Genomic DNA, 57,040 nt, shown 5'->3' with positions numbered 1-57,040 from the left:
GTCAAGCCATCAACGACAAACCCAAGAATTCCATTAAGGATGGCTGTTAAGGCGACATAGCCGATCACCATCGCAAGGATGACGATAACCATGTTCATTCCAACCATCATGCTGTTGGAAATAGTAGAAAAGAAGTCCTTCTTTTCACTCTTCGGAGGGACGTATACAATGTCATCCTCCTTCGGCACTTCAACAGGATTCAGCATGCTTGCAAGAAGCAAGGCATTCAGGCAGTTTAGCGGAATCGCACTGAACACATACTCCGCAGGAACCATGGTCAGATAAGCTCCTATAATCGAACCGCTGATGCTGCTCATACTCATGATTCCAAAGGTCAGCAGCCGGTTATCCTTCAGCACCACCAGCTGCTGGCGGATCACGGCCAGTGCCTCTGTATTACCGAGAAACATCATTTGAATGGAGAAAAAGCTTTCCAGCTTAGGGAGACGGGACAGCTTGGAAATGACCCAGCCTACTTTATCAATAATCCAAGTTAAAATGCCAAAATAGGATAAAATATCAAAAAAAGTAACGATCACAATAATCGGCAGCAGCGCACTGAAAAAGAAGTCCACCTGTTCATTGGCCATAACCGACGGAAAAACGAAGGATATTCCTTCGTTTGCGCACTCGATGAGCCAATTAAAGAACGATGCGAAGGTTTGGATCGCCTGTCCTCCTGTTTTAGTACCGAGCATAAACCACGTAATCAGCAGTTCTGCAGCCAGCAAAACGCCAATGGGCTTCCACTTAATCTGTTTCCTGTTCGGAGACAAGGCAAAAATCAGCCCAATGACAAGAAAAATCCCCAACATATTAATCAAAAAATACATGCTCTCAACTCCCGGATGTCATTACCCAACAAAAAAAGCCCTAATTTTCACCCTCAGCCAGTTGGACCGAAAGCATGAAAACAGAGCCCGCATGCCGGGGTCTTGGCTAAAAAACCAGACTGAACCGCACATCTCTTCTATTCATACTTCCTTGTAGTCCGGCATTTGCGGCTGCCAGGTAGAGACTATCAGACCGAATCTTAACTGATATTATACAAGGATATAAAATTAGGATAATTGAGTACTGCTTATTGTAAAACAGGCAAAAGTAATAGGCAACCTGAAGGATAAATGTTTTAATGTTGGGAGTTTTCTTATTTTAATAGAGTATGGTTTAATGAGCCCATCCCTATGTTTACTTCTTCACATACAGGGAATCTTACGGTCAGATACAATATATAGGAGGTTTTTATAAAATGGGCAGATTAGAGAATAAAACGGCAGTGATTACAGGAGCAGCCACGGGCATCGGCCAGGCAACAGCTGAAATTTTTGCCCGGGAAGGCGCACATGTGATCTGTGCCGACATCAATGAGGAGCAGATGAAGAAAACCGTTGAACGGATCAAGGGAAATGGCGGACAGGCTGAGGCCTGGCACCTGGATGTGTCCAGCGAAAAAAACGTGATCGAATTCTCAGAAAAAGTAAAAGAAAAGCACGGTGTGATACATATTCTGTTTAACAATGCAGGTGTGGACCAGCAGGGTGGAAAAGTACATGAATATCCTATCGACCTCTTTGACAAAATTATCGCTGTTGACTTGCGCGGGACTTTTCTCACAAGCAAGTATCTGATCCCGCTCATGCTCGAACATGGGGGTTCCATCATCAACACCTCCTCCATGTCCGGCCGCGCAGCCGACCTGGACCGCTCCGGCTACAACGCCGCAAAAGGCGGCATTACCAACTTCACCCGCGCGATGGCAATCGACTATGCCCGCGACGGAATCAGAGTCAATTCCCTTTCCCCGGGGACGATCGAAACACCCCTAATCGATGAACTGGTGGGAAGCAAACAGGAAAACATGGGTGAACAATTCCGGGAAGCCAACAAGTGGATCACACCACTCGGACGCCTCGGCCGTCCCGAGGAAATGGCGACAGTCGCTTTATTCCTCGCCTCCGACGACAGCTCCTACGTAACCGGCGAAGACATCACAGCAGATGGCGGCATTATGGCCTACACATGGCCGGGCAAAATGCTGATTGAACAGGAGAAGTGGAAAAAGGGGACGGAATAATTTGAATGATGAACAGTAAAAGCTGGTTGCGAAAGCAGCTTTGATCAGGTACTGTTTGAAACTTATGCAATGAAGAATGACTTTAGTGAAAACTTATGGCGAGTGAAGGCGGCAAGACGGGAAAGTACGGAATAACAGATGGACTTAATGGTTCGAGAAAGCACCTTATGATGGGGTGCTTTTTTCCTGGAGCTCGAGTTCATATACCCGCCCCTTGTTTTGGCCGGAGGATTTTAGGTTGAGGGATTGGAGGAGTTTAGTAGCGGAGGATGGACTTAAATGTTCGAGAAAGCACCTTATGATGGGGTGCTTTTTTCCTGGAGCTCGAGTTCATATACCCGCCCCTTGTTTTGGCCGGAAGATTTTAGGTTGAGGGATTGAAGGAGTTTGGTAGCGGAGGATGGACTTAATGGTTCGAGAAAGCACCTTATGATGGGGTGCTTTTTTCCTGGAGCTCGAGTTCATATACTCGCCCCTTGTTTTGGCCGGAGGATTTTAGGTTGAGGGATTGGAGGAGTTTAGTAGCGGAGGATGGACTTACAAGGCTTAAATATTCTCTGATTTTCTTGTTCGTGATTGTTGAGCCTATTAATAACCGATAGTCATTCAATGCCTCCAAATGAGCCAATTTATTTTTATTTTGGCACCCGCTGCAAAGCCAGCCCCCTTTGTACCTTTCAAACCGACCGCGGCAATCAGGACAGAGAACTCCTTTTACTAATTCAGAATGCAGAATTCCGTATTTATTTGTTATTTGGACATCTATTTCCTCATTTGCCCTATTTAAGCTCCTTGCCATCTTCTCAAGTTCCTTTTCGGTCAAGAATACTTTTTTATATTGTGCTTCCAATAATTTTAGTTCAAAAGGGAGCATCTGTGCGTGTATGACTTTCTTAGCTAACGCAGCACTATGGGCAGAAGGGGTTTCGATAATGGTTTGAGGGTTGCTTATTACAATCAGTGTGTGGATGGGAAGAGCGGGGAAGTGGTTTTTCCTGAGCCATTCAGAGAACTGGAATTCTAAACGCCGCGACTGAAGAACAGGATCTGCAAACGCGGTTTCCTGACCGTCCTTTCTCCTTATCAGCTGATTGAACTTTGGATCAAAATAGATTGTACCAGCTATGTTTTTCACTTCAATGATCACAGCAGCTTTAGGGGATATTATCAGCGTATCCATCTGAAAGTGTGTGAAAGCATGCGGCAGCCTTAAATCCGTCAGGATCACCCGATTCGGATGATCGATCAATGAAAGCTGATAGTCTGCCGCCAGTTCACCTTTGAAACCAGCCATCCTTTTAGTTAGTTCTTCGGTAATTTGAGGAACTTTGGGATGGCTGGGAGGTAACCTTCTGAGCAAAGCCTGCAGTTTGAGGATATAGAGAGGGGTTTTTCGTGGTTTAGCGATCATTTTCATGCTCCTTTCTTCTTATTAAGGAGTATTCTTCAAAAAACGTGGTCTTCCTTCTACGGATTTACCCATGAATTTTGTGATATCGACCGAAATTCCCATAAATCGACCGAAATGGAATTTTATCGGTCATTATTTTATTTTTTCGACCGAAATAATTTTTTATCGGCTATTATTTTGATATATCGACTTTTCGACAAATACCGACTAATGCTGCTTCCTATCTATCCGAAAATGGTTTCGGTTAAGGTAGAATCGGAGGACTTGGAAAGACCCCTTGAACAGATTTTGACCACTGCTTCGATTCTGGCAATGATTGCATTGTAAGAAACTGGGAAGGCAACACGCGTTCCAAAAGGCATTCCAGAATCTCCAGAACAAATCCGCTTATTTGAGGCATCCCGGTACAAAAGGCAAACCCGAATACAAAAGAAGAAACACTCGTAACCACCCGCCAAATTACGGTATAATAAAAGGCAATGGATCTTCCATTGCCTTCCTTATTCTTACCAAAAACCTATTATAGATTTTATTACCGAAAGAGAGTGAACGTATATGGGCCGTAAGTGGAACAATATTAAGGAGAAGAAAGCGGCAAAGGACAAGAACACGAGCCGCATTTATGCCAAGTTTGGCCGTGAAATCTATGTGGTTGCCAAACAGGGAGAACCTGACCCGGAGTTGAACCAGTCTCTGAAGTTCGTTCTTGAGCGAGCGAAAACATACAATGTGCCAAAACATATCATTGACCGCGCCATTGAAAAAGCAAAAGGCGGATCTGAGGAAAACTATGATTCCCTGCGATACGAAGGGTTTGGTCCTAACGGTTCAATGGTGATTGTTGATGCTCTCACAAACAATGTAAACCGCACAGCCTCCGAGGTGCGCGCAGCGTTCGGGAAAAACGGCGGAAACATGGGAGTCAGCGGTTCTGTCGCATACATGTTTGATGCAACAGCTGTCATTGGAGTGGAAGGAAAGTCATCGGACGACGTTCTGGAGCTATTGATGGAGGCTGATGTGGATGCCCGTGATATCATCGAAGAAGAAGATTCAGTGATAGTTTATGCGGATCCCGATCAATTCCATGCCATGCAGGAAGCCTTCAAAGGTGCCGGCATTACCGAATTCACCGTGGCCGAGCTGTCCATGCTTGCCCAAAACGATGTAGAGCTTCCAGAGGATGCACTGGCTCAATTTGAAAAAATGATAGATGCCCTAGAGGATTTAGAGGATGTTCAGCAGGTTTATCATAACGTGGATTCAGGTGAATAATGGGAAAAGCAGACCATCTCAGGTCTGCTTTTTTTATTTGGCGGTTGCAAGGCCTTCACGCTAAGCTCTCCATGAAGTTTTCAGTGAAGCGTAGCTGCCGATTGCTGCACTTCCATAAAAAAAACCCATAATCAAGCCGGCGCTAAATCATGCCGGTGGCTAACAAAAATGGAGATGACAAGCCCGGTTACCGTAGCCAGCGACGGGATATAAGGCCTTGGTATAGGAGAGAAAATCTTCAGAAACTGAGTAATAATCAAGACAGCAGGGACTGCCAGGATAGCATCCCAGCAATTCGTATGAATGAGGGGGAATTGTGACAAGGCAGGATCGCTCCTTGTATGGCTGTTTCTCATACTATGAAACAAAAATGCTTTAACTATACCTAAGTGATTAGAAAAAGCCCCATCGCTTATAGCGACGGGACCCTCTTTACTCCGCCAGTTCCTCCTTGTCATCCGCTCCGCCGTATTTTTTCTGAAGCTCTGCATAGGCTTTGACGATTCGTGCTGAAATATCTTTGTTCATGTTTTCTTTTGCATAAGGTACGACGACACTGAAAGCTATTTCCGGGTCGCTTGAAGGGTAATATCCGACAAATGTGATATTGAATGTTATTTCTTTCCGATCTGAGTTCGGATATACATAGGTTGTTTGGGCCGTACCGGTTTTTCCGGCTACATCCAGTCCCGGGAATTTCCCGGCAGCTGTTCCTCCGGTTTGGGTGACAGCCTTAAATCCTTTTTGAATTTGACGGATTTCTTCTGGTGAATTGTTGACGCGGTTCAATATTTCCGGTTCCTTGCTCAAATGATACGGTCCAAGCTCGGGCTGGTTGGTTGGGACATGAATCGACTTAACCACTCGGGGCTGAACCCGGTAGCCTCCGTTTGCAATCGCAGATACATATTGCGCCAGCTGGAGAGGTGTGTACGTATCGAACTGGCCAAAAGAAAAGTCCATGAGCTGTCCTTCATTTGAAGGTTTTGACTTAAACCCTTTTGATTCACCCGGCAGGTCAATTCCTGTCGGAACCCCTAATCCAAACTGATAAAACCCGTTGCGGAGAGTCTCAAAATCCTCATAGCTTCCTTTAAACTTCATATCCTTTTTTACATAGCTGAATCCGGATATGTGCTCTATCACAGCCTTAACCATATAAATGTTCGAGCTCTTTTTTAGAGCCTCTATGTCATTGACGGGTCCGAGTGACCGGTCCCCTGCGGACGACTTCGGTCCGGTGCCCGCAAATTTCACTGGAGCATCATAGTAGGTCGTATACATCGGCAGGCCGTGCTGATAGGCTGTGAGAATCGTGGCGCCTTTTATAACCGACCCCATCTCATACTGCGACTTATACGTTCCGAATGAAAAATCGAAGGGCTTGCTGCTCTCGCTTAGCCGGTATTGCTTCCCGGCCATAGACAGGATATCCCCTGTATTCGGATCCATCACCACGGCAAAGGCAGAATCGGCTAAACGGTTGCCGGACGATCTTCTTCCCTTTAAAATCTCTTCCTCTAGAATCTTTTCAACCTCTTTTTGAAGCTCCATATCAAATGTAAGCTGGAGATCATAGCCCCTTCTTCCAGTGCTTATCACCTCTTCTGTCACATTTCCATCTTTATCGGTTGTATATTCAATTTTAGCCTTTGACGCATTCAGATACTGCTCATACTGTTCTTCGATATAAGCTTTACCGACGCGGTCATTTCGTGCGTAGCCCCGCGATTGAAAGTAGTCCAGCTTATGCTTTGGAATTCCTTCAGCTGACGATGTGACATTTCCGAGAAGGGATCCGAGGAGATTCTTATATGGATATTGCCTTTCCCAGTCTGTAATGATATTGACCCCTGGCAGCTTTTCCAAATTCTCTGAAACGCGGGCCATCTCCTCGTTCGTTAAGATAAATTCAGGGCCTGTCTCCCCTTCCTCCGCAGGCAGCTGGGATTTAATGATCTGCGGTTCATATTCATAGCCTGATGAGAACCTTTTGAATAAAACAGCCATAGACAGCTGGCGGTTATCCTGCTTCAATTTCTCAATTTCTTTCTTAGGAACTTTTTCTAACTGAATCCGGTATTGGTCTTTCCCTTCTTTTTTCAAATCGCTTTTTGATAGAAGCTCCTTGGCCTTATCAGGATAGGCGGCAAGCCAATAGTCTTTCAAATCCCTGCCGCTTTCCTGTTCTTTGATTTTTTTAACCGCCTCTGCCTCCACCTGGATAAGCTTAATCAGCTCGCTTGCTGTTTTAATTTTATCCTCAGGCTTTGTTTTTTTATCTACCGTATACGTGATTGCGGGCACTCCAATATTGTCAACAACGATTCTTCCATACCTGTCATACATTTTCCCCCTGGGTGCCGGATAGGAGGATATATTGGTCTCTGTTCTGGAAACCTCTTTAACATATTCCTCACCGCGGACAATTTGAACAATGCCTAATCGGACAATCACAAGGACAAAAATAAAAAATACAGCAAGAAAAAGAATATTAATGCGCAGCTGTCTCGTTTTCTTCAGCTCGCGGTTTTCAGAGGTATTTGTGGCCGGATCTGTCATAGTGGAGGATCTCCCTTCGAATTGAGAGGATATATTTTATCTGGAAATTTTTCCAGTCTCACTCACTCTCTTATTCTACATTTTTTTACAAGGAAAATACACCCATGAGGATAAAAAAGACCTGGCACCCAGGTTTTTTTCCTATTTTTCAGGAACGGATCAATCCATATGCTCTAAATCCAAAAGGAAAACTCCGGATGTCCCTCTAATCCAGTAAAATATTTCGGTCACACCGGTTTTTTTTCTGGATGTGACAATACAGTAAATCGTAATCATTTCTTTTTCTTCCTTTAAACGAACGCGCGTAATGCAGAGCCCTTTACTGCTTAATTCATCCAATATACCCGTTAGATTTGAGTCTTTTTCTGTATACATTTTCACCTTAAATTCTTTATGTCCGAGCCGCTTGATCAAAAACCTCTCCAGAATGTATGGAATAATGCGGATTCCCGTAAAAATAAAGACCACGCTGATCAAAGCTTCTGCATAAAACCCTGCTCCTATTGTTATTCCAATGGCTGCAGAGGCAAATACAAGAGCTGCCGTCGTCAACCCGGATATGACCTCATTGCTCCGTCTTAAGATAACTCCGGCTCCAAGAAATCCAATTCCGCTTATGACATAAGATGGAATTCTTCCCGGATCCATCGGACGGGTATATGCTTCCGCATATAGAAAAGAAGACTCAAGGGAAACAACTGTCATCAAACAAGCAGTGAGTGAAATGATGAGACACGTTTTTAACCCAAGCGGTTTCCCCTTCAGCTCCCGCTCCAATCCGATAATGATTCCCGCGGCGGCGGCCAAACTCAGCTTTAACAGTACATCGGTTTGCAAGATCCCTTCCACCGTTTTCCCCTCCTTTGCAGCTGTCTCCTGCCAGTATATGAGAATAGGGATAGAGGAAATGAGGACGGATTTTTATCGGACGCAGAGTTATAAGCAGATACAGCAAAATTTATGCTTGTGCAAGACAAGCCCGTTCGATGGAAAAACCGGGAGCCAAGTTTTCAAAAAATGCCATGCTTTATATGAAAGGAGTTTTTCATTGGAAACCGGATGGAGTTATGCACAATTGACCTTCCCATATGTTTTTTCTTCTTATAAGGTAAGGGGGGCCCTCTTGCAGTCTATCTGTTTGTTAAAAAAAAACGCTTTGAAGGATTATTTGCTGATCCTCCAAAGCGCCTCTTTTACATTTTAAAATCAAATTCATCAGGGTCTGGACCGCTGCGGGTGTTTTCGTTTAAAGCGTCCAGCTGGTCCATTTGTTCTCCGGTTAAGGTGAAATCATAAAGACTGATGTTTTCACGCATTCTTGTTTCATTCATCGATTTTGGAATCGTGATGACCCCATGCTGCAGGTCCCAGCGAAGAACGACCTGGGCAGCCGATTTGTTATGAGCCTTGGCAATCCCTTGAATCGTTTCATTTTTCAGCAGGTCCCCATTCATGAGCGGGGACCATGCCTCGACTTGGATGTTTTGCTCCAGGCAATATTCCCTCACTTCTTTTTGGGTCAGCTTAGGATGAAATTCAATCTGGTTAATGACCGGCTTCACTTCGGCATCCTTAAGCAGACTTTGTAAGTGGTGAACCTGGAAGTTGCTTACTCCGATGGCTTTTACGCGGCTTTCTTTATAAAGAGCTTCAAGAGCTTTCCAGGACTCCTGATATTTATCCTTCCCAGGCCAATGGATTAAGTAAAGGTCAAGATAATCCAAGCCCATTTTCACCAGGCTCTCTTCGTACGCAGCGACCGTTTCATCAAAAGATAACCCATCATTCCATACTTTGGACGTCACAAATAATTCTTCTCTCGAAACCAGTCCCTCTTCAATCGCCTGTCTGATTCCATCCCCTACACTTTTTTCATTTCCGTAAATGGACGCGGTATCGATGCTGCGGTAGCCCATCTGAATGGCAGCTTTGACAGCCTTCGCAAGCTCGGGGCCTTCCTCAACGCGAAACACCCCATACCCTAGCTCCGGCATCTGTATTCCATTATTTAAAGTCAATGACTGTATATTCATGCTTACATCTCCTTAATAAGTTGTACTCGTCATATGCTGACAAGATATTAATAGTATTCCCTAAAAATCAGGATATGAATAGAAGGCACTTTTTTGTGGGATAGGCACTTGGAAGTAATCATCGGAAATCTTCATCTTCTGCAGCATGCATCGCATGAGCTATAATGATAGTTGCGGGTTAGGAAAGCAGCTCTATACGGCATTTGGAAGCCGCAGCCATTATGATAGAAAGCAGGTAGATCAAGTGGTACATATTTTATGGGTCATTTACTTAGGAATTCTCGGTACAGCCGCAATCGGATTTTTATTAAAAGGCGGATATAAGACAAATTTGTTTCGCCTGGATTTTGTTATCTCTGTCATCACCTGGATCGGGTTAATGGGATATGTGACAGATTCAAACTTTTTCAGTCCGCTCTTATGGAAGTTTGTGTTTTTTGGCGGGCTGCTGTGGGATATTATTTTCAGCTTTAAACTGAAGGAAATAAACGGAGAAGCCATCTACGAAGAAATTCCTAAATCCGCGCGTCCGCTTGTCATTGGGGGAAGTTTGGTTGTATTTCTCGGGCCGTTATACTATGGATTGTTCAGGTATGCCTTTTCGTGACTGGAGGTTTAATTGAGATTCGATATAAGGATAACTGGCATTCCAGGAGCCATCTCTGCTGTGATTTTTTGCTCAGGATATAGCTGGAAGAGGTTACTTTAAAATCATCAAATTTCTTCATCCTTTTTATTTTTTCATGTAGCCATTATACTTAAATCGCTGAAGCATACAATACAGTTGGGGAGGGATTTCTATGGAAAAACAAAATTACAGCAATCATACTAGGATGCATCCGCTTTATCATTATGTATTAACCATTTTGGTTCTGGCTGTTCTTGCTGCAGCGATTATTTATGCTGCCGGAGGAGGAGACGTGGTTACGGCCTTGTTCATGTTTCTCGTCTCCATATGCTTGGTGCTGATCTTTATTTTAGTGCGAATCTATCCGCTCAAGGCCCAGGACCGCGCAATCCGGGCAGAGGAGAACCTCCGGCATTTCGTGATCACTGGAAAGCTGCTGAACCCGGCCCTTACAATGAAGCAGATCGTTGCTTTGAGATTTGCGCCGGATGAGGAATTACCTGGGCTCGCTGAGAAAGCGGCCGCTGAGAAGCTCAATCCGAAGGAAATTAAGCAAAGCGTTCAAGCATGGAGGGCGGACGAAGACCGCATCTGAAAAAAGGCATCCGTTCAGCGGATGCCTTTCTCTGTAAATAAAAAAGGAAATGCCTTAGTGAAGGAATTTCCTTTTAACAGGTATATTCTATAAAAAAGATAAGCCACCAAAGTATGTATTTGGTGGAGACGGTGGGAGTCGAACCCACGTCCAGAAATATCGGCACTTAAGCGTCTACGAGCGTAGCTGGCATATTGTTAGTTCACTGCTCCATATGCCTTCCAGCAGGCGTCCGGGCAGCTAGTCTGGTTGTTCTCTTCCTTCTCCCTCAGACGGCGAGATCCGGCGTAGCCCACTTAAAGTGAGTCCCTTACCCTACCACATGGGCGATGGAGGGAGGAACCGCTATAAACTGTTGTTACGCAGCTACAGCGAGGTTATTGTTAGTTTTGCCAGTTATTATTGGCGTTGGCGTTATTAACGAGCTCGCCGACTCGGCTCGCAACCCAAGCTCGAACTATCCCTGTCGAATCCGTAACGTCCCCATTATAAGAGTAAAAGCGGTTAGGCTTTTATCCGAATAGGAATACGGGATTGCCTGATCGGGTCCTGGCTGAAGTCTGGCCGTCACAGGGCGGGTGATAAGATAAGCTGTTGCTTATTCAGTTATCATCGGTACGTGTTCTATTATACCAAATATCCTCGATATTGCAATTGTAAAATAATGTTTATCTTCTGCTTCTGCGGAAGACAAGTACGGCGGATAGAATGAAAGCTGCTGCAATTCCGAAGTAAATCCAGGACATTTGATCTCACACTCTCGTTAAAAGTCTTTTTGACGGTCGCGGAAGGCGCGCTCAATATCACGCTTTGCTTCTTTCTTTTTAAGATCCTCGCGCTTATCATATTTCTTTTTCCCTTTTCCAAGGCCGACTAAAACCTTTGCGAACCCATTTTTCAAATAGATTTTTAAAGGAACGAGCGCGTAGCCTTCTTCCTTGGTCAATCCGATCAGCTTGCTGATCTCCCGTTTGTGGAGGAGAAGCTTGCGTGTTCTGAGCGGGTCGTGGTTGTAGCGGTTTCCCTGCTCGTACGGACTGACGTGCATATTATGGACAAACAGCTCCCCGGCCTGAATGCGGGCAAAGGAATCCTTCAAGTTGACTCTTCCCGCACGGATTGCTTTAATTTCTGTTCCCTGCAAAACAATTCCAGCTTCATATGTTTCTTCTATTGAATAATCGTGGTTGGCTTTTTTATTTTGAGCCAGCACTTTCCCTTGACCTTTTGGCATGTGAAACCCCTCTCAACTCTCTATATTCTCTCTATTTTATCATGGCACCGATCAAGCGGGAAGGGCGATGCCTGGCACCGCCCTGATCCGTTACCGCTTCTTCTTCCGTTTTGCCTTTGGTGCATTTTCAAATGTTTTTTTCTTTTTCTTCTTAGGCTTCGGTCCCCGTGTTGACCAGCCGTCTTCCGGAGAACCGCTTCGTTCCTTTGAGCTGCCGCGTTCTTTCGTAGTTTTTCTGCGGCCCTGTCCGGCACTGATGGATTTTGGCGCATCCTTAACAGGACGTCTTCTTGTTCCTTTCATACCGACGATTTCAAAATCAATGGCCCGTTCATCCTTGTTTACATTGACGACACGGACGGTAATCTCATCACCGATTCGGTAGACGTTTGCTGTGCGTTCACCGATCATTGCATAGCTCCGCTCATCATAGCGGTAATAATCATCGGTCATGTAGCTGACATGTACGAGTCCTTCAATCGTATTCGGAAGCTCAATGAACATCCCGAAATTAGTAACAGAGCTGATGATGCCATCGTACTCTTCCCCGATTTTATCCAGCATGTATTCGGATTTTTTCAAATCATCTGTTTCACGTTCCGCTTCTACAGCGCGGCGTTCCATGTTGGAAGTCTGTTCTGCAATAGCTGGAAGCTTTTCAGACCATTTCTGCTTTGTAGACTCGTCGGTTTTCCCTTGGATTAAGTACGTTCGGATAAGTCGGTGAACGATTAAATCGGGATAGCGGCGGATCGGCGAGGTAAAGTGCGTATAGAACTCTGTAGCAAGGCCAAAGTGTCCAAGACTTTCCGGATCGTACTTCGCCTGCTTCATCGAACGGAGCATGACTGTGGAGACGACCATCTCCTCCGGCTGTCCGTGAACTTCTTCAAGAATTTGCTGCAAGGCACGCGGATGAATCTCATTTCCTGCTCCTTTTACGCTGTAGCCAAAGTTCGTGATGAACTCAAGGAACCGCTGAAGCTTTCCTTCATTCGGATCCTCATGGATACGGTAGATGAACGGGACCTTCATCCAGTGAAAATGCTCAGCCACGGTTTCGTTGGCAAGGAGCATAAATTCCTCAATCAAACGTTCCGCAACACCGCGTTCGCGCAGCTCGACATCGTATGGTTTTCCGTCGCTGTCGACTAAAACCTTCGCTTCTTTAAAATCAAAATCGATGGCACCGCGGTTCATCCGTTTGGTCCGCAAAATTTGCGCAAGCTCCGCCATTCTTTCAAACATCGGAACGAGCGTGTCATACTTGGACCGAACCTTCTCATCCTGAGCCAGAATGCTGTTCACATCCGTGTAGGTCATTCTTTCTGTCGTTTTAATTACGCTCTGAAAAATGTCATGGCTTACAACGTCACCGGTTTCATCGACTTCCATCTCACAGGAAAGGGTTAGCCGGTCTACCTTAGGATTCAAGGAGCATAATCCGTTCGATAAACGGTGCGGAATCATTGGGATAACCCGGTCCACCAAGTAAACGCTAGTCCCACGGTCAAATGCTTCGACATCAATTGGCGAATCCTCGGTTACGTAATGACTGACGTCCGCGATATGGACGCCAAGCTTGTAGTGGCCGTTTTCAAGCTTTGTTACCGTCACAGCGTCATCAAGGTCCTTCGCGTCCGCCCCATCGATCGTGACAATGGTTTCGTTTCGAAGGTCACGTCGGTCTTTATAATCTTCTTCATTAATCTGATCAGGAACATCATTCGCCTGCTTCAGCACATCCGGGGAAAATCCGCCTGGAAGGCCATGCTTATGTATGACCGACAGAATGTCGACTCCCGGATCATTTTTATGGCCGAGAATCTGAATGACTTCCCCTTCAGCACTCATTCTTCCTTCAGGGTAGGTTGTGATCTTCACTACAACTTTGTGTCCTTCTACCGCTCCGTTTGAAGCATCTCTCGGAATAAAAATATCGTTCGCTATTTTTTTGTCATCTGCAATGACGAAACCGAAATTCTTGCTTTCCGTATAGGTCCCGACAACCTCTTTCATACCGCGGTCCAGAATACGGATAATGGTTCCTTCTTTGCGGGCGCCTGATGAACTGGAACTTACACGGACAAGGACCGTATCGCCGTGCATCGCATTGCCGAGCTCATTTGGAGGAATAAAAATATCGTCATCTGCCGGGTCCTCTGTAATGACAAAGGCAAATCCCTTTGCATGGCCGGATAGCTTCCCCTTCACTAAGTTCATTTTTTCAGGAAGACCGTACCTGTTGCTTCTTGTGCGAACAACAAGACCCTGCTCCTCCATATGGACAAGTGCTTTCACAAAATCCCTGAACACGTCCGCTTCGGCTACTCCGAATGCGTCTTCAAGTTCCTGGATGGTGAGGGGCTTATACGCTTCATCACGCATAAATGTGAGAAGATGGTCTACATGCTTTTGTATATCCTGGTTCAACTAAATCCCTCCTTTAACTTATATCTGCCAGTCCAGTTTCTCCAGGAATTCATAGACATCCTGATGGACCTGGTCTTTTTCTTTATCAAGGGTTATCACGTGGCCGGAGTTTTCATACCACTTCAGCTGCTTCATATCCGATTCCACTTCATCATGAATAATATCTGCACTGTCGGTATTAATCATGTGGTCATGGCGTGCCTGGACGACAAATGCTGGAGAATAAATCATATCCACGTTCTTGCGGACATCGGCAATCAGTTCCTGCAAGGCTTTCAACGTGTTCATCGGAGTTTTTTCAAACTCCTTCATCTCCTGCTCAATTTGCTCAGGGTTTTTCTCTTCAAACTTTTTGTAATTGCGTGCGTACTCCAAAATACCCTGATACATGACTTCTTCACTCTTTATGTACATGGGGGCGCACATGGTCACGATACCCTTTACTGGTACAGTGTAACCCAGTTTCAAGGAAAATACCCCGCCCAGGGACAAACCGCCGACAGCGATCTGCTCGTAGCCCTTCTCCTTCAGGAATTCATACCCTTCCATAACATCCTTCCACCAGTCCTCAGGCCCTGTATGAACCAGCTCCTCAGGCGGAACACCATGTCCTTTATATTGAGGGGCATGACATGTATAGCCCCGTTCATTCAAATATCGTCCAAGCATTCGGACATCCGCTGTATTTCCTGTAAATCCGTGCAGCAGCAGGACCGCTTTCTCTCCGCCTTCAAAGAAAAAAGGCTTAGGCATCACTTTTCTCATAGCTGAATCTCCTTTTTCGCCAGTTGAATAGTTGCTGGATCTTATGTGTATTCTCCCTCTTTTCTATTTAAACAAACGTTCGGGGAAAAGAAAAGCGCAGGGCGCTGTGGGAGAGGATGTTCTGCAAAGCCTGCGGCAAATCCGGGTGTAAGGAGGCATTTTTATAGGGAACAGAGCTTGAAAAAATGCAAAACACCCATTAAAGCCGTTCATCGACGTTTTTACACGGCTTCAACTGGTGAAAACTTCTAAAATCGCCGAAGATTAAACTTATATCGGCCGATATACGGCGGATATCGACCGAGTTTTGATTTTATCGGCCGAATTACGGCGGATATCGACCGGGTTTTGATTTTATCGGCCGAATTACCATTATATCGGCTATTCGGGAGATTTCGACAAGCATTCCAGCTGCTGTATATGTGCCGGGAAATAAAAAAGAGGTCTGTATTCAGACCTCCTTCTGCATCTTATAAGTTAAAGTAAGATATTGCAATTGTTAATACGAAGAAAAGCACGGAGAGAACAATTGTTACACGGTGCAGAATCAAATCAAGGCCGCGGGCTTTTTGCTTTCCGAAAAGCTGCTCTGCTCCGCCTGAGATCGCGCCGGATAACCCTGTGCTTTTACTGGATTGCAATAGAACTACTGTAATAAGTGCAAGACAAGTTATAACCAACAAAACAATTAGCAAGGTATGCATAGACTACACCTCCTGGAACACGTTTGCATTGGTTTAAATGTACCATAAGGAAAGCCTTAGTACAATAGGGCTCGGATGCTGTCAATAATTTTTAAAGCTGAAGCGGGAGAACACCTTCTGCTAAACAAAGAGTTTTTTATGATCCGGGCCGGTTATTCCTCGATGTGGGTCAGCTTGACAGGATACGGGCCAACTCTGTACGGATACGGGCCAGCTTTCCCCATTTGCGGGCCAACTCTGTCCGGATACGGGCCAACTCTCCCCATTTGCGGGCCAACTCTGTACGGATACGGGCCAGCTTTCCCCATTTACGGGCCAACTCTGCCCGGATACGGGCCAGCTTTCCCCATTTGCGAGCCAACTCTGTCCGGATACGGGCCAGCTTTCCCCATTTACGGGCCAACTCTGTCCGGATACGGGCCAACTTTCCCCATTTACGGACCAACTCTGTACGGATACGGGCCAACTTTCCCCATTTGCGGGCCAAGTCTTTCCTGATACGGGCCAACTTTCCCCATTTACGGGCCAGCTTTCCCCGTTTACGGGCCAAGTCTTTCCGGATACGGGCCAACTCTCCCCATTTACGGGCCAACTCTGTCCGGATACGGGCCAACTTTCCCCATTTACGGACCAACTCTGTACGGATACGGGCCAACTTTCCCCATTTGCGGGCCAAGTCTGCCCGAATACGGGCCAGCTTTCCCCATTTGCGGGCCAACTCTGTCCTGATACGGGCCAGCTTTCCCCATTTACGGGCCAACTTTCCCCGTTTACGGGCCAACTCTGTACGGATACGGGCCAACCGACACCGATCTCCTACATTCGACAAAATCAGTTATCGCACCAACCGACCATTTCCTGTAAAATGACAGAAACAAAGGAGGCTGGTAGGATGATCACCTATCCTTATTTGGATAAAGGAGCGGTAATAGGGGTTACGGCTCCTTCTTCCGGAGTAGAAAAGGAGCTGCATGAGCTGATCCGGCAATCCTGCAGCCGAATGGAGGAAAAAGGATTCGGTACAGTATGCGGGGATACGATCTGGCGGCAGAATAAAGCGAAGTCCGCCCCTGCTGTTGTAAGGGCAGCTGAGTTTAATGCAATGATGGCCAGTGACAGCATTGGCATCGTCATTCCCCCATGGGGCGGGGAGCTGCTGATTGAAATGCTCGAGTTTGTAGATTTTCAGCATATAAAACCGAAGTGGGTATTGGGCTACTCTGATTTGAGTGTTCTGCTGCTGGCCATCACGTTAAAAACCGGAATTGCTACTGCACACGGGACAAATTTGATTGACCTCAGAGGCGAGTATTCAGACAAAACTACAGCAAAGTGGCAAGATGTTTTATCCACAAAAACAGGGCAAACGGTTTTGCAGGAATCTTCCCGGCTTTATCAAGACAAGTGGGATTTTGATAACCCTTCTCCCTCCGTTTTCCACTTAACTGAACCAACCTATTGGAAAACAGTCTCTGGACACAGTGAAAAATTCCATGGAAGGCTTCTCGGAGGCTGTATTGATGTAATCCGGCATCTGATTGGCACGCCTTTTGGAGACACAGCGGGTTTTCAGGAGAAAACGAAAAATGAGCCTGTCCTTTGGTATTTGGAGAACTGCGAATTGAGCACAACGGATTTAAGAAGGTCGCTTGTTCAAATGAGGCTTGCTGGATGGTTTGAAAACAGCTCCGGTCTGCTGTTTGGCAGGAGTGCGGCGAATGAGCCGGTGAACGGATATACGGCAGAGGATGTCTACCGGGAGCTTGCAGAGGAGCTGAATATCCCTGTCATCTACGACATCGATTGCGGTCATGTACCGCCTCAAATCACGTTTATAAATGGAGCCTATGCAGAGGCAGCGGTATCGGCCGGCAAAGGAACTGTAGCCCAAACCTTCAGGCCATAGATCGTGAACAAAGTTCTTCTGGAGATCGTAATTAAAGATAAGCAGAAATGTAATAACTGCAAAAAAAGGAGCTGACAGTAAAAGGATGGTTCCATCCTTTTACGTCAGCTCCTTATTTCATCTACGCCTTATTTTTTAAGGTTGTAGAAAGACTGCATGCCATCATAGATCGCAAGACCGCCAAGCTCGTCTTCGATGCGAAGAAGCTGGTTATATTTTGCGATACGGTCTGTACGGCTCATAGAACCTGTTTTGATTTGGCCAGCGTTTGTTGCAACAGCGATGTCAGCGATGGTAGCATCTTCTGTTTCACCTGAACGGTGGGATACAACAGCTGTGTAGCCAGCGCGTTTTGCCATTTCGATTGCTTCAAATGTTTCAGTAAGGGAACCGATTTGGTTCACTTTGATCAGGATAGAGTTTCCTACACCTTGCTCGATTCCTTGAGCAAGCTTTTTCGTATTCGTTACGAATAGGTCATCTCCAACCAATTGTACTTTGCCGCCGATGCGGTCTGTAAGAAGCTTGTGGCCATCCCAGTCGTTTTCGTCAAGTCCATCTTCAATGGAAATGATCGGGAATTCGTTCACAAGCTGCTCGTAGAAGTCTACCATTTCAGCAGAAGACAATCCGTTGCGGCCTTCGCCTGCAAGATCGTATTTGCCGGTTTCTTTGTTGTAGAATTCAGAAGAAGCAACATCCATGCCAAGCATGATGTCTTTGCCAGCTTCGTAGCCAGCTTGCGTGATGGCTTCAACGATTACTTCAAGAGCTTCACGGTTGGAACCAAGGTTTGGAGCGAATCCGCCTTCGTCACCAACAGCTGTATTAAGGCTTTTGCCTTTAAGAACGGATTTAAGAGCGTGGAATACTTCCGCTCCCATACGGATTGCTTCTTTAAAAGTAGGTGCTCCAACAGGAAGGATCATGAACTCCTGGAAGTCTACGTTGTTATCAGCATGAGATCCGCCGTTGATGATGTTCATCATTGGAGTTGGAAGCTGTTTCGCGTTGAATCCGCCAAGGTAACGGTAAAGCGGAAGGCCAACGAAGTCAGCAGCAGCATGAGCAACAGCCATGGAAACACCAAGGATTGCGTTAGCGCCCAATTTGCCTTTGTTTTCAGTTCCATCAAGCTCGATCATGATTGTGTCGATTCCAACTTGATCTGTTACGTCAAGACCGATGATTTCTTCAGCGATCACGTTGTTTACGTTCTCTACTGCTTGAAGAACGCCTTTTCCAAGGTAACGGTCTTTGTCACCATCGCGCAATTCTACTGCTTCGTGCTCTCCAGTAGAAGCGCCGCTTGGAACTAGTGCGCGTCCGAATGCGCCTGATTCTGTGTATACTTCTACTTCAACAGTCGGGTTTCCGCGGGAGTCAAGGACTTCACGTGCATATACATCAACAATAGCTGGCATTTAATTTCTCTCCTTTGAGTTAAAAAATTTTTATTTTAATTGGCTTCAGATTGCAGCTGGCAGGCGTTCGCCTTCAGCCCAATCAATCTGTGGCAGCAGCTTGTTTTAACATAGCCTTTATTTGATTAAGGATTTACCTGTCATTTCGCCCGGCTGATCCACTTCAAGCAGGTCAAGCATTGTAGGAGAAAGGTCTCCCAGGATTCCGTCTTCACGCAGCTCCAATCCCTGTTTTGTTACGATAACCGGAACAGGATTCGTTGTATGAGCTGTATGAGGCTCGCCGTTTTCTGAAATCAGGACATCTGCATTCCCGTGGTCTGCTGTGATAATCGCAGTGCCGCCTTTTTCAAGGATGGCATCCACTACTTTGCCTAAGCATTCATCAACGGCTTCAATCGCTTTAATCGTTGGTTCCACTTTCCCTGAATGGCCGACCATATCAGGATTGGCAAAGTTCAGAATGATGGCATCCTGCTTATCGCCGTAAATTTCTTCAAGCAAAGCATCTGCTACTTCGTACGCACTCATCTCAGGCTGCAGATCATATGTGGCAACCTTTGGCGAGTCGATCAGAATTCGCGTCTCCCCTTCGAACTCCTCTTCACGTCCTCCGCTCATGAAGAACGTAACGTGCGGATATTTCTCGGTTTCAGCGATCCGAAGCTGTCTTAAGTTGTTTTGTGCCAGTACTTCCCCAATTGTATTATCCAGGTTTACAGGCTTGAATGCGACAAATCCTTTAACGGTCTCACTGAAGCGAGTCAGGCTGACAAAGTGAAGATTCGCAGGTGCTTTTTCGCCGCGGTCAAATTCTCTGAAATCAGCATTCGTAAAGGTATTGGAAATTTGAATCGCACGGTCGGGACGGAAGTTGTAGAAAATGACACTGTCATTGTCCTGAATCGTTCCTACCGGTGTACCATCTTCCTTCGTCATGACAGAAGGAATCACGAATTCATCATGGATTCCGTTTTCGTAAGAGTCTTTTACAAGCTCCATTGGGTCACGGTAGTCCGGGCCCTCGCCGTAAACCATTGCACGGTACGCTTTTTCCACACGGTCCCAGCGTTTGTCGCGGTCCATGGAATAATAGCGTCCAGAAATAGTTGCAAGCTCGCCGCCATACTCTTCAAGTTTTTCCTGCAGGGCTTTGATATACTTTTCAGCTGTTTGAGGGCCGACGTCTCGTCCGTCAAGGAAGCCGTGAACGTATACTTTTTCAACACCTTCAGATTTTGCAAGCTTCAGCAGGGCAAAGAGGTGTTCAATGTGGCTGTGAACTCCGCCGTCTGAAAGCAGGCCTGCAAGATGAAGGGCTGTGCCGTTTTTTTTCGCACTTTCCATCGCATCCAGGAAGGTTTGGTTTTTTTCAAACTCGCCTTCACGGATTGCCACATTTACACGCGTTAAGCTTTGGTACACAATTCTTCCTGCACCGATATTCAAGTGTCCTACTTCAGAGTTCCCCATCTGGCCGTCAGGAAGGCCAACTGCTTCACCGCTGGCAGTAAGAGTTGAATGCGGGTATTGCTCCCAGTATCGGTCAAAATTCGGCTTTTTCGCCTGTGCTACAGCATTTCCTTCTGTTTCACCGCGAAGGCCGAAGCCGTCCAGGATAATCAGTGCTACGGGTTTCTTACTCATTCTTTCCACCCTCAAGCAATTGAACAAAAGATTGAGCTTCAAGGCTTGCTCCGCCGACAAGTGCGCCGTCGATATCGGATTGGGCCATGTATTCCTTAATGTTGGCAGGCTTTACGCTTCCGCCGTATTGAATGCGGACTGCATCTGCTGCCTCCTGTGAAAATTGTTCTGCTACCGCTTTGCGGATATAAGCACATACTTCGTTTGCATCCTCTGCAGAAGAAGATTTGCCTGTTCCGATTGCCCAGATTGGCTCATAGGCGATAACCGTTTGTTTAACCTGATCTTCTGAAAGACCGGAAAGTGCCGCTTTAACCTGGTTTCCAACAAGCTCGTTTGTTTTTCCGGATTCACGCTCTTCAAGCGTTTCTCCGCAGCAAACGATTGGTGTCAGGCCGTGGCTGAATGCAGCAAGAGTTTTCTTGTTTACTGTTTCATCTGTTTCTGCGAACATTTCGCGGCGCTCAGAGTGGCCAAGGATGACATACTCTACACCAAGATCTTTAAGCGCAACTGGGCTTACTTCTCCGGTAAAAGCACCATTTTCTTCGAAGTGCATGTTTTGCGCACCGATTTTCAGATCTGTTCCCTTTGCAATTTCTACAAGACGGTCAAGGAATAGAGCCGGTGAACAGACTACCGCATCTACTTGTTCAGATGAAGGAACAAGGCTTTTTACTTCTTCAGCAAAGCTTTTCGCTTCTGCCATTGTTTTGTTCATTTTCCAGTTACCTGCAATGATCGGTTTTCTCATAGCTAAGCCGTCCTTTCATGTTAAAAGGTCATTGGGCTGCGCACACAGCCTTTTTGCTAAAAATGAGCTGCTGATGAAGAAGACTCATTTGTGACCGGAATGATCCAGGTCATGCTTGCAGCGCTTCGCCGTTCAAGGTCACGATCCTCTTCAGGCAAAATTTGTTTCAAGGCGCTTCAGCATTTCTTATTTATCGTTAAGTGCCACTACTCCAGGAAGTTCTTTGCCTTCCATGAATTCAAGGGAAGCACCGCCGCCAGTTGAGATATGGTTCATTTTGTCAGCAAGACCGAACTTCTCAACTGCCGCAGCAGAGTCTCCTCCTCCAATGACCGAATATGTATCGTTTGCTTCTGCAAGAGCATCGGCCACTGCTTTCGTACCGTGGGAGAATGGTTCAAGTTCAAATACTCCAAGCGGTCCATTCCAGATCACAAGCTTTGATTTCTTGATAACGTCTGCGTAGATCTCACGGGATTTAGGTCCGCAATCAAGGCCTTCCCAATCCTCCGGAATGTTATCAATTGACACAACTTGAGTGTTGGCATCTTTAGAGAAATCATCTCCAACAACGATGTCAACTGGCATGTAGAAGTTTACGCCGTTTGCTTTTGCTTTTTCCATGAAGGATTTAGCCAAATCCACTTTGTCTTCTTCAAGAAGGGATTTTCCTACACCGTGTCCAAGAGCTTTGATGAAAGTGTAAGCCAAGCCGCCGCCGATGATCAGGTTGTCCACCTTGTCAAGGAGGTGATCAATGACACCGATTTTGTCTTTTACTTTCGCACCGCCGATGATTGCCGTGAAAGGGCGCTCCGGGTTAGAAAGTGCTTTTCCGAGAACATCCAGTTCTTTTTCCATAAGGAAACCGGATACTGCCGGAAGGTGCTCTGCAATTCCTGCTGTTGAAGCATGTGCGCGGTGTGCTGCACCAAATGCATCATTTACATACACATCTGCAAGGTCTGCGAACGCTTTTGCCAGCTCAGAATCATTTTTCTCTTCGCCAGGGTAAAAACGCACGTTTTCTAGAAGAAGCACATCGCCGTTATCAAGCTTTGCAATTTCTTCTTTCACGCTGTCGCCATGAGCTTCATCTGTTTTTACTACGTTTTTGCCAAGAAGCTCCTGAAGACGCTCTGCAACCGCATTTAGACGAAGTTCTTCCACAACCTGGCCTTTAGGACGTCCAAGGTGGCTTGCAAGCAAAACTTTTGCTCCCTGCTCAACCATGTACTGAATTGTCGGCAATGCCGCACGGATGCGCGTATCATCTGTCACTTTGCCTTCTTCCATCGGAACATTGAAGTCAACGCGGCAGAATACAACCTTACCTTGAATCTCGATGTCTTTTAAAGATTTTTTGTTCATTTCAAAGGCCTCCTTCTTACGGATAAAAACCATAGAAAAAGGGAGGGGGAATTGCTGTAAATCCCCTTCCCCTTTTCGGTTTCATTATATCGTTTCTTCTTCGGTTCGTCCAAACGTAACCGAATCGCGTTTATTAAAGTCCTTTAGAAGCGATGTAGTCAACAAGGTCAACTACACGGTTTGAGTAGCCGCTCTCGTTATCGTACCAAGAGATTACTTTAACCATGCTGCCTTCCATAACCATAGTGGAAAGAGCGTCTACAGTAGAAGAGTTGATGTTTCCGTTGTAATCTCCGGATACCAATGGCTCTTCGCTGTAGCCAAGAATTCCTTTAAGATCGCCTTCAGCTGCTTCTTTAAGCGCTGTGTTTACTTCGTCAGCTGTTACTTCTTTTTCAAGCTCGGCAACAAGGTCAACCAGGGAAACGTTAGGAGTTGGAACACGCATTGCTCCTCCGTTTAGTTTGCCTTTAAGCTCAGGAAGTACAAGGGAAACAGCTTTAGCAGCACCCGTTGTAGTCGGGATGATGTTTTCAGCAGCTGCACGCGCGCGACGGTAGTCTTTGTGCGGAAGATCAAGGATCTGCTGATCATTAGTGTAAGAGTGAACCGTTGTCATCATACCGCGTTTGATGCCGAACTTGTCGTTCAATACTTTCGCGAATGGTGCAAGGCAGTTCGTTGTGCAAGATGCATTAGAGATGACATCGTGGCTTGCAGCGTCATATTTGTCATGATTAACACCCATAACGATTGTAATATCTTCGTCTGTTGCAGGTGCAGAGATGATTACTTTTTTAGCGCCGGCTTCGATATGTTTCGCAGCGTCAGCACGCTTTGTGAAGAAACCAGTTGATTCAACAACTACTTCTACTCCGCGGTCGCCCCAAGCAAGTTTAGCAGGGTCGCGCTCTGCCGTTACCTGGATAGTTTTTCCGTCCACGATCAGGTTGTTGCCGTCTACAGATACTTCTGCGTCAAGCTTGCCGTGTACAGAGTCATATTTTAGTAGGTGAGCAAGCATGTTTGCGTCAGTTAGATCGTTTACTGCTACTACCTCTACGTTTGAATTTTTCAAAGCTGCGCGGAAAACGTTACGTCCGATACGTCCGAAACCGTTAATACCAATTTTAGTTGCCATGAATGTTTCCTCCTTTTAAAGTGAGAAATATTTTTATATTTAGGGATGATTAATCCCTTAATAACTCTTTTGCTGCGCCTTCATCCGTTACAAGGATGGAATCAAGCGACTGTTTCATATAGGCGTGGATGGCTTTAGCTTTTGAAGATCCGCCTGCGACTGCTATGACGTGCTTAAGATGGACGAGGTCATCCAGCTGAATCCCTACTGTATGAACCTTGTGAACCACTTTCCCCGTTTCATCAAAATAATAGCCGAATGCTTCCGCGACTGCCCTTCCATGTTCAATTTTCCCCATGTCAAAAGCAGCAGTTTTCCGCCTTTCTGCCATTGTCATAGCATCTCCTATTCCGTGTACGACCATACTGGAAGACTTGATGATTTTCAGAAGTTCTTTAATTGAAGGTTCTTCTATTAAAGATTGCCAAGCTTCAGCGCTTAACTGGTCGGGAACATGAAGAAGCCGGTAATTTCCCATTGCGCGCTCCGCCATTTTCGCGCAAATCGTATTGGCCTGATTTTCCACATTTTCACCCAGTCCCCCTCTTGCAGGAACGAAAAGCAAATCGCGGTTTGAATCAGGGGTCATCATCTCTGCTACTGCAGCAAGGGTTGTTCCACCCGTAACAGCGACGATATGATCTCCGGAAAGACGTTCTTTTATGCAGGTGACACATGCGCGCCCCATTTCTTTCTTTACCCAAGACGAATGGTCACTGTCCCCGGATACGATAATGACTTTCTTGAGATTAAGCTTCTCTCTAAGTTTATTTTCCATTAGAGTGAGGCCTAAAACATCTTTCATCATCTCTTCCAGAGCTTTTAAAAGCACTTTTCCGTCTTCTGTCAGCGTCATGCCTGAAGTTTCGACCGCAATCAGATTTTGGTCTTTTAGAAACTGAACCTCTGCCCGCAATACGCGCTCAGTGATGCCAAGGCTTATGGATAGGCTTCTGCGTCCAATGGGCTGCATAAGTCGTATGTACTGCAAAATCTGATACCTTTTTTGCATCGCGCTAAGCAGGTCAGGAACTAGTTTCTTCTGTACCTCTATCATTTCTCTCATTTTTGCGATCCTTTCAAACGTGTCATCGGGACTTTTTGCGTCCCTATGAGACATATTATGTCCCGCTTACTCAAAAAAAATATCCCTGCTGCAATTTTTATTTTAACAGGGGGATAAAGTTTATTCAATGCTAACGTGTTCATGTATCCGCTTACTTAAAAAATCTTTTTTAATCCTGCCATACGCCAGCTCGATTCCACTGTATTCGATTACCGGAATCATCAATCCGTACTTTTCGGTTAATCCATCATCACTGCCTATATCGATAACGGTAAAAGAGAGGTCCCACTCGTTTTTCATTTCATTTAACAGGGCTGCCGCTTCCTCACATAAATGGCAGCCCTTTTTGGAATAAAGAATTAAATCAATCATTGCCTGCCTCCGTATAGCGTCTGCGTCTTGATGAAGATGGGATTTTAAGCTGATCCCTGTATTTTGCCACCGTTCTTCTTGATAGTTTAAGATCATGCCTTTCGAGCAGGACTGCTGCAATCATCTGGTCCGAAAGCGGTGAAGTTTTATCTTCATCCCTGACTAGGCGGGCCAGCATTTCTTTTGCTCCGGCTGCAGACTGACCGGCCTCATTTTCAGAGCTGATTTTGTTCGTCAGGAACGACTTCATTTCAAGCGTTCCAAACGGTGTCTGAACATATTTTCCCCTCAGCGTTCTGCTGACTGTCGATTCATGAATGCCGCAAGCTTCTGATAGATCGCTCAGCGTAAGCGGTTTAAGCGTTTCCTGCTTTCCGGTTCGAAAAAAACGATGCTGGACAGCAAGAATTTCTTTCATGACTTTAACCATCGTTTCTTTTCTCTGATCTATCGTTTTCACCAGCCATATGCACTGCTGCTGTTTTTCGGCGAGGTATTTTTTCAGCTCTCTTTCTTCTGAAGATCCCTTTAATTTCTTGTATACGGGACTGATGCCGATTTCCGGAAGGGCTTCATCATTACAGCCGGCCTCCCAGCTGCCCTCGGAACATTTCACCACAAGATCAGGGATTACATAAGACGTTTGGTTCCCCCCATATACACTGCCCGGCTTCGGATTAAGCGTCTGAATAAAGTCATATACCTCCTGAATATCTTCCAATCTGCAATTTGCCAATTTAGCAGCGGTCTTCCAGGAACGTTCTGCAAACAGCATAAAATGGTCCCGGATTACGTTGATTGCAAGCTCCGGTCTCTCTTTTATCCGCTCTATCTGCAGAAGCAGACATTCCTGCAGGGTCCTTGCCCCGACACCTGCAGGCTCTAAGCTCTGCAGGGCCAGCAGACTGCACTGAGCTTCAGAGACGGAAAGACCTGCTCCGCCCAGCAGCACCACGGCATCCTTCGTTAAGTAACCGTTTTCATCAAGCTGTTCAATTAAAAGGCGCGCACCTGCCAAAACACTTCCGGACGCTTTGGTCATTCTCAGCTGACTGTGAAGGTGATCTGCCAGACTGGCGGAACGGTCATGGACCAGCTCAATCAAGTTGGCAGCCCCGCTTTTTCCCTGAGGATTTTTTTTATGATAAAATACACTCAACTCTGAGTTCTCTTTTATTTCAATTAACGGATTATCAAGAGCCAGCTCCTGAATATATTGCATGAGCTCAGCGGAACTGTATTGAAGAAGGGTGATGGCTTGTTTCAGCTCCTGTGATAAATGCAGCTTCAGTGATTGCTCCTGTGATAGACCTGCTCCGATTTTCATAATTGCACCCCCTCTCCACATTTTACATGAAGACGGCTCGTTTTAGGAGAGAAAATAAAAGCATGCATCCGGTAAGAATATCCGCTGTATGAACCCATCCCAAGCAGGTGAAAGGAGGACCCTTTATGAGTGATTTATTTTCCATCCCCTATTTTGAACAAAATTTCAGACAGCACGCAGATCTGAATCAGGGCAAAATGGGGAAGACAGATGCCATGAACAGCTATTACCGTTCCGTTGTCTCCACCCTTGTCCAGGATCAGCTGACTAAAAATGCGGAAGTGCTCAAACGAATTCAGCATTTGGATGAAGCATATAATAACGTGAAATCCGAGCAGAGAAAGTAGCAATTTTTGCCTCTTCCTTTTTCAATCAAGATCTGGTACAATCCTGTAATCAGCAGTCAATGCTGCTGCACACTCCATTCATTCCAGCCAGTGCCTATGTGCACTGGAGTGTACATATCGGGAATGGAGCTTTGAAGGAAAAGCTTTGAAGGAAAAGCTTATAATATTCATAAGGCTCTGCCAATCGGCAGAGCCTTTTCATTTACACAGGCTTGTTGCCAATAAATAAAAATAAAAATCCTCCTGAAATGAGGTGTTTGACTCACTGCAGAAAGATTTGGAAAGGTTACCCTTTAGTTTATGTAATTGGCGCGCTCGGAGGGATTCGAACCCCCGGCAGACGTGGTACCGGAAACCACCGCTCTATCCGACTGAGCTACGAGCGCCTTTAGTGTCAGCAAGGAATATTATATGACACTAAAATGAATAAATCAAGCTTTTTATGAATCCAGCTTTCGTTTACGCAGCGGCTTCTCCAGAGAATAGTACTCTTCTTCCAAATCAAGAAGCTTTTCATTGAGCAGGGAACGAGCATCCTCTACCCCTTTATTATAAAAATACGGCCCAAGCTCGCTCGATATATAATCTAGAAAGATTTCTGCAGCCAGATCCCCGATTTCTTCATCCCACTCTTTATACAGATAATCCTGCAGTTTAGTTGCCATATCTGCTTTTTCCTCTTTTTTAAATTTGATCATAGGTCCCCGCCCTTTCTTTTCCCGCCAAACGATGGTATGGTCTTTATCTTACCAGATACGCTCCATTTTTTCTGTTTATGACAGAGAATCTCTTTTTAAGGGCAGAACTTTTGTTTTTGCCTGTTCCGCTGTTTAAATACCGTGCGAACGGGTATCATGAATACAGTCAGCATAGAGTAATAAAAGCGGATGATATCCGGTTGTTTTTGTTTGACCTTTATTGACCTTAAATGTATGATGAGAGTACATAAAAAAATTACATATTATAAGGGAGGCTATACTGTGAATTTAATTCCTACAGTAATTGAGCAAACGAACCGCGGAGAACGTGCATACGATATTTATTCCCGCCTGCTGAAAGACAGAATCATCATGCTTGGAAGCGGAATTGATGACAACGTGGCAAACGCTGTAGTTGCCCAGCTCTTGTTCCTGGAAGCAGAAGATCCGGAGAAGGACATTTCCATTTACATCAATAGCCCAGGCGGATCCATTACAGCGGGTATGGCCATATATGATACGATGCAATTTATTAAGCCCGAGGTGAACACTATTTGTATCGGTATGGCTGCATCAATGGGAGCATTCCTTCTTGCAGCGGGTACTAAGGGCAAGCGTTATGCCCTTCCAAACAGTGAGGTTATGATCCATCAGCCGCTTGGAGGAGCACAGGGACAGGCAACTGAAATTGAGATTGCCGCTAAACGCATTCTTTTCCTTCGTGAAAAGTTAAACCAAATTCTTTCAGACCGTACGGGACAGCCGCTTGAAGTCATCAGCCGTGATACAGACCGCGACAACTTCATGACAGCTGAAAGAGCCCTTGAATACGGCTTGATTGACAAAATTATGAACCGCAACATCCTCGATAACAACGAACAGAAATAAGACCTCGAACCGGATCGGCTTTATAAGCCATCCGGTTTTTTTATAAACAAAAGCACCTGCCGCAAGCAGATGCCCATTTTCTTAAACTTCCTGATGCACATATTCAGATAAGGCTTCAAGCGCCTCTTCCTCATCATGCCCCTCTGCAATCAGCGTGATGGTGGAGCCTGTGCCGATGGCAAGGCTCATTAGCCCCATAATACTCTTCGCATTGACTTTTTTTCCTTCTTTTTCAAGAAAAATATCCGAGCCATAGCGGTTCGCTTCCTGAACGAACAACGCGGCAGGGCGTGCCTGCAAGCCATTCTTCAGCCGGACCTCCACTGTTTTTTCTGCCATATGAATCCCCTCTCCCAATCGTAATTATGTTAAGCGCATACTTGCCTTTGAAGCAAGTATGCACTGCATCCCGTTATCTATTTCATCGTTACCGGCTTGCCTTCGCGGAGCTGCTCAGCAATTTGGTCCAGCTTTCTTAACCGGTGATTTATGCCGGATTTGCTGATGGTTCCGCTCGAGACCATTTCACCGAGTTCCTTTAATGTGACATCCTGATAATCGACACGGAGTCTCGCAATTTCCCTGAGCTTATCGGGAAGCATATCAAGTCCGATTTTGCTGTCAATGTAGCGGATGTTCTCAACCTGTCTCAAAGCCGCTCCAATGGTTTTATTCAGGTTAGCGGTCTCACAATTAACGAGCCGGTTCACTGAATTTCTCATATCACGGACAATCCGGATATCTTCAAACTTCAGCAGCGCTGTATGAGCACCGATAATGCTGAGGAATTCCGCGATTTTCTCCGCTTCCTTTAAATATGCGATAAATCCTTTTTTCCGCTCAAGCGATTTGCTGTTTAAGCGAAACGTATTCATCAATTCACTTAAAGAGTCACTGTGCTCTTTATATAGAGAAAATATTTCAAGATGGTATGAGGAAGTTTCCGGGTTGTTTACCGAGCCTCCGGCAAGAAAGGCACCTCTCATATAGGAACGCTTGCAGCATTTCTTCTGAATGAGCTGAGGGGAAATTTCCCGGACAAACGTAAAGGATTCTCCAAGGATTTTGAGGTCCTCCAATATTTCCCTTGCTTGCACTGTCAGCCTGACAATGTAGACGTTATTTTTCTTGAGCCTCATTTTTTTTCTGACAAGCAGTTCTACTGAAGCCTCATATTGCCTTTTTAATAATATATAAATACGGCGGGCAATTGCCGCATTTTCTGTCTGAATATCCAGAACCAATTTTCTGTTCGAGAAGGAGAGGGAGCCGTTCATTCTGATTAAAGCAGATAACTCTGCTTTCAGGCAGCAGCCCTTAATTTCAACCTGCGTCAGTTCTTTTTTGGTTTCGGATGCAAAAGACATATTCTGCACCTCCATTTTCCGTTGTGCACGCGATTGCTCTAGATGGACTATTTGAGAATCCCGTAAAGCAGCTTGGCAACTTTATTCGTATCATGCCGAATGACATCACGGTCATCCGTTATTAAATGGTCATGCACGATTGAAAGCCCAAGCCGGTTCAGTTCATCCAGGTCTGCGTGCACAGGCTGGGCCAGTTCCGCAGCATACCGCTGTTTAATCGTGTCAGGAATCGTATCTGCATTGACAAGGATTGTGTCGATAAAAGCACAGTGCATGTGATCATATAAAGCCTTTATGTGATCGCTCGCTTTGTACCCCAGCGTTTCACCCGGCTGGGTCATCACATTGCATATATATACCTTCTTCGCCTCTGCCTTGCATACTTCCTGTCCAATTTTCGGAACGAGCAAATTCGGCAGGATGCTTGTGTATAAGCTTCCCGGTCCGAGTATAATTAAATCCGCTTCCTGTATAGCCTCAATCGTTTCCGGCAATGGATCAATGTTTTCCGGAGTCAGAAACACCCGCTTAATTTTTTTTGCTGAAGCAGGAATCTTTGATTCTCCTGAAACGACGGATCGGTCTTCCATTTCTGCATGCAGCATGACACTGCTGTTGGCTGCCGGAAGGACCCGCCCTCTCACATTCAGCACTTTGCTCATTTCTTTAATGGCATGGGTAAAATCCCCGGTAATATTGGTCATGGCAGCTAGAATGAGATTCCCCAAAGAATGGCCGGTTAAGCTGTCTCCTTTATTGAATCGATGCTGAAACAGCTCTTCAACTAAAGGCTCCACATCAGACAGTGCAGCCAGGACATTCCGTATATCCCCAGGAGGCGGAATCTTCAATTCATCCCGGAGGCGCCCAGAGCTTCCTCCATCATCAGCAACCGTTACAATCGCCGTTATATCTACCGGATACGCCTTAAGCCCCCTCAGCAGCACGGAGAGCCCGGTGCCTCCACCGATAATGACGATTTTAGGCAGCACGTCTATTTCCTGCTTCTTCTTTCAATATCGCGGTGGGATACATGGGCTTTGTAATCCTTCTTATAAAACGCCGCGATATGTTCCGCCAGAGTTACAGAGCGATGCTGGCCTCCTGTACAGCCGATCGCTATAACAAGCTGGCTCTTGCCTTCCCGTTTATAATAAGGAAGCATAAAGGTCAGCAGATCCAGAACCTTTTCCAGGAACTTGGAAGTCTCATTCCATTTCAGCACATAGGAGGATACTTCTTCCTCGAGTCCCGTTTTCAGCCTCATATGCTCGATGTAATGAGGATTTGGCAGAAACCTTACATCAAATACAAGATCCGCATCAATTGGAAGCCCGTACTTAAAACCGAACGACATAATGTTCACCGTAAAGGTTTGCTCTTCGGCTGCGGAAAATTGCTTTAAAATCTTTTCCCGCAGCTCACGCGGCTTCATTTCTGTCGTATCATAAATAATTTGAGCCCGCCCCTTTAATTCTTCAAGAAGCTCTCTTTCAATGCGGATTCCCTCGAGCGGAAGTCCGGTAGATGCCAGTGGATGCGAACGTCTCGTCTCTTTGTAGCGTGTAACGAGCGCAGAATCCTTGGCATCGAGGAAAAGAATCTGTGGAGTAATCCAAGCGGAATTACCAATTTCATCAAGAGCCTGAAGCAGGCTGTCAAAAAACTCCCGGCCTCTTAAATCCATAACCAAAGCGACCTTATTCATTTTCGACCCTGATTCTTTCATCAGCTCAAGAAATTTAGGCAGAAGAGTCGGCGGCAGATTGTCTACACAAAAAAAGCCTAAGTCCTCGAAGCTTTGAATGGCAACGGTTTTCCCAGCCCCGGACATTCCGGTAATAATGACCATTTGAATGTCTGAGTGGGTCTTTGCAGTGTTTTCCTGTCCAATGTTCTGGCTTGTCAGTTCCATCCGGAATTTCCTCCTCCCCTTCTTATAAGCGTAAAGGGTTTTTTTATTGGGGATCCAGCCTATAACTCAATAGCTTAAAATCCTTTGTATACGTAAACGTGCCATAAATGACACCTGAACCCTTTATCACAAAATCCAGAATATGATGATCTCCCGGAGCCATCGGCAAATCGGCAATTGCATCAACTTCATGCCAGGCGATCAGGCCTTCCTCAGACTCATCCACATGTTCGCCGCTGTAATCCTCTGCGAAAAAGGTGAACATCATCCATTCAGACACAATCTGATCTTCTTCTTTAATCAGAAATGTGAAAATTCCTTTTATTACAGGGTTTTTTAAATATATGCCTGTTTCTTCGCGATATTCGCGGATAACGGAATCTTTAAGAGATTCCCCCTGCTCCATTTTCCCTCCGGGAGCGACCCACCAGCCTCTTCTCGGCTTCTGAAGAAGAAGGACTTTGCTGCCTTTTTTTAAAACACAATTTGCTACACGCTGCAACGTCTTTCACCTCGTTGTTATCACGCCAGATTTCATTCACTTAATTATACTATTTAAACAGTTCTCCCACAAATTAAAAGCGAAACACCCGGGCCCGCTCCATAACCTCCCTAAGCCGCAGAGGAATCTTACAGCCCCGGTTTGCCACAACACAAAAAAGGAGCGCAGGAAAGGGCACCTGCGCTCTAAACGTATTTATAAAAGGGGGTCAATTACTATTCTTATTCTACCCCTTATTTATTTCACCTGTGTTACAGAAGAGTTAAAACATAATTACGGTTTTACTTTACGGCTTTCAGCTTTTCCTGAAGCTCTTCTACATAGTGCTGCGCACTTTGGGCAGCTATGCTTCCGTCTCCTGTAGCTGTTACAATTTGACGAAGGGTTTTTTCACGAATATCGCCTGCAGCAAAGATGCCGGGCACTTTCGTTTCCATCCGTTCATTTGTTTCGATATATCCGTTTTCGTTCGTAATTCTTAAGTCTTCAAACGGCTTGGATAGAGGAACCATTCCGATATAAATGAATGCTCCGTCTGCTGTGAATGGCTTCTCTTCGCCTGTTTGTGTATTAACAAGCGTGACACTGCCCACTTTCCCGCCGTCCTCATGAATCTCTTTCACCGTGTGGTTCCAGATAAAATCGATTTTATCGTTATCAAATGCCCGCTGCTGCAGGATTTTTTGAGCTCTGAGTTCATCGCGTCTGTGAACGATTGTTACTTTTGAAGCAAACCGCGTTAAATATACGCCTTCTTCAACAGCCGAATCTCCTCCGCCTACAACGACAAGTTCTTTGTTTTTAAAGAATGCTCCATCACATACTGCACAGTAGGATACTCCGCGTCCGCCAAGCTCTTTTTCACCCGGAACATTCAGCTTTTTGTATTCGGCACCTGTCCCGATAATTACTGCACGGGCTTTATACTCTTTGCTTCCTGCACGGACGATTTTATACTCTTCGCCGTCCACGATTCCTTTTATATCGCCATAAGCATATTCTGCACCGAACTTTTTCGCATGGTCAAACATTTTTGTAGAAAGCTCAGGTCCGAGAATGTGGTCAAATCCTGGATAATTTTCTACATCCTCTGTATTAGCCATTTGGCCGCCAGGCACACCGCGCTCAATCATCAAAGTTGAAAGGTTTGCGCGGGAAGTATAAACAGCTGCAGTCAGTCCGGCGGGGCCGGCTCCAGCAATAATCACGTCATAAATTTTTTCTTCCGTCATGGTTTTTCACTCCTTACAATCAAACTGGATTGGTTCGCTTGGATGATCTTGATAATCCTTAGTATCATCCTATTAAATAATAAAAAAACACGCCATAATTTTGCTCAGAAAAAAAGCACAGCTTCTGGCGTGAGGAGTGCTTTTTAACACTTTATAGATCTTTTACAAGGCGTTCGTATTTCGTTAAGGTTGACACTGTTACCCCGAATACATCGGCGACTTCCAGTTTCGTCACCCTCTCCCCGTCTTCTTTTTTCATAATGTAGAAAAAAGCAGCGGACCAGGCCTTCGTGTTCTTCAAACTGTGTTTAGCAGAATTTGCTTTAAGCATCGTTTCAAAAAAGGATAAGAACGTCTTCTCTTCTGCAGACTGAAGCTGTTTGCCGAGTGCTTCCGCCGCAGCAAACAAATAAGCGCCAGCCCCCTTCTTCTCCATATCCGGAGAGAGGGTATGCCTTAGAAATTCCTGCTCAAGATCGGATTGGGGCCTTAACGCATGATGATGCCTGATTTCTTCAAGCTGATTGGATTTAGCTGCAATATAAACCAGCGTCAGCCGTTCCTTCAGCGTTATGCCTTTAAGAGAAGATTGCTGCTCCCAAGGCTCAGAACCTACCTTGGACGGATTTTCTTTTAATACCCGCTCCCAAGCCGATTTTGCCACCTCTTCCTGGCCAAGATGCCAGGCTGAGTAGGAAAGCCAGTAAAAGAAGGTATCATCCCCTTCAAATCCTTGACGCTGCAGACTCCGCAGCCATTTAAAAGCCTGCTCGTATTTTCCGATAAGCGCAAAAGTTGCTCCGAGTTTATAGCGGTGCTCAATCATAATCGGATGAACGTTGGACAGCTGTTCCGTCAGCGCTGCAACTTTTTCATCCTCACGTTCATAATAATAAAAAACAAGAAGATTGCAGAGCGCATGCAGATTGCCTTCATTCAATTGAAGCACAAGCTCAAGATAATGCTTTGCATTTGCTACATCCCCTGAATAAAAATAAGCGAGAGACAAGTTGTTGTATGCTGACCAGAATTCAGGAAACTCTTCAATAATTTCATGCAGCAGGGAAATTGCTTCATCGAGCTTTCCATTTTCCAGAAGGGATCTTGCCGTCTCTTGCTTTATGATCAATTCATCTGAATCGCCAAAGGAGGGATCTTCCTCTTCTCCTTCAATCATCAGCAGTTCCAGCAGTTCTTCGTTGTCTTCTATAAAATCTCCATCGGGAGCTTCAGCTGAATAAGCAGCAGCACATTTGTATGCCTGATGAAACAATCCAAGATGGGCAAAATTATTAGCCATGAAATAGTGGCAGTCCGTCATAGCCGGATCCACTTTTTCAATAATAGCAGTCAAAATTTCATTTGATTCCTGATAATTTCCCATTTCCGTATGAATCATAGCAAGCTGGGAAAGAAAATTGGAGTTATCAGGCTCCAGGGCTGCCGCCCGTTTTAAAAGCTTGCTCGCTCTATCCAGATTGCGTTCTACCCGATAAGCCTTGAGAGCTCTCCTGTAATAGTAGGCACCATTCTGGAAGAAAGGAACAACCTGTGCTTTTTGCTGTCGATCAAATAGTTGTTTTCCCACGGAAATCCTCCATTTCATACAGTTAACCGTACGTTAGTATACCATAATTCAACCTGTACACAACAGGGCTCAAGATGATTCATCCACAAAAAAGGAAAATTTCCTTTTTCTTGGATTGGAGAGGGACAACTTGATGCTGGAGAGTGGGAAAGATTACGCGGCGGTTTGGGAAAGATCACTGAAAATTTATGGGGATTGGGGTTTTGCTGGCAACGGCCGCGAAATACTATAGAGCATGGGTCCAGCACAAAAACCCAAAAACGCTCCTGCACTCAGCATTTTTGGGTCCTTTAACATTTTAAAGAGCTATTATTTTCGTTCTTCAAGAGCCTTCAGTACATCCTGGAATGGAAGCTTTTGTTCCCTCAATAGGACCAGAAGATGGAAGATCAAATCAGCCGCTTCCCATTTAAGCTCCTCATGGCTTCTGTTTTTCGCAGCAATGATCACTTCGGCCGCTTCTTCTCCCACTTTTTTCAGAATTTTGTCCGCTCCTTCTTCCAGAAGATACGTGGTATAGGAGCCTTCAGGTCTCTCTGCATCGCGTTTAGCGATCACGTGCTCAAGCTCACTCAGGATGGCATATGGATTAGGTACTGCTTTCGTCTCTGTGCTTTTTTCAAAACAGGAGAACGAGCCAGTGTGGCATGCCGGTCCATTCGCTTCAACCAGTACGAGCAGGGCGTCCTGGTCGCAATCCCAGCGCAGCTCAATAACTGCCTGAGTGTTGCCGGACGTGGCGCCTTTATGCCAAAGCTCATTTCGGGACCGGCTGAAAAACCACGTTTCCCCGCTTTCCATTGTTTTTTGAAGCGATTCTTTATTCATATAGGCAAGGGTTAGAACTTCCTTGCTGACTGCATCCTGCACAATTGCGGGTACAAGGCCTCTTTCGTCAAAACGGATTTCTTCTATATTCATCGAATGTTCACTCCTCTGTCTCTTAGCTGATTTTTCACTTCCCTGACGGATGTCTCTTTATAATGAAAAATAGAGGCAGCGAGAGCCGCATCCGCCTGCCCTTTTGTAAAGGCCTCATAAAAGTGTCCGGCATTTCCGGCACCTCCTGATGCAATGACAGGTACCGGAACCGATTCACTAACCATTTTGGTCAGGTTAAGATTGAATCCCGTTTTCGCTCCATCCTGATCCATGCTTGTGAGCAGAATCTCTCCTGCCCCCCTTCTCACAGCTTCTTTTGCCCAGGCCGTCACTTCCCACTCCGTCGGCTTCCGCCCTCCGTGTGTGTACACCCTGAAGCTGCCCAGTTCTTCGTCATACTTAGCATCGATAGCTGTTACCACGCACTGGGAACCAAAATAAAGAGCACCTTCTGAAATGAGATGCGGATTCAATAAAGCGGCCGTGTTCACGGAGACCTTGTCCGCTCCCGCTCTAAGTATCGCCTTCATGTCCTCCAGACTGTTGATGCCTCCCCCGACCGTAAACGGGATGGCAAGCTCCGCAGCTGTCTGTCCGACAACCTCAATCATCGTTTTGCGGCCTTCATGGGAAGCGGAGATATCCAGAAAGACAAGCTCATCCGCTCCTTCTTCATCGTAAAACTTTGCCAGCTCCACCGGATCGCCGGCGTCCCGAAGTTCAACAAACTGAACCCCTTTTACAACCCTTCCATCCTTAACGTCGAGACAGGGGATGATTCGTTTTGTGATCATCTGCCCGTCACCTCATTCAGTGCATCCTTTAAGCGGAAGCGGCTTGTATAGAGGGCTTTTCCAATAATCGCACCTGCTACGCCATCAGATTGGCAGTCTTTTAATGCAAGCAGGTCATTTATAGAGCTTACCCCGCCTGAGGCGATAACCGTCTTCCCTGTCGCACGTGCAATCGCGGCTGTAGACTTTACGTTTGGCCCCGAAAGCATCCCGTCCGTTGCTATATCTGTATAAATAAACGTTTCAGCTCCGTAACCGGCCAGTTCTTTTCCAAGATCTTCGGCCTGAACCTGTGATGTATTCAGCCATCCCTCAGTGGAGACAAAGCCATCTTTTGCATCAAGTCCAATAGCAATACTTTTCCCATGCTGGCGAAGCATGGACTTGACGAAATCAGGATTCGAAATAGCGGAACTTCCCAGAATCACACGGTCCACTCCTTCGCTGAGATAGATTTCTGCATCTCGCTCAGTCCTGATTCCTCCTCCAATCTGGACCTTTACATCCAGTTCACGGACCGCCTTCAAAACATGCTCATGATTTACTGGCTGGCCGTTCTTCGCTCCATCTAAATCGACCATGTGAATCCATTCGGCTCCATCATCTGCAAACCGCCTTGCCATTTCAAAAGGGGAATCTCCATACACCGTTTCCTGATTGTAGTCGCCTTGAACGAGCCTGACGCACTTACCGTTCCTCATATCAATGGCCGGGTATAAAATAAACGGATTCATCCAGAGGCCTCCTCTTCTACTTTTTCTGAAAACCGCTTTAAGATGGCAAGTCCTGCTTTGCTGCTTTTTTCCGGGTGAAATTGAGTTCCAAAGATATTGCCCCGCCCTACAACCGCAGGCACCTCTACCCCGTAATCAGCACTTGCCAGCACCGTTTCACTTTTGTCTGATTTTATATAATAAGAATGCACAAAATAAGCATGCTCTTCATCAAGGTCTGTAAGCAGGAAGGACTCATTCTTGATCTTCAGCTGATTCCAGCCCATGTGGGGCACCTTTTGTTTGCCGTCTGCCGTTTTGGAAGGGATCTTTGCTGCTTTGCCTTCCAGAAGGCCAAGCCCTTTCGTCCTTCCATTTTCTTCACTTTCATTAAAAAGCAGCTGCATCCCCAGGCAAATCCCAAGAATTGGCTTTCCCTTATCCGATTCTAAGCGGATAAAATCCACCAGCCCTGCAGCGTGAAGATTTTGCATCGCATCTTTAAAAGCACCTACGCCCGGAAGAATGTATCCGTCCGCTTCAGCAAGCTCCTCCCGGAGGCCAGAGACAAAATGGGGGATTTCCATTCGTTCCAGCGCTTTTCGGACACTGAAGATATTCCCCATTCCATAATCAATGATTCCGATCATCTACAGCAGTCCTTTCGTTGAAGGCACCCCTTTTATTCGGGGATCGATGGCGGATGCTTCGTCAAGGGACCGGGCAAGCGCCTTGAAAATGGCTTCAATAATATGGTGGGTATTTAGCCCGTAATGAATGATCACATGAAGATTGATGCGGGCTTCAAGGGCAAGCTTCCACAAAAATTCATGAACAAGCTCGGTATCGAAGGTTCCTGTTTTAGCGCTTGGAAGACTGCCCTTCATTTCGAAATGAGGCCGGTTGCTTAGGTCTACGACTACTTGCGCAAGAGCTTCATCCATCGGAACAATAGCTGAACCGTAGCGCTTTATGCCTTTTTTATCCCCAAGGGCTTCACGGAAAACCTGGCCAAGGCAAATCCCGATATCCTCTGTTGTATGATGATCATCTACCTCTGTATCCCCTGTTGCGCGAATCGTCAAATCAAACTGCCCGTGTTTTGCGAAAAGGTCCAGCATGTGTGTCATAAAGGGTACACCGGTTTCAAGCTCGGACCGGCCTTCTCCGTCAATATTCAGTTCCAGGCTGATTTGCGTTTCATTCGTATTCCGTTCTATGGAAGACTTTCTGGACATTTTAAGATTCCCCCTGTTTCAATCGTTCTTCGATTGCTCTCGCATGAGCCTCAAGCCCTTCATATCTCGCAAACTCAGCAATTTTTCCGGCATTTTTCTCAAACGCTTCCCGGCTGTAGTAGATCACACTGGATTTTTTCGTAAAGTCATCCACATTAAGCGGACTTGAAAACCGGGCTGTACCGCTCGTCGGCAGCACATGATTCGGTCCTGCAAAATAGTCCCCAACCGGTTCAGAGCTGTATCGGCCCATAAAAATCGCGCCAGCATGCCGAATCGAGCCAAGCCATTCAAACGGGTCCTCCACCAGCAGCTCTAAATGCTCCGGTGCTAATTCATTCACAATCCGAATCGCTTCTTCCTTTGATTCAGCCACTAAAAATTGCCCGTTTTGATCCATCGAAGCCTTGGCGATGTCTCTTCTCGGCAGGTCCTCCAGCTGTTTTTCCACCTCTAGCTTCACCTTTTCTGCAAAATCACTTGAGGTGGTGATTAAAATACTTCTTGAAAGCGGATCATGCTCCGCCTGTGACAGCAAATCCGCCGCAGCTTCATTAGCTTTCGCCGTTTTATCTGCAACGACAGCAATCTCGCTCGGACCTGCAATCATATCAATGTCCACGTCTCCGAAAACTTCCCTCTTCGCTGCCGCTACGTAAACATTCCCGGGGCCAACAATTTTATCAACTTTTTGAATGGACTCCGTTCCATACGCCAGTGCCGCAACCGCCTGGGCACCACCGGCCTTATAGATTTCTGTAACACCGAGCTCGCTGGCAGCCACAAGAACACCGGCCGGAATTTTCCCTTCCTTGGAAGGAGGGGAAACCATGGCAATCCTTTCGACCCCCGCCGTCTGCGCTGGAATCACGTTCATGAGAACAGATGAGGGATAAGCAGCTGTCCCGCCAGGTACGTAAACTCCGGCCGAGTCAAGCGGTGTAACCTTTTGACCTAGCACCGTTCCGTCCGGGTTCGTCATGAACCAGGAATCCCGCTTTTGCTTACTGTGAAAAAGCCGGATATTTTCAATCGCCTCGCGAATCACAGCAAGCAGCGAGTCTTCGATCTCTTCATAGGCATCTTGAATTTCCTGTGCCGTCACACGAAATGAATCAAGAAATACACCGTCAAACTTCTCCGTGTACTGTCTTAATGCCTCGTCCCCGCGCTCTCTGACCGAATCAATGATTTCTTTTACCATTCCAGTCCCTCCCTACCTTTCAGCAACGGCCCGTGACAGCCGCTCAGCCAATTCATCAATTTGCACATCTTTCATCCGATAGCTGACCGGATTAACAATCAGCCTGGAGGTCACTTCGCATATATGCTCATACTCCACTAACCCGTTCTCCTTCAAAGTCCGGCCAGTAGAGACAATATCAACGATCCGGTCAGACAGTCCGATCATCGGTGCCAGCTCAATCGAACCATTCAGCTTGATAATCTCAACCTGCTCCCCCTGCTCTCTGAAATAACCGGAAGCAATGTTCGGATACTTCGTAGCAATTCTTGGCGCCACATCACTCATTGGATGATCGGGCAATCCGGCAACGGCTAAATAGCACCGGCTTATTTTAAGATCCAGCACTTCGTACACATCCCGTTCTTCCTCAAGAAGAACGTCTTTCCCTGCTATTCCTACATCCGCAACACCATGCTCAACATATGTAGAGACATCCATTGGTTTCGCAAGAAAAAAACGAAGCTTCTCCTCAGGGATATCAAGAATGAGCTTCCGGCTGTCATCAAACTCCGGTGGAAGCTTATAGCCCGCTTCTCTAAGCAAATGCGCTGCCTCTTCAAAAATCCGGCCCTTCGGCATCGCGATTGTAAGTACATCACTCATTATACTCCCCCCTTTTTGAACCGATGAAATACACAACCTCTTCAAACTGTTTCGTAAAGGCATCCACATCCGTAACCCCGGACAGGTTTTGAAGAACCGTCTGCTTTCCATCGCCGCGCAGCTCTCCGGCAAAATCAATCGCTTCCTTCATCCGCTCCTGGGAAAAAATCACACAATGCTTACACTCGCCTTTTTCCATCACATCCAGCGCTTCAAGAAGGTGTCCAAGCTGCAGGCCGAACCCTGTCGCTGCTGCAGGCCGGTCAAACTTCTCCATTAAACGGTTGTATCTTCCCCCGTTGCCAAGAGGAAAGCCTGTTTTGTCTGTATACACTTCAAATAATATCCCTGTGTAATAGCTCATATGGCTTACGATATTTAAATCAACCCTCACATATTCAGCAGCCCCAAATTGCTCCAGCATATCCCAAAGCTTTTGAAGCTCATCTATCGCCTGCCTGCATTCATCCGACTCGCATATCGAAAGAGCCTGCTCCATTTTCGCAGCATCTCCCCGAAAAGTGAGGAAATCTAAGAGCCGTTCCTTGTCAATCGATGATAGAGCCAGTGATTTTACATGCTCACGGTACCCTACATAATTTTTTTCATATAAGAATCTTCTCAGTTTATCCGCCCTCTCCTGATTGCCCAGTATTTCTTTAAAAAGAGCATCCGCAAACCCTATATGACCGATCGCTACCCTGAAGTTCCCCAATCCGGAAGCTTTAAGAGCAGAAATCATCAGAGAAATGGCCTCCGCATCCGCGCTGATTGAATCATCTCCAATCAATTCGACACCAATTTGTTCAAACTCAGCGGCCCGTCCTCCTTCTCTCTGCTGCGCCCGGTAAACATTCGCCTGATACGCCAGACGCAGCGGAGACGATCCCGTCAATCTCGAAGCAGCTACCCGTGCAATCGGCGCCGTCATATCCGGGCGCAGCACCAGCGTCTTCCCCTGCTGGTCCAGAAGCTTAAACAGCTGCTGATCCAAAATTGCCGACTGAACGCCGACCGTTTCATAATATTCAAGCGTTGGAGTCTCAATAAAATCATAGCCCCATCCGCTGATTTCCGACGTAATCTTTTCCCTCACTGCCTTCTTTGTTTTATAAAGAGCCGGCAGCGTGTCTCTCATGCCAAGCGGCTTTTCAAACATAAACATCGAATCAGTCCCCCCGTTTATACGAAATGTTCCAAATGCTTTAGCTCGCTAATATGTTACCATACTAACAAAATAAAGATATCTGTTCAAGTATTCGTTCTGCCCTGAATGTATGCTTCCCTATTTTGGGCGGTTTTGAACTTCTGAAGCGTAAGTGAGTTTTTTTAATGGGAAGGATGTTGTTAGGGGGAGGGGTGGCGTTGTCTGACATTGTTGTCTGACATCTAACCCCTTTCAGGTGCGTTGTCTGACATTGTTGTCTGACATCCACCCCCTTTGGCGTGTTGTCTGACATTGTTGTCTGACATCGACCCCTTTGGCGTGTTGTCTGACATTGTTGTCTGACATCGACCCCTTTTAGCGCGTTGTCTGACATTCTTGTCTGACATCCACCCCTTTGGCGTGTTGTCTGACATTGTTGTCTGACATCCATCCCCTTTAGCGCGTTGTCTGACATTCTTGTTTGACATCCAACCCCTTCAGGCGCATTGTCTGACATTCTTGTCTGACATCCACCCCCTTTTAGCGCGTTGTCTGACATTGTTGTCTGACATCCACCCCTTTTAGCGCGTTGTCTGACATTCTTGTCTGACATCCACCCCTTTCAACCGCGTTGTCTGACATTCTTGTCTGACATTCTTGTCTGACATCCACACCTTTCAAAGCGTTGTCTGACATTCTTATCTGACATCCACACCTTTCAGCGCGTTGTCTGACATTCTTGTCTGACATCCACACCTTTTAGCGCGTTGTCTGACATTCTTGTCTGACATCCACACCCTTTAACCGCATTGTCTGACATTCTTGTCTGACATCCACACCTTTCAAAGCGTTGTCTGACATTCTTGTCTGACATCCACCCCTTTCAGCGCGTTGTCTGACATTCTTGTCTGACATCCACACCTTTCAGCGCGTTGTCTGACATTCTTGTCTGACATCCACACCCTTCAGGCGCGTTGTCTGACATTCTTGTCTGACATCCACACCCTTCAACCGCATTGTCTGACATTCTTGTCTGACATCCACCCCCTTCAACCGCGATGTCTGACATCCTCGTCAGACATCCACCGGTCCAAGCATCCCCCAAAATCACAACCGTCCCCTACCCGCCAGTCTCTTTTCCCCGATTCATCACCCATATAGGAAAAAACCCGCTAAACAGATTAATCGTTCTGTCCGGCGGGCTCCATGAGTGCTCGTTTTTCCATTTCTTCTTTTGTGTAAATGATCTGCATCGGGTTTCCGCCAGCAAAGGCTCCATCCGGAACGTCTTTGTGGACGAGGGTTCCGGCGGATACAATGGCACCGTGGCCGATTGTGACTCCGGGTAAGATGGTGCTGTTGGCTCCGATCATTACTTCGTCCCCTATGATCACGTCGCCAAGACGGTATTCTTTAATCAGGTATTCGTGCGCAAGGATGGTTGTGTTGTAGCCGATTACGGAATTACGCCCCACTTTAATTTTTTCCGGAAACATGATATCCAGCATGACCATGAGGGCGAAGGAGGTTTGGTCTCCAACCTTTACTTTTAAAAACGTCCGGTAAAGCCAGTTTTTCATCCCGAGAAATGGGGTGTATCTGGCAATCTGAATAACCATAAAGTTTTTAGCTACCTTCCAGAATGGCACAGTTTTGTAAATGTGCCAAAGGGAATTAGAGCCGGATACAGGGTAGCGGGTTGTTTTCCTCACCTTTCCTCCACTCCTGCGATTGGCAGCAAATCACTCATTTGCTCCAGCATAAAGTCGGGTTTATAGCCTGACAGGTATTCTCTTCCTTTAATGGTCCAGGCAACACCGGCTGTAAGGGTTCCGGCTGCTTTTCCGGATTCGATATCATGGTGGTTATCTCCAACCATGATCGCCTCTTCCGGCTTGGAATCGAGCAATTTAAGGGCTTTAAGCACTGGTTCGGGATGGGGCTTAGCGTTTATGACATCGTCTAGCGTAACGACGACATCGAAAAACTGATCCAGTTTTGTCAGCTTCAGCCCCATGTTCACGGTGTCTCTTATTTTCGTTGTAACGATTCCGAGCTTATAGCCTGCCTGGTGAAGTTTTTCGACCGTCTCGTACACTGTTGCGAATTCGGTTACAAGCTCATCATGCCGTTTATGATTGAAGGCTCTGTACATTACGATCATTTCTTCCACTTTTTCCGGATTCACTGCGGTGAACGTATCAGAGAGAGGCGGACCGATGAACGCAAGCACGTCCTCCCTCACATATTCACCGGGCTTATAATGATTGAGTGTGTGTAAAAAGGATTCGATGATCAATTCATTCGTATTAATTAACGTTCCGTCCAAATCAAACAGAATGGTATTTCTTTTCATTTGCGGGTTCCTTTCTTGCTGAAGAATCTGGCTGTTTCCATAGCTTTGCAATAATTACGGTCAATAATACCGCCGTGATGACTCTAATGAGAAATAGAGGAAGAACAGGGATGCCAAGCGGAACAAATATCAGCGTATCCTCTACTACGGCATGGCAGGAAACGAGAAAAATAAAGGCGAGTGTCAGGTCACGGTAGCTGACCCCATCTTCTTTTACCGCTTGGATCATCACTCCAGCTCCATAAGCAAGACCAATTGTTAAACCTGCCACAAGCGTCATAGAAGTGTTTTCCCTCATTCCAAGGAATCTTGTTACAGGCGCCATCCACTTTGAAAAAACCGTCAGCCAGCCATAATCCTTTAACAGCTGCATGATCAGCATTAGAGGGATAACAATGGCCGCCAGCTGAACGATTCCAAGCAGGCCTTTTCCAAATGCATCGAGTAAAATTTCTCCCCAGCCGTTCGGGGCGGCTTCGCTCTTTTGGATAAAGCCGTATTGTGCCATTTCACTTCCGCCGCGCCACACAAGATTAATAACGGCAGCGGATAGGAGCGCGAGGCCGATGCGGACAGCGAGAATCAGCCAGAGCTTGATGCCTACCTTTGCAGCAACTGTAGATTCAATGATCAGATTATGAGAAAACGAAAGCATAACGGCGAGGATGAATACCTCTTTAACGGTTAAATCAAGTGTTAAAATACCGGCAATTCCGGCATAAAGGTTCAGAAAATTACCGAGAACCAGCGGTATGGCCGCTTCTCCTCTTAGACCAATCAGTCCCATCAAAGGGGTGATGGCCTGAATAAGATAATCCAGAACCGGTGTATGGCGAAGAATCCCTACAAGCAGCGTGACGGGAAAAATCACTTTTCCAAGTGTCCATGTTGTAGCCAGTCCTGCCTTCCAGCCTTTTGCTAAGCTCCCCTTCAGTCTAATCACTCCCCCTTATGCATCAAGATAGTGCTCTTTTGCCGATCCGCTTATTCTTCTGTAAACGATAAAGCCAATAGCGATTAGAATCAGCACGATTGAAATCACCTGAGCAATTCGCAGTGATTCCGTCAGCATTAAACTGTCGGTTCTCATCCCTTCGATGAAATACCTTCCGATGGAATACCAGATGACGTAGGATAAAAACAGTTCTCCTCTTCTTAAATTTACTCTGCGCAGGAATAGGAGCAAGGCGAAGCCTGCGAAATTCCAAAGCGATTCGTATAAGAAGGTCGGGTGATAATACTGGCCATTTATGTACATCTGATTAATGATAAATTCAGGCAAATACAGGTTTTCCAGAAATTCTCTCGTAACCGGTCCTCCAAAGGCCTCCTGGTTGATAAAGTTGCCCCAGCGTCCGATTGCCTGACCAAGGATAATGCTTGGGGCTGCGATATCCGCAAGCTTCCAGAATGATAAGTTTTTGATTTTCGCAAAAATAACCGCAGTGATCACGGCACCAATCAGACCGCCATGGATCGCAAGGCCGCCCTGCCAAATTTGAGGGATCATTGCCGGATTTTGAGAATAGTAATCCCACTGGAAGGCAACGTAATAGAGCCTTGCGCAAATAATAGCGATCGGAATCGCGAAGAGAACCAAATCGACAAATGTATCCTTATGGAGACCCCTTCTCACACTTTCCCGGACCGCTATCCATAATCCGAGAAGGGCACCTAGGCCTATTATTACTCCGTACCAATGGATCTGCAGCCCTCCCAGATTAAGAGCAATCGGATCAATTGGCTGAATCGTTCCAAACATGTTCTTCAACTCCTGTTCTGATTCTTATCGTTCGCCTTCTTCAATTACATCGGCAAGCTTTGTCGTGAATTGCTCTGCTGCATTGTGTCCCATTCGTTTCAATCGGAAGTTCATGGCAGCCACTTCAATAATAACAGCTAAGTTTCGTCCCGGCCGAACCGGTACCGTCAGCTTTTGAATGTTTGTATCAATGATTTTCATCGTTTCTTCCTCTAGACCAAGGCGGTCATATTGCTTTTTCGGATCCCACGTTTCAAGATCGATGACAAGCGTAATCCGCTTATTGGTGCGAACCGCTCCGGCACCGAATAATGTCATGACGTCGATAATACCCAGACCGCGGATTTCAAGCAGATGTTCAATTAACTCGGGTGCATTTCCGATCAGCGTATTCTGATCCTCCTGCCTGATTTCCACACAGTCATCGGCTACGAGACGATGTCCCCGTTTAACCAGCTCAAGGGCTGTCTCACTTTTCCCCACTCCGCTTTTTCCAATAATCAGCACGCCTACTCCGTAAATATCAACGAGCACACCATGAACGGCGGTCGTAGGAGCAAGCTTGCTTTCAAGAAAATTCGTTAAATGACTGGAAAGGCGGGTTGTTTTCATTGAGGACCGTAAAACGGGAACTCCGCTTTTTTCTGAAGCCTCCATGAGTTCCTCCGGGATTTCCAGCTCCCTTGAAACAATGATAGCCGGTGTAATAGAGGTGCATAACGCATTCATCCGCTCTTCTTTTTCGTGCCGCTGCAGCTTCTCAAAAAAAGAGAGCTCTGTTTTTCCCAGAATTTGGACGCGGTCCTTTGGATAATAGGCAAAATAGCCTGCAATCTCAAGACCTGGCCTTGACAAGTCACTCGTCGTAATCGGCCGGTTAATGCCTTCCTCACCGCTCACCAATTCCATAGTGAATTTCTCCATTAAATCTTTCGTTCGTACTTTAGGCATCATGAGCCCTCCTTTTGCCAAACCACCATATGTAAAATCTTCTTCCATTTTAGCACTTTTATTACGGACCACATAGCTTTTCAGAATATTAAATCCCTCCAGATAGAATCGGGCTCACAAGGGGTTAAGTTCATAAAGCCTAATGGGACATTCGGCAGTTGGAAACGCTTCTCAGCTTCCCAGGTCTTAATGCAAGGGCAGGTACGATGGACCTGGTCCGGAGGAAACCAAAAAACCTCCTGAAAAGGAGGTTTATTCGTACTTCAGCTCAAATGGCTTTCCCCGTTCTTTATTTAAATAAGGAGAGTAGGTTCTGACCCGGATTCCTGAGGGATTCCATGTGAATATTTTCAAATAGCCACCTCCGCCTTTAGAAAAGCTTTGATAGTTGGAGAGCATCTGAAACACTATTCTCCCGCTTTGAGGAATGTCCATTTTCATAGCGGTCCCATAATAATGCCCGCTCAGCACGAGCTTTACATTTTTGTTTGGAACGACGACGTGTCTATATATTTTTTCCCCATTCCGGCTGCGTGTTCCCTTAAAGGTCAGGTAATCATGAAACGCCAGAACGGCCTCCTTGTCTTTATGATGCTTTAAAACCCGATTCATCCACTTGAGCTCTCCCTTTCCTGCTTTGCACCATCCCATATATATAAAGACTTTTCCACCGGCCGTGTCATAATGGCCGCAGTTATCAAGAAAAGAGCCTTTGTAATAGGGCTTTGATTTAAAGCGATGAGCGCCGAAAAATTGATAATAAGGCTGATGGGAACCATATTCAATAAAGTCATGGTTTCCTGGTAAAACGCCGTATGAAAAACCATGAGTCTCCAGCTTCTGAAAAGCACGGTCGGTTCTTTCCCACTGGCTGAACTGATCCGGGTTATGAACGAGATCACCGGTATGGACTAAATAGGAGAGCCGCTCTGTTCTTCGGCTGTTGACCAGCCAATTCATTTGGCTCGTTAAAATTTCCGGATAGCTTTTCGCGTAATACTAGGTATCCGACATCCATACAAAGGAGAAGGAATCTTCGTCTGCATGCCCTTTAAACGGCAGGGCGGTTAAGAAAAAAACGACCAGCACAATGAGAAGAATGCGAATGTATTTCATTTCATCACCTGATCGTTATTATTCCCACATTTTTGTGAATTTACAGGTGGAAAAATGAAGGAGTCAGGATAAGAAAAAGACCAGCGTTTGCACGCTGGTCTACTTTTCTTTCCTCATTGGCTCAATGACACCCTTCTGCACCACAAGATGCAGGAGTGAAATGACAATCGATGCCAAAATGGCGGTTCCGAATCCGTCAATATTAAAGGCATCTCCCATGAGCCCCTGCGTAATCATCAGGGTAATGGCATTAATAACAAACAGGAAAAGCCCGAATGTCAAAACCGTTACCGGCAAGGTCAGGATGACCAGGAAGGGTTTGATTAAAAAATTGATAATTGACAGCACCAGGCTTGCTCCAACGGCAGCCCAGATGCTGGCGATATAAAAATTGTCTTTAAAAATCAGCGCACACACCATTAAAATAACGGCGTTAATGAGAACGCTGATGATCCACCTACCCATTAGATTCGTTTCCTTCTTTATTTAATAAAAGAACGAGTACGAAGTAAGCAATGATTAATGGAGCTCCTCCCGTCGGAAATAGGGCGATGATAAAGATGACACGCAGCAAATCCGCATTCCATCCGAATCTCTGCGCAATGCCGCCCAGTACTCCAGCAAGTTTTTTGTTCGTCCGTGATTTTGTCAGCATCTTGATTTCACCTCTCAATATGTTTTAATACAACAGAGCCGGTTTTCGAATCAGCAAATACAGAAAGATCTCCAGCAGCATGTTCATTGGACCGGAATTTCAGCTCTTTGGCGATGGTTTCATGTTTTTCTCCGGTAATCTCAAGCGAATCCAAATAGCAATGCAGAGAGCCGAGATTGGTTTTCAATTGCCCTGCGGATTTGATGGCTTGAGGGATTGATATTTCAACGCTGCCTGTTGCTGCGCTGCAATGAATGGTTTTGCATTCCGGATCGGACACCTGAAGCTGAATCCTTCCGTTAAAGCTTTGCAGGTCCAGCTTGCGCCCCGCTCCGCTTACATCGATCATTCCATGGATGGTCTCTGCCTCGACGGTTTGAAATTCATGCTGTGCCAGTTTAATCTGACCGTTTGCTGTTTCCAGCTCTGCTTTTTCACCAGTGAGTGAGGTTAAGGAAATCACTCCATTGGCGGTTTTAGCTTTAAAATCCTTCACTGTTAGCTGTTCCCCTCTTATCGGGCCGTTAAACAGCTTAACTTTTGCCGATTCATATACCTTTGCAGGCAGGAAAATCACCACATTTGCCTTCATGGCTTTTTTATCGCACTGAACCCTTAATTTGCTTCCTTCCAGGTCGCAGTAGAAATTTTTCAGGAATGCCTCCTTTGCCTGATCCGCATCCTCAATCTGATAAACTTTCGCCTCGCATTCAATTCTTACCTCATCCTCATGCCACGGCTTGAATGTGACGTTGCCATTTACAATTTGAACATCCCATTCCATAAGGCCTTTCCCGCTGTACTGAAATATGTGGCTGACATCAAAAGCAGGACCAATTGCCAAATCCAAATCGAGCTCTTTCACTTTTTTCACTGCAAAGTCAACCCAGCCCATGAGTTTGGATGCGGTTTTGCTGCCGGACCCAAACCCCTCCTGATTCTCTGCAGAACCTGATGTCTGTCCTTCTTTTTCATCCTTCTTCAACAGGATGGACGGTGAAAAGGAAGCCCATTTCTTTTCATGGCTCTCTTTTTCATGATCCAATTTTTCAATAAGGGCAAGAGCCTCCTCTACTGTCAGCTTCCCTTCCTCAACGAGCCTAAGAATTCTTCTGCGTTCTTCCTGCACAGTTATTCCTCCTTCAATTGGCACTCTTATTAACCCTATTCGGCAAAATGAAAATCAATCCCTTTATACGGTCTTTAAAATCTTGATTCCTTTCACAATGTTCCAAACAAATACAATAAGGTTCACAATCAGGACGACCGGAAAACCGGATAAAAATACAATCCCAACAAGCTGATCCTGCTCGGCAAAAGCGGCGCCAAAGAAAATTAGAATGTAAGCAGCTACTGTTACAGCGGGGATCACATGTGAGAAAAACGACTTTTTCGCATGTGCTTTTGACTCCGGATGATCTACGGCAAAATAAACAATCAGCGGAAATAAGAATGGGGCAAACAGCACACTGAAATAACATAGGGACGATAAGACTTTATTTGTTTTCATTACGGTTCAGCTCCTTTAATGAGTAGTACGGAATACTGCTTCAGTAGGTTTCGTTTTTAAGGGGGTGTGTCAGCCTGGTCAACCAGCAATGGGCTTGCCAGCCGCACAGGCACACTGCATTAGAAAAAGACCAGCCCCATTAAAAGGGCTGATCTCCTTTATTTCGCTACCGCTTCTTTAACCAGGTTATTCATGCGTTCCCGTTCACGTTCAATGATCGGTTTCAAATAACGGCCGGTATAGGAAGCTTTTTCCTCCATTATTTGTTCAGGGGTTCCTGCAGCGATAATTTGTCCGCCGCCATTTCCTCCTTCAGGTCCCAGATCCACAAGATAGTCGGCGGCTTTGATCACGTCAAGATTGTGCTCGATAACGAGAACCGTATCACCGTTTTCTACAAGCCGCTGGAGGACTTTCAGGAGTCTTGCAATGTCATCGACGTGAAGACCGGTAGTCGGCTCATCAAGAATATACAAGGAGCGGCCGGTCGATCTGCGATGCAGCTCCGAAGCCAGCTTAACCCGCTGCGCCTCTCCTCCGGACAGTGTGGTAGCCGGCTGGCCAAGCGTGATGTAGCCTAATCCTACATCAAATATGGTCTGGAGCTTACGATGAATCTTCGGGATGTTCTCGAAAAATTCCAGAGCATCTTCTACCGTCATTTCGAGAATGTCTGAGATGTTTTTCCCTTTATACTTTACTTCAAGCGTTTCCCGGTTGTAGCGTTTTCCGTGGCACACTTCGCATGGCACATAGACATCGGGAAGAAAATGCATCTCAATTTTGATAATTCCGTCCCCGCGGCATGCCTCGCAGCGGCCGCCTTTAACGTTGAAGCTGAATCGTCCTTTTTTGTACCCTCTCACCTTTGCTTCATTGGTTGAAGCAAATACATCGCGGATATCATCAAAAACGCCCGTATAGGTTGCCGGGTTGGAACGGGGTGTACGCCCGATTGGAGATTGGTCGATATCAATAACCTTATCCAGATAATCGATCCCCAGTATTTCCTTATGCTCGCCGGGCTTTGTTTTCGCTTTGTGAAGTCTTTGTGCGAGCGACTTATGAAGTATTTCGTTTACAAGGGTGCTTTTTCCTGACCCGGAAACACCCGTTACCGAGATAAAAGTCCCCAGCGGGAACTTAACGTTCACATTCTTCAGGTTGTTCTCATTTGCTCCCTTGACCTCAATATAGCGGCCGTCCGGCTTTCTTCTTTCCTGAGGGAGCGGTATGAACTTTTTACCTGACAGATACATTCCGGTTAAAGAATTTTTATCTTTCATTACCTGCTTCGGGGTGCCTGCAGAAATAACATTCCCACCATGGACTCCTGCACCCGGTCCTATATCAATTAAATAATCTGCTGCGAGCATCGTGTCTTCATCATGCTCGACAACAATCAGCGTATTTCCGATATCTCTCATGTTTTGCAGTGTTTCAATCAGGCGGTCATTGTCACGCTGATGAAGTCCGATTGATGGCTCATCCAGAATATAGAGAACTCCGGTCAGCTTTGAACCAATCTGGGTGGCAAGCCGGATCCGCTGGGCTTCACCCCCGGATAAAGAACCGGCAGACCGGTTAAGCGTCAGATAATCAAGTCCGACGTTTACAAGGAACCCGAGCCGTTCCCTGATCTCTCGTAAAATCAGGTTCGCAATCTTCAATTCTTTTTCTGTCAGATCGAGACTTCCAAAAAAATCGTATGCATCCTGCACAGAAAGTGTGGTGGATTCGCCTACATGGCGTCCGTTAATTTTCACAGCCAGCGTTTCTTTTTTCAGGCGGTATCCTTTACATGCGGGACAAGGCTGCTGGGCCATATATTTTTCCATTTGTTCACGGATGTAGTCAGAGCTTGTCTCCCGGTACCGGCGTTCGATATTTTTCATAACGCCTTCGAATTTTATATAGTTTTCCCTTACCTGTCCAAAATCATTCTCATAGCGGAAGTATACTTCTTCCTTCCCGCTCCCGTGAAGAATTTTGTCGAGCTGATGCTTCGGCATGTCTTTGACCGGAACATCCATATCAATTCCGAAATGGCTGCACACTGCTTCGAGAAGCTTCGGGTAGTACTGCGAGCTGGTCGGTTCCCACGGTGCGATCGCATTTTGGTTAAGGGTTAAATGATCATTTGGAATCACGAGATCGTAATCGACCTCAAGCTTAGACCCAAGGCCGTCACAGGAAGGGCAGGCGCCGAACGGGCTGTTAAATGAAAACATTCTCGGTTCAAGCTCGCCGATTGAAAATCCGCAATAGGGGCAGGCATGATGCTCACTGAAAAGCAGCTCCTCTTCCCCAATCACGTCGATCATGACCTTTCCCTCTCCTAAGGCGAGGGCCGCTTCAAGAGAATCGCTCAGCCTTGCTTCAATTCCCTCTTTTAACACAATCCGGTCGATCACGACTTCAATCGAGTGCTTTTTATTTTTCTCAAGGGAAATCTCCTCAGAGAGCTCCTGCATCTCGCCATTGACCCGGACCCTCACATAGCCCTGCTTTTTTATGTCCTCAAGCGTTTTGGCATGTGTGCCTTTTCTTCCTGAAACAATTGGAGCGAGAACCTGCAGCTTTGTCCGCTCCGGGAGCTCCGTGATCCTGTCCACCATCTGCTGAATCGTCTGGGAAGTAATTTCAATGCCGTGATTCGGGCAGACCGGGCGGCCGACACGGGCATACAGCAGTCTCAGGTAGTCATAGATCTCTGTAACGGTTCCAACGGTGGATCTCGGGTTGCGGCTCGTGGTTTTCTGATCAATGGAAATAGCAGGAGATAACCCGTCGATGGAATCTACATCCGGTTTATCCATTTGCCCAAGGAACTGTCTTGCATAGGCAGAGAGCGATTCAACATACCGTCTCTGTCCTTCCGCATAAATCGTGTCAAATGCAAGGGAAGACTTGCCTGATCCCGAGAGGCCTGTCAAAACGACAAGCTGGTTCCTCGGAATGGAAACATCTATATTTTTCAGATTATGGGCCCTGGCTCCCTTTACAACAATCTCTTCACTGGCCATACATTTGTCATCCTTCCGCTTTCAGCTCTATTAGCAAGTCACGAAGCTCGGCAGCCCGTTCGAAATCGAGGCCTTTCGCTGCTTCCTTCATTTCCTTTTCCATTTGGGCAATTACTTTTTCGCGCTCTTTCTTAGTGAGCTTCGCTATTTTCGGTGCTGCCTGATCGGTATCTTCCTCCACCGCTTCCATTGTGGCACGGATTACATCGCGAATTTCCTTCTGGATTGTCTTTGGTTCAATTCCATGCCTGCTGTTATATTCCTCTTGCGTTTCACGGCGTCGCTGTGTTTCTTTAATGGCAATATCCATTGAATTGGTGACTTTATCGGCATACATAATGACGTGGCCGTTTGAGTTCCTCGCTGCCCGGCCTGTAATCTGAATGAGAGACCGTTCTGAGCGGAGGAAGCCTTCTTTATCGGCATCAAGAATTGCCACCAGCGATACTTCCGGTATATCAAGTCCTTCTCTTAAAAGGTTAATGCCGACAAGAACATCGTGCTTGCCGAGTCTCAGATCCCGGATAATTTCGATCCGCTCAAGCGTTTTGATTTCAGAATGGAGATACGTGACCTTAATGCCGATCTCCCTCAGATAATTCGTCAGATCCTCTGACATTTTTTTCGTCAGGGTCGTGACTAGAACCCGTTCATTTTGTTCCACTCTTGCATTGATTTCTCCGATTAAATCATCAATCTGCCCCTGGATCGGCCGCACTTCAATGTTCGGGTCCAGCAATCCGGTCGGGCGGATGATCTGTTCGATCATTTCATCTGTATGTTCGATTTCATAAGGACCTGGAGTGGCTGAAACATAGATCATATTCGTCATGTGCTCCTCGAACTCATCGAAACGGAGCGGTCTGTTGTCCTTAGCCGAGGGCAGACGGAAGCCATGGTCCACTAAAACCTGCTTTCTTGCCTGGTCCCCGTTGAACATGCCGCGCACCTGCGGAAGAGTTACGTGGGACTCATCCACTACGATCATGAAGTCATCGGGAAAGTAGTCAATCAGGGTATAAGGGGTTGAGCCTGGAGGCCTCAATGTAAGATGACGGGAGTAATTTTCAATGCCTGAACAGAATCCCATTTCTCTCATCATCTCAAGATCATAGCGTGTCCGCTGTTCAAGCCTCTGGGACTCAAGCAGTTTACCGGCCTCGCGCATTTTGGCTAATTCTTCATCCAGCTCTTTTTCTATGTTTTCAATGGCTACGCGCATTTTTTCTTCTCTTGTGACGAAGTGGGATGCAGGGAAGACAGCGACATGCTCGCGCTCGCCCAATATCTCGCCCGTCAATGCATCCACCTCGCGGATCCGGTCAATTTCATCTCCGAAAAATTCAATCCGGATGCAGTGCTCATCTCTTGAAGCCGGAAAAATTTCCACTACATCTCCCCGCACTCTGAACGTTCCGCGCTTGAAGTCGATGTCATTCCGTTCATACTGGATATCTACAAGGCGTCTTAAGAGCTGGTTGCGCTCAAGCTCCATTCCGGTCCGCAGCGAAACGACGAGTTCTTTATATTCCTCCGGTGAACCGAGGCCGTAGATGCAGGATACACTGGCAATGATGATGACGTCTCTGCGCTCAAATAATGAAGTCGTGGCCGAATGGCGCAGCTTATCAATTTCATCATTGATGCTTGCATCCTTTTCGATGAAGGTATCCGTCTGCGGAACATAGGCTTCCGGCTGGTAGTAATCATAATAGCTCACAAAATACTCTACAGCGTTGTTCGGGAAAAACTCTTTGAACTCGCTGTAGAGCTGGCCGGCCAGCGTCTTATTGTGGGCAATGACAAGCGTTGGCTTGTTTACTTCCTTAATGACGTTTGAAACAGTAAAGGTTTTCCCCGTTCCTGTTGCACCAAGAAGCGTCTGATGCTTCTTGCCCTCATTAATTCCTTCAACCAGTTTTTTAATAGCCGCAGGCTGATCCCCTTCCGGCTGATATTTCGAAACTAATTCAAAGCGCTGTTCCACAAAAAGGCCTCCAATTCACGCAATATCGTAATCATATTTTACCATAGTCCGTGGAAGTTTTTCCAAACATACGAACTGACGTTTGCGGTATTTTTTCATTCTGTCTTACAGGTTTCCCGCTTTTAGTGTTCTGCAATCTTTTTAATCAGAAATTCCGGCACATAAGAGGGTGCCCGCTTCGGCTTTTTTGTTTTAGAGGGAAAGTTAATCAAGCCGAAAGGCAGCTGCTTTGCTTTTTGGTTCGGTAATTGGGGGGTATTTTCTCTATTTGCAATGGCGGAGATTACTCAATGCAATAATGCAAAGGAGACTGCTGCGCGTTATAGGTTTCAGGGACGGGTTTGAAAAGGGGAACGAACCTTTGGGAATAGACATAATCAAATTAAAATACCCGGGAATGCTCAATCAGCTTTCCCGGGCTTGCTTCTCTTTGAAAGGTTTTTAGACAGCGCCTGTGTCTATTTATTCAAATGGTTTGGCTTTCGCGTCATTTTCCTCGCATACATGGCTCCGGCTACAAGGGATACAGCATCCAGCCCCACGATGTAATCAAACTGGGTGTAGCCCTTAAGGTAGGATGCAATAATTAATGCCGCAGTCAGCAACGTTCCGACAATATAACTGTATGTGACTCTCGTAAAGAGCACAACGAGAACAAATAGAAAAATCAATGCCAAGATCGCCTTCGTCAGCATTGGGTAACTCCCTCTTCCCTGTATAGTAATAGATTTATTCTATCACGGAAAAAAAAGTTTTGCATGCAGGCCTCTCATCATTGAACAGCTTCAAGGCCTTTCAGGTCCCTGAAAATATATTCTGGATGATAGCCGAGGCTTGAGACGGGTTCGTTTTTCCGGTTGATCCAGGCTGTTCTGAATCCGAAGCTTGCGGCACCTGCAATGTCCCATTGATTGGATGAAACAAATAAAATGTTTTTTTTATTCAGCCCGAGCTTTTCCATCGCGTAGCTGTAGGCGGCCGGTGAGGGTTTATACTGCCGGATTTCATCTGCACTTAAAGCTCCGATCCAGTCTGTTAAGCCGTTATGTTCAATCAAAGGATCAAGCATTTTCTTCGTACCATTCGAGTAAATGTACGTTTGTCTGCCTTTAAGACTTTTTAAGACCTCTTCTGTTTCTTCAAATGGAGTGAGCTGTTCATATGCTTTCATAAGCTCGCTCATTGTATTCCGGTCTGCTTCTTCTCCATGAAGGTCCAGTGCTGCTCTTAATGCTTTTTCTGTGAGTTCGTCAAATGGTTCGTATTTTTGAAGAATTTGGCTAAGAAAAAAATATTCCATCTGCTTTTCCCGCCAGGTTTTGCTTAATTCCTCTCCTTTACCTTCGAAAAATTGTCCGCATTTTTCTTTTACTGAAAACACATCAAACAATGTTCCGTATGCATCAAATAAAATGGCCTTGATTGTCATTGAGTAAGCCTCCCTTTTGTCTATTTCTTTTATTTCACAATCTGCATGTACGCAAACACCCCAAGGTGCCAGGATGTGATTTTTTTCGGAAAAAGGGTATGTGTGATTCTAGACGCAAAATTAGGAGGAATGACGATGTCTACCTATTCTGAGCTGTTTTCAAGCCAGCTTCTAGGGCCTTATAAGTTAAAGAACCGGCTGCTTGTTTCCCCTATGACGAGAATAAGTGCTGATGAGGACGGGATGGCCAATTCCCGTATGGAGCGGTATTATAAGCGGTACGCCAAAGGGGGCTTTGCCGCTGTCATATCAGAAGGAATTTATACGGACGACCTTTACAGCCAGGGATATGAAAATCAGCCGGGT

General features: G+C 46.1%; 56 protein-coding genes, 1 tRNA gene, 1 other RNA gene, 1 pseudogene and 1 riboswitch (2 of these 60 only partly in view). Of the genes and pseudogenes, 8 read left to right on the top strand and 51 right to left on the bottom strand.

Translation table 11 applies throughout. The annotated features are described in order from the left end of the window. Nucleotides 1–833 carry the 5' portion of a nucleoside transporter C-terminal domain-containing protein gene (locus ACQCVE_RS09115; RefSeq protein ID WP_426862543.1) on the bottom strand. 361 nt of this gene lie to the left of the window's left edge, so the window shows 833 of its 1,194 coding nt (coding positions 1–833); it begins with the start codon at nt 831–833; its stop codon lies beyond the left edge, outside the window. A 134-nt stretch (nt 834–967) separates the two neighbouring features. After that, nucleotides 968–1,071, bottom strand: a riboswitch (purine riboswitch). Nucleotides 1,072–1,249: 178 nt separating this feature from the next. Between ACQCVE_RS09115 and ACQCVE_RS09110 the strand changes: the two genes are divergently transcribed. After that, on the top strand, nt 1,250–2,074 hold the full coding sequence (locus tag ACQCVE_RS09110) for an SDR family oxidoreductase (protein ID WP_426862541.1): 825 nt from the start codon (nt 1,250–1,252) through the stop codon (nt 2,072–2,074). 427 nt (nt 2,075–2,501) lie between these two features. Here the strand turns inward: ACQCVE_RS09110 and ACQCVE_RS09105 are convergent, their stop codons facing one another. Together ACQCVE_RS09105 and ACQCVE_RS09100 are read right to left on the bottom strand one after the other, a co-directional pair. Continuing rightward, nucleotides 2,502–3,485 (bottom strand): nuclease-related domain-containing protein, encoded by a 984-nt coding sequence (locus ACQCVE_RS09105; protein ID WP_426862539.1) that lies wholly within the window; start codon nt 3,483–3,485, stop codon nt 2,502–2,504. Between the two features lie 224 nt (nt 3,486–3,709). Next, the gene (locus ACQCVE_RS09100; protein ID WP_426862537.1) at nt 3,710–3,847 is read right to left on the bottom strand and encodes a hypothetical protein; all 138 of its coding nucleotides are present in this window, start codon (nt 3,845–3,847) and stop codon (nt 3,710–3,712) included. Nucleotides 3,848–4,040: 193 nt separating this feature from the next. Here ACQCVE_RS09100 and ACQCVE_RS09095 point away from each other — a divergent pair, with 193 nt between their 5' ends. Then, nucleotides 4,041–4,760 (top strand): YebC/PmpR family DNA-binding transcriptional regulator, encoded by a 720-nt coding sequence (locus ACQCVE_RS09095; RefSeq protein WP_426842767.1) that lies wholly within the window; start codon nt 4,041–4,043, stop codon nt 4,758–4,760. 60 nt (nt 4,761–4,820) lie between these two features. On the opposite strand, the pseudogene ACQCVE_RS09090 reads toward ACQCVE_RS09095, so the two are convergent. The 4 genes and pseudogenes from ACQCVE_RS09090 to ACQCVE_RS09075 all read right to left on the bottom strand — a co-directional run bounded on the left by ACQCVE_RS09090 (nt 4,821) and on the right by ACQCVE_RS09075 (nt 9,355). Further along, a pseudogene (locus ACQCVE_RS09090) lies at nt 4,821–5,116 on the bottom strand (hypothetical protein). A gap of 76 nt (nt 5,117–5,192) precedes the next feature. Continuing rightward, nucleotides 5,193–7,322 (bottom strand): peptidoglycan D,D-transpeptidase FtsI family protein, encoded by a 2,130-nt coding sequence (locus ACQCVE_RS09085; protein WP_426842769.1) that lies wholly within the window; start codon nt 7,320–7,322, stop codon nt 5,193–5,195. A 159-nt stretch (nt 7,323–7,481) separates the two neighbouring features. After that, nucleotides 7,482–8,171, bottom strand: coding sequence for an MgtC/SapB family protein (locus ACQCVE_RS09080; RefSeq protein WP_426862536.1), 690 nt, complete (start codon nt 8,169–8,171; stop codon nt 7,482–7,484). Nucleotides 8,172–8,515: 344 nt separating this feature from the next. Further along, nucleotides 8,516–9,355 (bottom strand): aldo/keto reductase, encoded by an 840-nt coding sequence (locus tag ACQCVE_RS09075; RefSeq protein ID WP_426862534.1) that lies wholly within the window; start codon nt 9,353–9,355, stop codon nt 8,516–8,518. A gap of 154 nt (nt 9,356–9,509) precedes the next feature. On the opposite strand from ACQCVE_RS09075, the gene ACQCVE_RS09070 reads away from it, so the two are divergent. Next, a complete protein-coding gene (locus tag ACQCVE_RS09070; protein WP_426862532.1) occupies nt 9,510–9,962 on the top strand; it encodes a hypothetical protein in 453 nt (150 codons plus the stop codon). A gap of 193 nt (nt 9,963–10,155) precedes the next feature. Continuing rightward, complete coding sequence (locus ACQCVE_RS09065) at nt 10,156–10,578, top strand: DUF6526 family protein (protein WP_426862531.1); 423 nt, start codon at nt 10,156–10,158, stop codon at nt 10,576–10,578. Between the two features lie 120 nt (nt 10,579–10,698). Here the strand turns inward: ACQCVE_RS09065 and ssrA are convergent. The 5 genes from ssrA to secG form a co-directional block, all read right to left on the bottom strand. Further along, nucleotides 10,699–11,063: a transfer-messenger RNA gene (ssrA, locus tag ACQCVE_RS09060) on the bottom strand. 278 nt (nt 11,064–11,341) lie between these two features. Next, nucleotides 11,342–11,812: an SsrA-binding protein SmpB gene (gene smpB / locus ACQCVE_RS09055; protein ID WP_426842780.1), complete on the bottom strand. Its 471-nt coding sequence runs from the start codon at nt 11,810–11,812 to the stop codon at nt 11,342–11,344. A gap of 90 nt (nt 11,813–11,902) precedes the next feature. Continuing rightward, the gene (rnr, locus tag ACQCVE_RS09050) at nt 11,903–14,200 is read right to left on the bottom strand and encodes a ribonuclease R (RefSeq protein WP_426843344.1); all 2,298 of its coding nucleotides are present in this window, start codon (nt 14,198–14,200) and stop codon (nt 11,903–11,905) included. Nucleotides 14,201–14,263: 63 nt separating this feature from the next. After that, complete coding sequence (locus ACQCVE_RS09045) at nt 14,264–15,010, bottom strand: alpha/beta hydrolase (RefSeq protein ID WP_426842781.1); 747 nt, start codon at nt 15,008–15,010, stop codon at nt 14,264–14,266. 470 nt (nt 15,011–15,480) lie between these two features. Then, nucleotides 15,481–15,714: a preprotein translocase subunit SecG gene (secG, locus tag ACQCVE_RS09040; protein ID WP_426842782.1), complete on the bottom strand. Its 234-nt coding sequence runs from the start codon at nt 15,712–15,714 to the stop codon at nt 15,481–15,483. 892 nt (nt 15,715–16,606) lie between these two features. Between secG and ACQCVE_RS09035 the strand changes: the two genes are divergently transcribed. Next, nucleotides 16,607–17,620 carry a S66 family peptidase gene (locus tag ACQCVE_RS09035; RefSeq protein ID WP_426862529.1) on the top strand — a complete coding sequence of 338 codons (1,014 nt, stop codon included), beginning with the start codon at nt 16,607–16,609 and terminating at the stop codon, nt 17,618–17,620. A 128-nt stretch (nt 17,621–17,748) separates the two neighbouring features. Here the strand turns inward: ACQCVE_RS09035 and eno are convergent, their stop codons facing one another. The 8 genes from eno to rpoN form a co-directional block, all read right to left on the bottom strand. Continuing rightward, nucleotides 17,749–19,044 carry a phosphopyruvate hydratase gene (gene eno, locus ACQCVE_RS09030; RefSeq protein WP_426862527.1) on the bottom strand — a complete coding sequence of 432 codons (1,296 nt, stop codon included), beginning with the start codon at nt 19,042–19,044 and terminating at the stop codon, nt 17,749–17,751. A gap of 117 nt (nt 19,045–19,161) precedes the next feature. Then, on the bottom strand, nt 19,162–20,691 hold the full coding sequence (gene gpmI, locus ACQCVE_RS09025) for a 2,3-bisphosphoglycerate-independent phosphoglycerate mutase (RefSeq protein ID WP_426862525.1): 1,530 nt from the start codon (nt 20,689–20,691) through the stop codon (nt 19,162–19,164). After that, complete coding sequence (tpiA, locus tag ACQCVE_RS09020; RefSeq protein ID WP_426862523.1) at nt 20,684–21,445, bottom strand: triose-phosphate isomerase; 762 nt, start codon at nt 21,443–21,445, stop codon at nt 20,684–20,686. The genes gpmI and tpiA overlap by 8 nt, the downstream gene beginning before the upstream one ends. 186 nt (nt 21,446–21,631) lie before the next feature. Then, the gene (locus ACQCVE_RS09015) at nt 21,632–22,816 is read right to left on the bottom strand and encodes a phosphoglycerate kinase (protein ID WP_426842787.1); all 1,185 of its coding nucleotides are present in this window, start codon (nt 22,814–22,816) and stop codon (nt 21,632–21,634) included. A gap of 133 nt (nt 22,817–22,949) precedes the next feature. Further along, nucleotides 22,950–23,957: a type I glyceraldehyde-3-phosphate dehydrogenase gene (gene gap, locus ACQCVE_RS09010; RefSeq protein ID WP_426862521.1), complete on the bottom strand. Its 1,008-nt coding sequence runs from the start codon at nt 23,955–23,957 to the stop codon at nt 22,950–22,952. Nucleotides 23,958–24,006: 49 nt separating this feature from the next. Continuing rightward, nucleotides 24,007–25,023, bottom strand: coding sequence for a sugar-binding transcriptional regulator (locus tag ACQCVE_RS09005; protein ID WP_426843345.1), 1,017 nt, complete (start codon nt 25,021–25,023; stop codon nt 24,007–24,009). Between the two features lie 120 nt (nt 25,024–25,143). Beyond that, complete coding sequence (locus tag ACQCVE_RS09000; RefSeq protein WP_426842789.1) at nt 25,144–25,395, bottom strand: glutaredoxin family protein; 252 nt, start codon at nt 25,393–25,395, stop codon at nt 25,144–25,146. Next, a complete protein-coding gene (gene rpoN, locus ACQCVE_RS08995; protein ID WP_426862519.1) occupies nt 25,388–26,722 on the bottom strand; it encodes an RNA polymerase factor sigma-54 in 1,335 nt (444 codons plus the stop codon). Before rpoN ends, ACQCVE_RS09000 begins: the two co-directional genes overlap by 8 nt. 125 nt (nt 26,723–26,847) lie before the next feature. On the opposite strand from rpoN, the gene yvfG reads away from it, so the two are divergent. Next, nucleotides 26,848–27,069, top strand: a complete 222-nt coding sequence (yvfG, locus tag ACQCVE_RS08990) for a protein YvfG (protein ID WP_426842791.1) — start codon at nt 26,848–26,850, stop codon at nt 27,067–27,069. Nucleotides 27,070–27,376: 307 nt separating this feature from the next. Here yvfG and ACQCVE_RS08985 read toward each other — a convergent pair. Beyond that, nucleotides 27,377–27,455 (bottom strand) — tRNA-Arg (locus tag ACQCVE_RS08985). A 54-nt stretch (nt 27,456–27,509) separates the two neighbouring features. Beyond that, nucleotides 27,510–27,767 carry a DUF2164 domain-containing protein gene (locus tag ACQCVE_RS08980; RefSeq protein ID WP_426842792.1) on the bottom strand — a complete coding sequence of 86 codons (258 nt, stop codon included), beginning with the start codon at nt 27,765–27,767 and terminating at the stop codon, nt 27,510–27,512. Between the two features lie 282 nt (nt 27,768–28,049). On the opposite strand from ACQCVE_RS08980, the gene clpP reads away from it, so the two are divergent. Next, the gene (clpP, locus tag ACQCVE_RS08975; protein ID WP_426842793.1) at nt 28,050–28,655 is read left to right on the top strand and encodes an ATP-dependent Clp endopeptidase proteolytic subunit ClpP; all 606 of its coding nucleotides are present in this window, start codon (nt 28,050–28,052) and stop codon (nt 28,653–28,655) included. 81 nt (nt 28,656–28,736) lie between these two features. On the opposite strand, the gene ACQCVE_RS08970 is transcribed toward clpP, so the two are convergent. The 29 genes from ACQCVE_RS08970 to ACQCVE_RS08830 all read right to left on the bottom strand — a co-directional run bounded on the left by ACQCVE_RS08970 (nt 28,737) and on the right by ACQCVE_RS08830 (nt 56,674). Further along, entirely contained in the window at nt 28,737–28,994 is a 258-nt protein-coding gene (locus ACQCVE_RS08970) for an HPr family phosphocarrier protein (RefSeq protein ID WP_426842794.1), read from the bottom strand. A gap of 77 nt (nt 28,995–29,071) precedes the next feature. Continuing rightward, complete coding sequence (whiA, locus tag ACQCVE_RS08965) at nt 29,072–30,022, bottom strand: DNA-binding protein WhiA (RefSeq protein WP_426842795.1); 951 nt, start codon at nt 30,020–30,022, stop codon at nt 29,072–29,074. A 47-nt stretch (nt 30,023–30,069) separates the two neighbouring features. Then, nucleotides 30,070–31,020: a gluconeogenesis factor YvcK family protein gene (locus ACQCVE_RS08960; RefSeq protein WP_426862658.1), complete on the bottom strand. Its 951-nt coding sequence runs from the start codon at nt 31,018–31,020 to the stop codon at nt 30,070–30,072. After that, entirely contained in the window at nt 31,017–31,937 is a 921-nt protein-coding gene (rapZ, locus tag ACQCVE_RS08955; protein WP_426862517.1) for an RNase adapter RapZ, read from the bottom strand. The genes ACQCVE_RS08960 and rapZ overlap by 4 nt, the downstream gene beginning before the upstream one ends. A gap of 43 nt (nt 31,938–31,980) precedes the next feature. After that, on the bottom strand, nt 31,981–32,439 hold the full coding sequence (locus tag ACQCVE_RS08950) for an 8-oxo-dGTP diphosphatase (protein ID WP_426842797.1): 459 nt from the start codon (nt 32,437–32,439) through the stop codon (nt 31,981–31,983). A gap of 281 nt (nt 32,440–32,720) precedes the next feature. Further along, nucleotides 32,721–33,671, bottom strand: a complete 951-nt coding sequence (gene trxB, locus ACQCVE_RS08945) for a thioredoxin-disulfide reductase (protein WP_426842798.1) — start codon at nt 33,669–33,671, stop codon at nt 32,721–32,723. Between the two features lie 151 nt (nt 33,672–33,822). After that, nucleotides 33,823–35,259: a tetratricopeptide repeat protein gene (locus tag ACQCVE_RS08940; RefSeq protein WP_426862516.1), complete on the bottom strand. Its 1,437-nt coding sequence runs from the start codon at nt 35,257–35,259 to the stop codon at nt 33,823–33,825. A gap of 309 nt (nt 35,260–35,568) precedes the next feature. Further along, nucleotides 35,569–36,180, bottom strand: a complete 612-nt coding sequence (gene hisIE, locus ACQCVE_RS08935) for a bifunctional phosphoribosyl-AMP cyclohydrolase/phosphoribosyl-ATP diphosphatase HisIE (RefSeq protein WP_426862515.1) — start codon at nt 36,178–36,180, stop codon at nt 35,569–35,571. Then, complete coding sequence (gene hisF, locus ACQCVE_RS08930; protein WP_426862513.1) at nt 36,177–36,935, bottom strand: imidazole glycerol phosphate synthase subunit HisF; 759 nt, start codon at nt 36,933–36,935, stop codon at nt 36,177–36,179. Before hisF ends, hisIE begins: the two co-directional genes overlap by 4 nt. Beyond that, a complete protein-coding gene (gene hisA / locus ACQCVE_RS08925; RefSeq protein ID WP_426842802.1) occupies nt 36,932–37,669 on the bottom strand; it encodes a 1-(5-phosphoribosyl)-5-[(5-phosphoribosylamino)methylideneamino]imidazole-4-carboxamide isomerase in 738 nt (245 codons plus the stop codon). Before hisA ends, hisF begins: the two co-directional genes overlap by 4 nt. Beyond that, a complete protein-coding gene (hisH, locus tag ACQCVE_RS08920; RefSeq protein WP_426842803.1) occupies nt 37,666–38,298 on the bottom strand; it encodes an imidazole glycerol phosphate synthase subunit HisH in 633 nt (210 codons plus the stop codon). The genes hisA and hisH overlap by 4 nt, the downstream gene beginning before the upstream one ends. Then, the gene (hisB, locus tag ACQCVE_RS08915) at nt 38,299–38,886 is read right to left on the bottom strand and encodes an imidazoleglycerol-phosphate dehydratase HisB (RefSeq protein WP_426842804.1); all 588 of its coding nucleotides are present in this window, start codon (nt 38,884–38,886) and stop codon (nt 38,299–38,301) included. 1 nt (nt 38,887) lies between these two features. Then, complete coding sequence (hisD, locus tag ACQCVE_RS08910; protein WP_426842805.1) at nt 38,888–40,090, bottom strand: histidinol dehydrogenase; 1,203 nt, start codon at nt 40,088–40,090, stop codon at nt 38,888–38,890. A 12-nt stretch (nt 40,091–40,102) separates the two neighbouring features. Beyond that, complete coding sequence (hisG, locus tag ACQCVE_RS08905; protein WP_426842806.1) at nt 40,103–40,735, bottom strand: ATP phosphoribosyltransferase; 633 nt, start codon at nt 40,733–40,735, stop codon at nt 40,103–40,105. Further along, a complete protein-coding gene (locus ACQCVE_RS08900) occupies nt 40,728–41,900 on the bottom strand; it encodes an ATP phosphoribosyltransferase regulatory subunit (RefSeq protein WP_426842807.1) in 1,173 nt (390 codons plus the stop codon). Before ACQCVE_RS08900 ends, hisG begins: the two co-directional genes overlap by 8 nt. 1,163 nt (nt 41,901–43,063) lie before the next feature. After that, entirely contained in the window at nt 43,064–43,594 is a 531-nt protein-coding gene (locus ACQCVE_RS08895) for an acyltransferase (protein ID WP_426842808.1), read from the bottom strand. Further along, the gene (gene ppaX, locus ACQCVE_RS08890; RefSeq protein ID WP_426842809.1) at nt 43,591–44,238 is read right to left on the bottom strand and encodes a pyrophosphatase PpaX; all 648 of its coding nucleotides are present in this window, start codon (nt 44,236–44,238) and stop codon (nt 43,591–43,593) included. The genes ACQCVE_RS08895 and ppaX overlap by 4 nt, the downstream gene beginning before the upstream one ends. After that, nucleotides 44,213–45,172 (bottom strand): nucleoside recognition domain-containing protein, encoded by a 960-nt coding sequence (locus tag ACQCVE_RS08885; protein WP_426862656.1) that lies wholly within the window; start codon nt 45,170–45,172, stop codon nt 44,213–44,215. Before ACQCVE_RS08885 ends, ppaX begins: the two co-directional genes overlap by 26 nt. Before the next feature lie 15 nt (nt 45,173–45,187). Further along, nucleotides 45,188–46,000 (bottom strand): prolipoprotein diacylglyceryl transferase, encoded by an 813-nt coding sequence (gene lgt / locus ACQCVE_RS08880; protein ID WP_426842810.1) that lies wholly within the window; start codon nt 45,998–46,000, stop codon nt 45,188–45,190. 24 nt (nt 46,001–46,024) lie between these two features. Beyond that, nucleotides 46,025–46,951, bottom strand: a complete 927-nt coding sequence (gene hprK, locus ACQCVE_RS08875) for an HPr(Ser) kinase/phosphatase (RefSeq protein WP_426843348.1) — start codon at nt 46,949–46,951, stop codon at nt 46,025–46,027. Between the two features lie 252 nt (nt 46,952–47,203). Beyond that, the gene (locus ACQCVE_RS08870) at nt 47,204–47,911 is read right to left on the bottom strand and encodes a metallophosphoesterase (RefSeq protein ID WP_426862511.1); all 708 of its coding nucleotides are present in this window, start codon (nt 47,909–47,911) and stop codon (nt 47,204–47,206) included. Between the two features lie 255 nt (nt 47,912–48,166). Further along, on the bottom strand, nt 48,167–48,532 hold the full coding sequence (locus ACQCVE_RS08865) for a phage holin family protein (RefSeq protein WP_426842812.1): 366 nt from the start codon (nt 48,530–48,532) through the stop codon (nt 48,167–48,169). After that, nucleotides 48,525–48,722, bottom strand: coding sequence for a PspC domain-containing protein (locus tag ACQCVE_RS08860; protein ID WP_426842813.1), 198 nt, complete (start codon nt 48,720–48,722; stop codon nt 48,525–48,527). The genes ACQCVE_RS08865 and ACQCVE_RS08860 overlap by 8 nt, the downstream gene beginning before the upstream one ends. Before the next feature lie 7 nt (nt 48,723–48,729). After that, nucleotides 48,730–49,851, bottom strand: coding sequence for a DUF4097 family beta strand repeat-containing protein (locus ACQCVE_RS08855; protein ID WP_426842814.1), 1,122 nt, complete (start codon nt 49,849–49,851; stop codon nt 48,730–48,732). A gap of 63 nt (nt 49,852–49,914) precedes the next feature. After that, nucleotides 49,915–50,232 (bottom strand): hypothetical protein, encoded by a 318-nt coding sequence (locus ACQCVE_RS08850; RefSeq protein ID WP_426842815.1) that lies wholly within the window; start codon nt 50,230–50,232, stop codon nt 49,915–49,917. A 158-nt stretch (nt 50,233–50,390) separates the two neighbouring features. Beyond that, complete coding sequence (gene uvrA, locus ACQCVE_RS08845) at nt 50,391–53,258, bottom strand: excinuclease ABC subunit UvrA (protein WP_426842816.1); 2,868 nt, start codon at nt 53,256–53,258, stop codon at nt 50,391–50,393. Nucleotides 53,259–53,265: 7 nt separating this feature from the next. Then, nucleotides 53,266–55,245: an excinuclease ABC subunit UvrB gene (uvrB, locus tag ACQCVE_RS08840; RefSeq protein ID WP_426842817.1), complete on the bottom strand. Its 1,980-nt coding sequence runs from the start codon at nt 55,243–55,245 to the stop codon at nt 53,266–53,268. Between the two features lie 458 nt (nt 55,246–55,703). Continuing rightward, entirely contained in the window at nt 55,704–55,940 is a 237-nt protein-coding gene (locus ACQCVE_RS08835; protein WP_426862510.1) for a DUF2198 family protein, read from the bottom strand. Between the two features lie 77 nt (nt 55,941–56,017). Then, nucleotides 56,018–56,674, bottom strand: coding sequence for a haloacid dehalogenase type II (locus ACQCVE_RS08830; RefSeq protein ID WP_426862508.1), 657 nt, complete (start codon nt 56,672–56,674; stop codon nt 56,018–56,020). Between the two features lie 135 nt (nt 56,675–56,809). On the opposite strand from ACQCVE_RS08830, the gene ACQCVE_RS08825 reads away from it, so the two are divergent. Then, on the top strand, nt 56,810–57,040 hold the 5' portion of the coding sequence (locus tag ACQCVE_RS08825; RefSeq protein ID WP_426842820.1) for an NADH:flavin oxidoreductase. It continues 864 nt past the right edge of the window; the window shows 231 of its 1,095 coding nt (coding positions 1–231); the start codon lies at nt 56,810–56,812; the stop codon falls past the right edge of the window.

The organism is Metabacillus sp. 113a (genome assembly GCF_050107635.1).
GTDB lineage: Bacteria > Bacillota > Bacilli > Bacillales > Bacillaceae > Metabacillus_B.
This window is presented reverse-complemented; position numbering and strand designations above follow the sequence as displayed.

What these genes read in the sequence shown, in the direction of transcription:
- ACQCVE_RS09070 (WP_426862532.1), top strand. Translation starts at nt 9,510, where the DNA reads ATGAGCTATAATGATAGTTGCGGGTTAGGAAAGCAGCTCTATACGGCA.
- hisF (WP_426862513.1), bottom strand. Translation starts at nt 36,935, where the DNA reads ATGATCACAAAACGAATCATCCCCTGTCTCGACGTTAAGGATGGAAGG.
- ACQCVE_RS08850 (WP_426842815.1), bottom strand. Translation starts at nt 50,232, where the DNA reads ATGAAAACAAATAAAGTCTTATCGTCCCTATGTTATTTCAGTGTGCTG.
- rapZ (WP_426862517.1), bottom strand. Translation starts at nt 31,937, where the DNA reads ATGGAACTGACAAGCCAGAACATTGGACAGGAAAACACTGCAAAGACC.
- yvfG (WP_426842791.1), top strand. Translation starts at nt 26,848, where the DNA reads ATGAGTGATTTATTTTCCATCCCCTATTTTGAACAAAATTTCAGACAG.
- ACQCVE_RS08970 (WP_426842794.1), bottom strand. Translation starts at nt 28,994, where the DNA reads ATGGCAGAAAAAACAGTGGAGGTCCGGCTGAAGAATGGCTTGCAGGCA.
- tpiA (WP_426862523.1), bottom strand. Translation starts at nt 21,445, where the DNA reads ATGAGAAAACCGATCATTGCAGGTAACTGGAAAATGAACAAAACAATG.
- rnr (WP_426843344.1), bottom strand. Translation starts at nt 14,200, where the DNA reads ATGCGTGATGAAGCGTATAAGCCCCTCACCATCCAGGAACTTGAAGAC.
- uvrA (WP_426842816.1), bottom strand. Translation starts at nt 53,258, where the DNA reads ATGGCCAGTGAAGAGATTGTTGTAAAGGGAGCCAGGGCCCATAATCTG.
- ACQCVE_RS09065 (WP_426862531.1), top strand. Translation starts at nt 10,156, where the DNA reads ATGGAAAAACAAAATTACAGCAATCATACTAGGATGCATCCGCTTTAT.
- eno (WP_426862527.1), bottom strand. Translation starts at nt 19,044, where the DNA reads ATGCCAGCTATTGTTGATGTATATGCACGTGAAGTCCTTGACTCCCGC.
- whiA (WP_426842795.1), bottom strand. Translation starts at nt 30,022, where the DNA reads ATGTCTTTTGCATCCGAAACCAAAAAAGAACTGACGCAGGTTGAAATT.
- hisG (WP_426842806.1), bottom strand. Translation starts at nt 40,735, where the DNA reads ATGAGTGATGTACTTACAATCGCGATGCCGAAGGGCCGGATTTTTGAA.
- ACQCVE_RS08835 (WP_426862510.1), bottom strand. Translation starts at nt 55,940, where the DNA reads ATGCTGACGAAGGCGATCTTGGCATTGATTTTTCTATTTGTTCTCGTT.
- ACQCVE_RS08980 (WP_426842792.1), bottom strand. Translation starts at nt 27,767, where the DNA reads ATGATCAAATTTAAAAAAGAGGAAAAAGCAGATATGGCAACTAAACTG.
- ACQCVE_RS09015 (WP_426842787.1), bottom strand. Translation starts at nt 22,816, where the DNA reads ATGAACAAAAAATCTTTAAAAGACATCGAGATTCAAGGTAAGGTTGTA.
- ACQCVE_RS09110 (WP_426862541.1), top strand. Translation starts at nt 1,250, where the DNA reads ATGGGCAGATTAGAGAATAAAACGGCAGTGATTACAGGAGCAGCCACG.
- trxB (WP_426842798.1), bottom strand. Translation starts at nt 33,671, where the DNA reads ATGACGGAAGAAAAAATTTATGACGTGATTATTGCTGGAGCCGGCCCC.
- lgt (WP_426842810.1), bottom strand. Translation starts at nt 46,000, where the DNA reads ATGTTTGGAACGATTCAGCCAATTGATCCGATTGCTCTTAATCTGGGA.
- ppaX (WP_426842809.1), bottom strand. Translation starts at nt 44,238, where the DNA reads ATGAAAAGAAATACCATTCTGTTTGATTTGGACGGAACGTTAATTAAT.
- secG (WP_426842782.1), bottom strand. Translation starts at nt 15,714, where the DNA reads ATGCATACCTTGCTAATTGTTTTGTTGGTTATAACTTGTCTTGCACTT.
- ACQCVE_RS08870 (WP_426862511.1), bottom strand. Translation starts at nt 47,911, where the DNA reads ATGAATTGGCTGGTCAACAGCCGAAGAACAGAGCGGCTCTCCTATTTA.
- rpoN (WP_426862519.1), bottom strand. Translation starts at nt 26,722, where the DNA reads ATGAAAATCGGAGCAGGTCTATCACAGGAGCAATCACTGAAGCTGCAT.
- ACQCVE_RS09035 (WP_426862529.1), top strand. Translation starts at nt 16,607, where the DNA reads ATGATCACCTATCCTTATTTGGATAAAGGAGCGGTAATAGGGGTTACG.
- ACQCVE_RS08830 (WP_426862508.1), bottom strand. Translation starts at nt 56,674, where the DNA reads ATGACAATCAAGGCCATTTTATTTGATGCATACGGAACATTGTTTGAT.
- ACQCVE_RS09075 (WP_426862534.1), bottom strand. Translation starts at nt 9,355, where the DNA reads ATGAATATACAGTCATTGACTTTAAATAATGGAATACAGATGCCGGAG.
- ACQCVE_RS09000 (WP_426842789.1), bottom strand. Translation starts at nt 25,395, where the DNA reads ATGATTGATTTAATTCTTTATTCCAAAAAGGGCTGCCATTTATGTGAG.
- ACQCVE_RS09095 (WP_426842767.1), top strand. Translation starts at nt 4,041, where the DNA reads ATGGGCCGTAAGTGGAACAATATTAAGGAGAAGAAAGCGGCAAAGGAC.
- ACQCVE_RS09100 (WP_426862537.1), bottom strand. Translation starts at nt 3,847, where the DNA reads ATGCCTTTTGGAACGCGTGTTGCCTTCCCAGTTTCTTACAATGCAATC.
- ACQCVE_RS08900 (WP_426842807.1), bottom strand. Translation starts at nt 41,900, where the DNA reads ATGTTTATGTTTGAAAAGCCGCTTGGCATGAGAGACACGCTGCCGGCT.
- hisH (WP_426842803.1), bottom strand. Translation starts at nt 38,298, where the DNA reads ATGATCGGAATCATTGATTATGGAATGGGGAATATCTTCAGTGTCCGA.
- ACQCVE_RS08860 (WP_426842813.1), bottom strand. Translation starts at nt 48,722, where the DNA reads ATGCTGACAAAATCACGGACGAACAAAAAACTTGCTGGAGTACTGGGC.
- smpB (WP_426842780.1), bottom strand. Translation starts at nt 11,812, where the DNA reads ATGCCAAAAGGTCAAGGGAAAGTGCTGGCTCAAAATAAAAAAGCCAAC.
- gpmI (WP_426862525.1), bottom strand. Translation starts at nt 20,691, where the DNA reads ATGAGTAAGAAACCCGTAGCACTGATTATCCTGGACGGCTTCGGCCTT.
- hprK (WP_426843348.1), bottom strand. Translation starts at nt 46,951, where the DNA reads ATGCCTAAAGTACGAACGAAAGATTTAATGGAGAAATTCACTATGGAA.
- ACQCVE_RS09005 (WP_426843345.1), bottom strand. Translation starts at nt 25,023, where the DNA reads ATGAGAGAAATGATAGAGGTACAGAAGAAACTAGTTCCTGACCTGCTT.
- hisA (WP_426842802.1), bottom strand. Translation starts at nt 37,669, where the DNA reads ATGAATCCGTTTATTTTATACCCGGCCATTGATATGAGGAACGGTAAG.
- hisB (WP_426842804.1), bottom strand. Translation starts at nt 38,886, where the DNA reads ATGTCCAGAAAGTCTTCCATAGAACGGAATACGAATGAAACGCAAATC.
- ACQCVE_RS09085 (WP_426842769.1), bottom strand. Translation starts at nt 7,322, where the DNA reads ATGACAGATCCGGCCACAAATACCTCTGAAAACCGCGAGCTGAAGAAA.
- ACQCVE_RS08865 (WP_426842812.1), bottom strand. Translation starts at nt 48,532, where the DNA reads ATGGGTAGGTGGATCATCAGCGTTCTCATTAACGCCGTTATTTTAATG.
- hisIE (WP_426862515.1), bottom strand. Translation starts at nt 36,180, where the DNA reads ATGAATATAGAAGAAATCCGTTTTGACGAAAGAGGCCTTGTACCCGCA.
- ACQCVE_RS09045 (WP_426842781.1), bottom strand. Translation starts at nt 15,010, where the DNA reads ATGAGAAAAGTGATGCCTAAGCCTTTTTTCTTTGAAGGCGGAGAGAAA.
- gap (WP_426862521.1), bottom strand. Translation starts at nt 23,957, where the DNA reads ATGGCAACTAAAATTGGTATTAACGGTTTCGGACGTATCGGACGTAAC.
- hisD (WP_426842805.1), bottom strand. Translation starts at nt 40,090, where the DNA reads ATGGTAAAAGAAATCATTGATTCGGTCAGAGAGCGCGGGGACGAGGCA.
- ACQCVE_RS09105 (WP_426862539.1), bottom strand. Translation starts at nt 3,485, where the DNA reads ATGATCGCTAAACCACGAAAAACCCCTCTCTATATCCTCAAACTGCAG.